Source organism: Ammoniphilus oxalaticus, assembly GCF_003609605.1.
GTDB lineage: Bacteria > Bacillota > Bacilli > Aneurinibacillales > RAOX-1 > Ammoniphilus > Ammoniphilus oxalaticus.
The window spans coordinates 57,672-115,342 of the sequence record NZ_MCHY01000002.1; the positions used below are offsets into that span (position 1 = coordinate 57,672).

Genomic DNA, 57,671 nt, shown 5'->3' on the forward strand with positions numbered 1-57,671 from the left:
TCGTCATCAGCTTATTTTCAGATAAGACGGCTTCGACCTTATATAGAAAAACCTCGTTGGTAACTTCTCCTCTCAAAACGCTACCCCCCTAGCTTCGCTCCCTCAATGATCTGATCTGCCTGGGCTTGGATGTGTTCGACCCCGACACGCTCAACATATTGCCAATAGGACTCACCCTCAATCCGCTCTTCCTTATAAGAACCAATTAACTGGGCTAAGAAAGGACCTAACCGATCCGCTTCAATCCGCGCTTTCAACCTTTGGTTAAACCGGGCTTGATCAAGCCCTAATGTTCCGCCAACATGCACATCGAAAGCGGAAATCATGCCTTCATCTGTTTTTAACAAGGCGCCTTGCAGGCCAATGTCCGCGATTTGGCGTTGTCCGCAAGAGTTAGGGCAACCGACCATATGGATTCGGACTGGCGTATCGAGTTCAACCGTATCATCTAAATATTCAGCTAGTGATCGCATCCGCTCTTTTGTTTCAACAATCGCCAAGTTGCAATATTCGTTCCCCGTACAGGAAACAGCATAGCCGACAAACGTATTCGGTTTCAGTTTAAAACGATTGACAATTAACGGCTCTTGTTTAAATTGTTCTACTTTTGAAGCGGGAATATTGCGTATCAATACGTTCTGTGAGTTACACGTGCCAATCGTGCCGTCCCCGTAGGTTTCCGCCAGTTGAGCTAATTGGATCAATTCATCGGCATTCATGCGACCGACAGGCACCGACAAGCCCGCATAATAAAGGCCCGCTTGTTTTTGTTCGTGGATTCCGTAGAAATAACCAGCATTCCACCCCTTATATAAGTCCTCTCCGGCGCTCTCTAAAGGACCTGTCACTTTGACCAACTCTTCTTTAAATTTATCTACGCCCCAATTAGCGACTAAATATTTTAAACGAGCGTAATGACGTTTTTCACGGTAACCAAAGTCGCGGAATACGGTTGTTACGCCCGCTGCGACTTTCACCACTTCATCCTGTGGACAGAAAACGTCTAATTTTTGAGCCATATACGGTCTCGCTGATAAACCGCCGCCAACCCATACGTGAAAGCCGATTACTTCCTGCCCATCAATCACCTTTTTGGCGGGGGTAAACGCTAAATCATTTATTTCCGCATGCCCCGTGTTGTACTGATTGGCAGAAATGGACATTTTATATTTGCGCGGTAAGTTGGAGAAATCGCGGTTCAACAAGAAAAATTGTTCCAATTCAGCGACGAGTTCCCGCGTGTCAAACGCTTCGTGCGGATCGATACCCGCCAACGGATTACCGACGATCGTGCGCGGACAATCTCCACATGCTTCGAACGAAGACAATCCGACCGCTGCCAAGCGCTCAAAAATATCAGGCAATGTCTCGACTGTTAACCAATGGAACTGAATCGCTTGACGCGTCGTCACATCTACTAAATCTCGTCCGTAATCTTTAGCAATCTCCGCTAAGGCGCGCCCCTGTTCACTCGTAATGATCCCGCCTGGGATTCGCACTCGCATCATAAAATGACCGTTATTTGGACGTTGCTGATAAACACCCGCCCATTTGAACCGATCCATATCAGTGGATTCAATCGAATCATAGCCTTCATTGGCATATTTGTTCACGATCGTATCGATAACGTCTAGTCCATCCTTTTCCAGTTTGGCAAGCTCCATTTTATGTAACTTTGGATCATTTGCCCATTTCCACTGCTTCACTGTCACTTCCCTCATCTCCCTATCCACTTATCTATTCAACCACAATGCCGAGTTAACAACTGGGCTTAATTGATTTTAAGTCTAGTCTATTCAAACAATTTAGTCAATCACAATTTATTAAATGCATATTAATCGTTTCTTCTAGCCAGTTCGTGATTAGCGGATCAGGCAGTAATGTTTTACCGTAATACACGCAATTGACATCAGCTAAAGCTTGCGGGATCTTGTGTTGCGTGAAGTAACCCGCGCTAACAAATAAAGGGAGAACGAGCAACCGCCCCAGGCCCTCAAGCTCTTTAGCTCGTCGCGTTAATTGTTGGCTGTTTAGGGTTACGGCTTCTACTCTTTTAAAACTAACCGCATTCCTTAGCCTCTGCCCAAGCTGTTGTAACAATTGATCCCACCGTTCTTTAAACCCTGGCCAATCACTGCCATGCCCAACGAGCAAAACAATCTCTGACATCGATTCTTTAGATAATTCTCTCGCGCGCGCTTCGATAATACGAGAAACAATCGGATGATCTTCTAGCGGCGACGCCCAAATGAGCTTAGCTTCCGTTTTAACGGGCTTCAGATCAGTCGGAATGGCCGCCTTGTCAATCAACCCAAGCATATATTGAATTTCATTCAAATGGGAGCTGCCCATCGTCATAAACAAGGGGACCACAATGATTCGAGCTACTCCTTTGCGCTCAAGTTCCTCGATGCCATCTTGAATACTGCGACCAGCAACCAATTCTAAATAACCAATCGTAACCGAACAGTCCGTGTTTGCCTTTTGTACTGTTTCGTCAATCGCCGCGATCCACTTTGGATCACGCGAACCGTGAGCGATGACTAACACCCCGCTCCTATTCATTCCACTTCCCTCGGTTGACTGCAATCCCAAACTTGTTCGAATTCAACGTAACTCATATCCAAAGCTAAACAGATCAACGGTAACACCAATCTATTTTTCCATTTTTTCCATTCTGACGTCATCCGCTCGCCCAAGTTTTCCAGCCCCTTCCCAATCCCGAGTTATTAGATAAGAGTAATATAAATTATAAACCCCAAGCTGTCAACACATTTTTGGAAATAAAAAAACAAACCCTATCAAATTAGTTGGGTTTGTTTTTAAGTATAGCGAGTTCCTCCAAGGCCGCCTGTTCTAACTCATCTAAAACACCCTCTTTTGCCGCTTCAACGTAACGTTCATCTAGGTACATACGCAAAAGCTTGGACGTTTCCGTTTTATTTAAACCGAGGGAAAGGATCTGTTGGCGCACTTCTTTTAGAAAAGTAAGATATGACCCATATTCCAAGCCATACTCACGCTCTAATTTTTTCCGCAAATGTTTAGCTAAACCCGGATAAGCCCCTGCTGTTGAGATCGATAGTTGTAAATCGCCTCGCGTCAAAACAGCAGGAAAAATAAAGGTACTCAAGTCCGGTCGATCAGCAATGTTAATCCACTGCTGCGGCTTAACTGTTTCATAGACAGCAATGTTCACCTCGGCCTGATCCGTAGCGGCAACAATTAGCGTCGCGCCGCGCGCGTCATCCGCTTGAAACGTACGCTTTACCCATTCTACTTGTTCTTGCTGCGCCCATCCGCGAATGGTCGGTGTTGCCTGCGGACTAACAACCCTTACTTTTGCCTTGGCCGCCAACAATTTTTTCAACTTCCTTTCAGCGACCGCCCCCGCGCCGACGACTAAACAATCTTTCCCTTGTATATTGAGCATTGCCGAGAAATAGGCCAATCTTCACGCACACCCTTTTTAAAAACAGTATACAACGCCAGCTCGTCCAGGTGAAGCAGAGAAAAACAAGCAGAAAAGTTCTTCTGCTTAATATTGGCTACACTTTCATTTTTGTTGCTGTCTGTCGATAGACCGAAACGTATTGTTCGAAATTCCAACGGATTAGAAAGTCGACCGCGGCATCCCTGCCGAGTTGAACAAGTTCTTCTTTTTCTGTGTTCGTCAGTCTGAAATCGGTAGCGGCATAAGGAATCCCCTTGACTGTAATGGTTCTGGCGGCGCTGTGGGCATCAATGAACACCTGTCCTTGCCCTTCAAGCATCGTCCGAATCAGGGCGACTCCAAGTCGAATGGGTCCCTTGATCTTCTGCGGTTGGGCTACCAATGGGGCGCCAGACAAGCGAAAACCAAAGGTCGGCCATTTTGGCCTTTCTTTCGAATCAAAGATCCAAACAGGGTAATTGCTTAACACACCGCCATCAACGATTAAACTATTCTCTAGAAAAGTCGGACGGAAGAAAAAAGGAACAGAACAGCTCATTCGCACTGCAGCGGCGAGGGGAAATGTGTTAGGATCAACTCCATAAGATGGAAGATCATCAGGGATAATCGACATTTTATTGCGAGTTACATCGGTTACAACGATCTTTAATTTTTGATCGGGTAAATCGCCAAACGCTATTTTTCCTGTTTGAATAAACTGTGTTTCTAACCATTGTTGCAACAAATCTAGTGAGTGAAGACCATTAAACATTCTTAGACAAAGATAAGGTCCCAAGTAAGGAATCCGATTCAAGCCTATTCCGACTTCTAATTTATGAAAGGGAAAGGACAAAAAGGCAGATACAATTTGTTTGCCGCTCATCCCCGTCGCCAACAGCGCGGCAATGATCGAGCCTGCTGACGTACCCGCCAATCGTTCCCACTGATAGCCGGCTTCTTCCATTACTTCTACCGCTCCAAGAAAAGCAAGCCCTTTGATCCCGCCCCCTTCAAAAACAGCGTCAGCCTTCATGTAAAAACCCCCTTACGTATCGCTTTACCATTGTATCGTAAGGGGGCATCCGTTATTCCAATGTAAGTTAATAGAATGGGAAAGAAGAACTTGGATAATCGTATGAATCATAATGACTATAGGAGGAATAAGGGGAGTCGTAGTTCCGCTGATTCATGTAGAACTCATATTTACTCAGATGATAGGCTCGCTTTTCCATGTAATATGCGTATTTACGCTTATGGTATCGATATTGCCGACATCTTTTCTCATAATGGCGTACTTTCTTCTTATGATAATGGACTTTTTCCATACAGATCGACATCGACATGTGTGACTGGTGCGGCTTCGGAACATGCGGTGATTTCGGCATTTTTGGCATCAAATGCTGCTGACTTGGACAATGCGAGGATTCTAGCGGAATATTCATTTCGTGCGCGGGCGCAAGCGGCATAACTGGCATTTGTGGCATTTTTGGCGGTTGCAGCGGCAGCGACGGTTGTGGCGGCATCTCCTGTTTTGGTTTTACAGGCGGTTGGTACGTCGATTCTGGTTTGATCGGGGGCATCGGCGGCATTTTCTTGTTGTTTTCCATATTATAAATCCCTCTCCTTTAGGTTTGTGTCTCTATACCACCATATGAAGGATTATAATTATGCGTAACGACACCCGCCTATCCCCCCCTTAAACCACCGCCTATTTTTCATTCATCGTAATCTGGCGTTTCCGTCTCCTCTTGTATCTTTGAAAAGATTTCCTCCATGATCAATGGGAATGGAAACGGAGAAATCCAAAACGGCGGCGTACCCGTTGGCTTGCGCGGAGTAGGTTGAAAATTCGTCCGCTGCGGCAGCGGAGTCAATTTGTATTCAGCTTGACGACGTTGTTGCTCATCATCCGTTTTTTGAACCTGTAACGAATCAAGCAGTTGGTCCCAATCCAATCCTCGAAATTGAAAAAAAAGCCTCGGATCTTGAACAAGCTGCTCCGCTACCTTCATCGCTACAGCTGCCAAATGTTTACAGGGCGGTTCGCCTTCTGCGCATGAGCAATTGTAATCAAACGATTTCGAGAGGAACAACGTTCGCAAGGGTTCGTTTAACAGCTGCTCATCAACTGTTTTGAGATAAGGCAGCATCACCAAACTTTGATTTGAGCGAAAGCTGTCGTATACCGCTTGCGCCTGATCGGGCGCAAGCGGGTGGCAGCTGATACGTTGGTCATAGATCATTTGCTGTTCATTGACCGTTGCCGTAATTTCTCCCGCATTTATAGTTAATTCGCTTACCCGTTGTTGGTCAAACAAGCTCTTCCCCCTTTGCCACCGTGAGACGATGGTCATTTGTTGTTGCCAAGCTGTTTTCCATTTTTGGGAAAGCCACGTTTCTGATTTTACCAATACACTCACCCGCTCACTTAGAAATCTTCAATCAATTGGTGATGCAACGTCAATAAATCACGCAATTCATCCGAGCCCAGTTCCGTAATCCAGTTTTCTCCCGAACCAATCACATCCTGTACTAGATCTTGTTTGCGTTCAATCATCCGATCAATTTTTTCTTCTATCGTGCCTAAACAAATTAATTTATGGACATGAACGGTTCGGGTTTGACCAATCCGAAACGCCCGATCAGTCGCCTGATTTTCCACGGCGGGATTCCACCAACGGTCAAAATGAATGACACGATTTGCTCGCGTTAAATTTAAGCCAACTCCGCCCGCTTTCAAGGACAAAATCAAGATCGGCGAACTCCCTTTCTCTTGAAATTGATCAATCAATCCCTCGCGTTGCTGGGCTGGTACCCCTCCGTGTAAAAAAGGGATCGTTAACTTGAATTCTTCTTGTAATTTTCGTTGTAATAAATGTCCCATTTTTGTAAACTGTGTAAATATCAAAATGTGATCCTGATCATCGAGCATTTCCGTAACCATCTCGATCAGTCGATTTAATTTACCCGAACGCGATCCGCTCGCTCCCTGGTCAAGTAAGGCGGGATGATTACAAATTTGCTTCAACCTTAAAATACTCGATAAAATCAAGCCTTTTCGAGCAAAACCTTGTATATTCTTTTCTTTATCAAGCAATTCATTCACCAGTCTTGCATAGAGAGCCGCTTGCTCCGTCGTTAAAGGACAATATTCCTTCGTTTCAATTTTTTCGGGAAGATCGCGAATGACACTTGGATCGCTTTTGGATCTGCGCAACAAAAACGGACGCACGAGCCTTTTTAAAGAAGTCATTCGCTCTTTATCACCTAGTTTTTCAATTGGTTGGGCAAACTGGCGGCGAAAATTTGTTTTTGAACCTAAAAAGCCAGGATTTAAAAATTCAAAAATGGACCACAATTCTTCTAATCGGTTTTCCATCGGGGTCCCGGTTAAGGTGATCCGATGCCGCGCATTGAAGCCGCGAATCGCTTTTGATTGCAAAGTAGACGAATTTTTGATGTGTTGCGCCTCATCTAATACGATTCCGTCCCACAGAAGCAGGGAGAAAGAAGCATGGTCGCGTTGAGCCAATGAATAGGTCGTTAAAACGATGTCCACCTTAGTTGCTTGTTCACGAAAAACATCACCAGCCGCGCGGGTCGGACCATGATGAACCATCACAGACAGGTCTGGAATAAAACGCTGGATCTCTTTTTGCCAGTTGCCAAGCACCGAAGTCGGACAAATCAGTAAAAAGGGGTGATCTAGCCAGCCTTGCTCTTTACAATAGGCTAAGTAGGACAAAAATTGAATCGTCTTTCCCAACCCCATATCGTCCGCTAGACATGCGCCCATGTTCCATTTTCTTAATTGTATTAACCAAGACATCCCCACTCGCTGATAAGGCCGAAGTTGGCCTTGGAACGACACGGGAATTGGATATTCCTCGACTTGCCCGCCTTGTTCTAACCATTGAAAACATTCATTGATCCAGCCTGTCGTATTCAGGTTTTGAATCGAGATGGGCAACAGATCCGAATCTCCATTCAACGCGTAAAGATGAAAGGCGTCGCGCAGCGATAAATGTCGTTTCTTCTTCACCTGATCTAACCATTCGAGTGAATTTTTTAATCCGCTCTGATCGAGCACGATCCATTCGCCGTTCATTTCCACCAATGGCAGCGACGCCTCCATCCATCGGGTCAATTCAGCCTCATCAACAACTTGGTCGCCTAACGAAAGACGAAAATCAAAGGCGACTAAACTTTCCAAACCAAGCTCCGTTTGTCCGCTTTGTTCATTCGCGTCAAGCGATACTTCAAGTCGATACGGTATGGACGGCGGGCGTTGCATCGATTGCGGAACAAACACAGCGTGCCCTTCACGACGTAAGACGGGGGCGGTTTCTCTAAAAAAGCGATACGCTTGCTCTGTATTCAGTTCACAATAAATAGGGAGCGTGGAAGCAGCTTGAAATAAGCGCGGAAAGCGCTCCATAACCTCCGCCAATGCATTCATATAAAGAGGGCGGTACCCGCTAAGTCGCGTCCATTCAAGTAAGTTGCCGCTTGGTTCCATCCAATAAAACCGCAGCTGCCAGCTGGTCGACGCAAGTGTCGGCTCCAAACGAAGACAAAAACGCCCGACCGATTCAAACTGCGGTTCGCTGTCTCCGCGCCAATCTTGGTAAGCTTCATACAACTCCTGCCATCGTTTTCCAACACCAGGTTCATCGTACTCCGCGCATAATCGTTGGATCCAGTCCTCATGTAGATAGAATGCTTTAAATTGTAGCAACTTTCCTAGCTGGCTACGTTTTAACGAGAACTTCGTATTAATAATGAAACGAACGTAGCTGTCAACGATGTCTTCCGTGAAAGACCGGACCAACTGACCATCTCCGACGAGCCGAATCCCTTCTTGAAACCACTCCTCCAGCTGCTCCATGACTGACACAGCGCTCCAATCGGTCACCCATTTGGAAAAGAATAGATCACCGCTTTTTACTAAGCCTGGTTGAAAACGACCTTCCGCTGCTAGCGATGTCGACCAATGAAACAAACGGCGCCAGAAATCAAGTTCAGACGATAATTCCGACTGCCAAGCGTTAATTTCTAAAAAAGCCTCAGCAAGCCGAGCGCGCTGAATCCAAATTTGTTGTTGATCAACCGTTCCAAAGTCTTCAAACCGTTCAATCAGCTGTGGCGGCAATGATGAGGGCGTCGCTGTTTGCTCATCTACCGACCACAGACAAAAAACAACATCTTCCTTTATTCGAGTTGTTGTGTACGTACCAAAAAGTTGCATATGTAGGTCCATCTCCGTCACAAAGTTATTCCATCATTATATCGAAAGGAAAGGCCGAAAAAAAATGCCCTAGTTAGGATCCTATCCTTCCTTGAGCATATTCTGATCACGATCGTATAAATAGATTTCCCCAATTTTCGTTGAATCTTTCCGTATAAATCCAAGGTCCGTTAAGTGAGTGACCATCGGTTTGTTCTGTAAATCTGTTTGACAACTAATATGAAGCGCATTGGGGAATGTATCAAACAATTGAGCAACCAGCATTTCGAGCGCTTCGCGAACGTATCCTCTGCCTCGAAATTCTTTGAAAATACAGATGGAGGTAATATCGATCGATAAGCCATAAAAGTCAAAAGGACGAGAAAAGGCTTCGACAAAACCGACGTGAACATTATCGACATAAATCATATAAAATAAAAAATCCGGCGGATTTTGCAATCGAGAGCTCACATCTGTCATCGGATCCTTAATATGAAATACAATATCTTCCAACCACTCGCAATGTTCCTCATGTTTCTGAAGAGCAGGTTCTTTCAACCAGTATTCAAGCATTTTTCGTACTTCATGAGCGTAGATGTTGAGTCGAAGTTCAAGATTCATGGAAATTCACCTTCCTGCTAACGAAAATCAGTGCTTTCATTATACATGAAAACGCCGCGGAAGCGGCGTGACAAAAGAACGTTTATCCAAGAATCTTCGATCAACGGTAAGCAATGTACCCCTCTAACTTTTTCTTTAGTTGTTCAATCGTAATATCGCTTTCTTCGAGAAGAGCAGGATCTTCTTTTTCCAATCGTTGAACTTCTTCTAAATATTCTGTATACCATACTGCTTTTCGATTCTCATCAACAAATTCTTCAAATGCTTTCACTTCTGAGCGTTTAGCCATCTCAGCCATGGGCGTTTCTTCCTCCTTGCGATATATCCATTGTCAGAAAATAATATCACAAATTGCTTAATAACGCCAATATTTAAGATAGTTGTAATGAGCTGTCGGAATTTCTTCGACGATTTGATTATTCTCGTCAACATACACTTCGAATTCGCGATACTTTTCTACATCCCACTCCTCTTCTTTATAGCGTTCCACCACTTTCCACTCTAAACGCATCGTCGGTTCACTCGGCGAGGCGGTAACAGGGGTCGCGTTTACCTGTTCATTAACCAATTCGGCAACGCGCGATAAGCTAAAATGTCCGCTTGGCGACTGAATAGCGACAAGCAAAAACACATTAATTGTTATTACCGCAATGAGCAAACCATGTAGCAGGTTTGAAGGCCGCTTTCCTTTCACTTTCGATCACCTCAACACATTGTATGTACAAGCTGGCCGTTTTAGGTCAGCATATCAATTCCGATTCATACAATTTTCCATTCTTTTTGTGATGCTCTATCAACTCTATTCATTTATGATAGAGATATACATAGAAAGGAGTGGAAAAACTAGAAATGAAATGGAAAAGATGGGCGCGCGCCTTGTTAGCGGTTGGACTCGTTGCCGCTTCGGGTTCAGGCAGTGTCTTTGCCACGAGCAACGACCCAGCGAACAATCATGGCAATATGATCTATTTATATGGCGGGAACTCGAACACTTACAAGCAACAGCTCACTAAGACACAAGGGCAAGTCGGAACGTTACTTCCAAACTACTTCGGACTCACAAAAGAAGGGCGCTTAACAGAAGCAGTCGATGCCGATTTTGTTAAATATGCGCATCAACATCATTATCGAATCACCCCGTTTATCAGTAACCATTGGGATCGGGCGCTTGGTGTAAAAGCGATGGAAAATGGGGATAAACTGGCGGATGATCTCGCTCAAGCCGTAATCAAACACAACTTGGATGGGGTCAATATCGATATCGAAAATCTCACCTTTGAACAACGAGATTTGCAAACGAAATTTTTAACGAGATTGACGAATCAGCTGCGTCCCCTAGGCAAAACAGTCAGTATTGCCGTTGCCCCCGCTCGAAGCGACACAACGGTCGGCTGGGCGGGCTCCTATGATTTTGAGGCAATTGGTAAAGTCGTCGATACCGTGTTTATCATGGCCTATGATCAAAGTTATCAACAGGGACCCGAAGGACCTGTAGCTGGACTTAACTGGGTGGAGCAATCCGTTAAATATTTAACGACCAAAATTCCGAAAGAAAAACTCGTATTGGGGGTTCCTTTCTACGGACGTTATTGGACGGGCGCGGAAAAAGGTACGGGGATCATTTACCCGCAAACAATGAAATGGATCGAACGAAATAACGCGAAAACCAATCTCGACCCTACTCACCAAACCCATGTATCCCGTTTTTATGATCAAGAGTCTGGGCAACAAGTGGAAATTTGGTTTGATTCAGCGAATACCTTGCTAAAAAAAGTGGAATTAGTTGAAAAATACGGGTTAAAAGGATGGGGCGGTTGGCGGTTGGGACAAGAGGATCCTGCTCTATGGTCCGCTCTTGCCGAAGTTGATCACTTGCTATTCAAAGATATTAACGATCATTGGGCCAAGCAAGAAATTCAACAGATGGTTGAACAAAAGTTTATAACAGGATATGCCGATGGCTCGTTCCGACCGCAACTTCCCATCAGTCGCGAGGAAACGGCCACATTGTTAACGACGATTTTGAAGTTAGATCAGACGAAACCGACAACATCATACAAAGACGTAGCAAAAGATCGCTGGTCTCACCCGTTTGTTAGCGCTGTATCGGAGAACGGAACAATGACAGGTTACCCAGATAAAACATTCCGCCCGACACAATCGATTACCCGAGCGGAATTCGCGAGCGCCCTGGCAAGAATCACGCCCGCGTCAAATGCATCATCAGCGATTAACGTTTCCTTTCCCGATGTGGATGGACACTGGGCCGCTAAGGCAATCCAACAGATGCAACAAGCAGGGATCATTGCCGGTTATGAAGATGGCAGCTTCCGACCCAATCAAACTGTAACGCGAGCGGAAGCCGCTGTTATGTTAAGCAAATTAAACTGATAATTTCATTTTATCCGATCGTGTAATCGTTCATACAGTAACTCATGCGATCATTTGGAATAATCTGCCTCTCATATCCGAACGAATTCGAGACATGATAGTAGTAGTGGCATTGAACCTCTCTCTTATGAAAACCCAAAAACCACAAGGAGGAAACACACATGCCCAACAGCAACAATTCTAATCAAACATTAGTTTCAGGTGCAGCTCAAGCTTTGGATCAAATGAAGTATGAGATCGCCCAAGAATTTGGAGTTCAATTAGGCGCGGACCAAACTTCTCGTGTAAACGGTTCGGTTGGAGGAGAAATCACGAAGCGTCTTGTTCAATTCGCTGAACAAGCTCTTGCTGGAAGAGTTCAATAAAAGCTGAATATAATGGATAAAAGGGGCCTTCTTTAAGGCCCCTTTTTACTTTGTTCAACAAAAGCCGCAAATAACCGCCGCGCATCCGCTTGCCCCGCAAACAAATCTTCTGGATGCCATTGTACCCCAACGACAAACGGGCGCTCCTCGCTTTCAAACGCTTCAATGATTCCATCCGCTGATACAGCTGACGAAATAAAGCCTGGCGCCAAACGATTGACCGCTTGATGGTGGAAACTATTCACTCGACTACGCGTATTCCCTGTAATTTCATGCAGCAACGTCCCGGGCTTCACTTCAATCGAGTGAGTGAGATGATCACGAGGCGCTTGTTGACTATGCTGTAATAGCTCACCTGGATGTTGCTCATAAATGTCTTGATACATTCCGCCACCAGCAACGACATTTAGAATTTGCGCACCGCGACAAATACCCAAGATTGGTTTTTTCGCCTTTAAAAAATGTTTAATGAGTATTGCCTCAAGCCAATCCCGCTCTGGCGTAATCGAGCCCAGTTGTTGGCGCGGTTCTTCTCCGAATAAAAAGGGATCGATATCCCCGCCGCCTGTCAAAAGCAAACCAGCTAAGTTTTCAGCTAAGGTCTCGACCGTTCTCGCATGCTCCATATAAGGAATGACAATTGGAACTCCACCTGATGCTTCGATCGCATGAATATTAGCGCGTTGCGCTTGAACCGCGGTTCCCTCTAATGAAGCGCTCACTCCAATTAACGGCATCATATCATTCCCTCCTCTGCTTTCTATTGTACGTTTCACTCGTTGATTATCTTCCATTTTTTTGAAAAACCTGTTCATAATTGAATCCATTCATGCTAAAATACAGCCTAAAGGGAAATACTGGGTAATTTAAGGAGGAACGTGAACATGAAAGCAATCACCGCGATTACCAACGCGGTTCTCTCAGTAGGGATCCTACTTGCAGCCTGTGGCGCGCTCCCTACCATAAAGAAAAATGATGAAACCGTCCGACTCAATTTACGAAACGAACCGCCGACGTTGCATCCGGGCCTTGCCATCGAGCACAGTTCGATGATCTTACTTAAAGCCCTCATGGAAGGTTTAACAAGAATTGGCCCAGATGGCAAGCCGCAGCCCGCTGCAGCGGAGCGAATCGATTTATCCGAAGATCGTTTAACATACACCTTTACCCTTCGTGATTTAACTTGGAGCAACGGAGAACCTGTCACTGCCGCCGATTATGAAACGGCTTGGAAATGGGCGCTCAATCCAACAATAGACGCCCCTTATGCTTACCAACTATATCCAATCGCAAATGCGAAAAAAGCCAAACAGGGCGAAGTGGAATTAACAGAGGTCGGTATCAAAGCTCTCGACACTCATCGACTGGAGGTAATGCTTGAAAACCCGACTCCTTATTTCCTTGAATTAACCGCGTCCCCTCCTTACTTCCCGATTCATCGCGAAGCTACGGAGAAAAATTCAGAATGGCATACAGCAGCATCATCGTATATAGGGAATGGACCTTTTCAACTTACCGAATGGGAACACGGCAATAAACTCGTCTTGGCAAAGAACCCAGATTACTGGGATGCCGACACGGTGCAGCTAGAGCAAATCGAGATGATGATGCTGAACGAAGATAACACCGAATTCGAACTGTTTCAAAAAGGGAGTTTAGATTGGATAGGCTCCCCATTTTCCGCGCTTTCAACAGACGCGTTGGCAGTATTTAAAGAGAATGAGCAATTGCTAACCGCTCCAGTTGCGGGCACATATGAGTATCGATTTAATACAGAACGACCGCCTTTTGACAATCCTAACATTCGAAAAGCATTGGCCTACGCGATTGACCGCGATCAGCTTGTCAGTCGAATCACACATGGTGAACAAGCGGCTGCGACGACTTATGCGCCGCCAGTGACCTTTGCTGACGACGAAGGGCATGAACTATTTTTGGACAATGATGTAGAACAAGCGCGGCAGCTATTGAAACAGGGGCTGCATGAAGCGGGGTTACAGGAATTGCCCTCAATTGAACTTGTTTATAATACAAGTGAAGCGCATGCTAAAATCGCCGAGGCGATGCAAAAGATGTGGCAACAAAATCTCGGCGTGACGACCACACTAAAGAGCCTTGAGTGGGAGACGCATGTTATGGAAATTGAAAATGGGAACTATCAACTAGCCCGCATGTCGTGGTTAGCGGACTTTAATGATCCAGTTAATTTTCTTGAAATTTACACGGATCCGCAAGGAAATAACAACACGAATTGGACAAGCGATGAGTACAATAAATGGATTACCGCCTCATACACCGAAATCGATCCGCGCCGACGCTACCAACACTTGCGCGAAGCGGAAAAAATCTTGATGGACGAGATGCCGACCATTCCGATTTACCATTATGCGTACAGCTACGCAAAATCAGAACGTCTGCAAAACATTTACATCGATGCCCTTGGTCATATTGATTTCAAATGGGCCTATCTTGCCCCATAAACCTAAAAACAAACAAGAAGCTGAACCAATTTGGTCAGCTTCTTGTTTGTTATAAAAGGGGAGACATCAAGCGGGCAATCGATTCCCTCGCCTTTTCCCCTATCGGACGATTCACTATCTGATCCAAATCCAATTGTTCGGAATAGGATAGGTCTTCGAAGAAATCCTGGCTCAGTCGGTCAGCGACTTTCGGATCATAAATGACCCCGCTCACTTCAAAGTTGTGGTGAAAACTACGAATATCAAAATTGGCTGTGCCAATCGTTACGACCTGCCCATCTACAATAATGATTTTGGCATGAATAAAACCTTTCAAATAGGAGTAAATTTTCACGCCAGCCTCGATTAGTTCCCGATAATACGATCTTGAAGCCCAATGCACGACAACATGATCTGGAATACCCGGAACAAGAATTCGAACATCGACCCCGCTTAACGCAGCCGTTTTCAATGCCATTGCGATGCTATCGTCTGGAATTAAATACGGCGTCGTAATGTAAACTGTTTTCTTGGCTTGCGTGATCAAAGAGAAGTATACTTTTAGGATGTATTCCCAATCGGAGTCGGGACCGCTGGCTGCTATTTGCACATGCAGCGGCTGCTTAATTTCATGCTTTGGGAAATAGCAAGGTTCTGGGCGCACAATCTGATCGGTTGAAAAACGCCAATCGTGGAGGAAGATCAACTGCAAAAAATAGACAGCATCTCCTTTCACCATCATATGCGTGTCCCGCCAAAATCCAAACTTTTCATTTAAACCCAAGTATTCGTCGCCTACATTCAATCCCCCTAAAAAACCGACCTCCCCATCAATAATCGTAATCTTACGGTGATTGCGGTAATTAATTTTTCTTAAATAAGGAAATAAAATAGGCGAGAAACTGACAAGTTCGACCCCTGCCTCTTTTAATTCTTGTTTATAGGAGCGCGACAACTGGCGACTGCCTAACCCGTCAATGATCATCCGTACTTTAATGCCTTGTTTCGCCTTTTCGATTAAAATTTTCTTTAACTCGTTTCCAACTTGGTCATTACGCAATATAAACGTTATGAAATGAATGTGGTGCTCTGCGCGACGGAGTTCTTCAAACATCTTCTCGAATGTCGCTTCCCCATTCGTCAAGATCTCAACCTGATTAAGCTGAGTCATTGGCAAACTTGCATTATGTAATAATAAATGAACGAGTCTTTCTTGTTTTGAAGAGATCGGTTGTAACGTTTGATAATCTGTAACATCATAAGGAATATTGAACAATTGGTGTAATTCATTCAGATTAATTGTTTTATCTTTGTACCTTCTACGTTTTCGAATGTTTCTTCCGACAAAAATATAAAACACAAAACCAATAATCGGAAAAATAGTTAAAATAACAAGCCAAGCTACGGTACGAGAAGGATTTCGATTTTCAAGCACAATGATCGAAGCAATAAAAATAACGGATAACGTAAACAAAATTGTAAATAAATGTGTAAGAATATAAGAGCTAACTTTCCAAAGCGGTGATGCCTCTTCACGAAACGTGATCGTTGTAAAAAGCGACCATTCTGAAAGTTCTTCTAGTAAAAAGTGGTAGTATATCCCTAAGATAAATCCCGCTAGAAGAATGAGGAAAAAAATCAACTTCGATTTCACGGACACACCCCCCTTCCTATTGATGTAGAGTTTGGCTTCCATTTTATCATCTTGAGCTCAGTTTATACAACAAATCCGTTTTCTATTTGTAATTATTACATATACATTATATACTTAGGGGAAACTAGCCAGGAAATGATCATGAATTTGATATTGTACGCAGTGGAGGTTAAATATATGAAGGAAACGTTAATCAAGCTCGTTATCGAAAAAATAAAGGAAAAAGGCGGCAGAGTGACGATCCAACGATTAGCGATCATAAATCTGCTGCTGCAACTTGATCATCCAACAGCGGAAGAAATATACCAATATATGAAGGAAGAATACCCTACACTCTCTTTTACAACCGTTTATAATACACTCGATTCTTTACGAGAAATGGGGATTTTACGCGAATATCGGTTTGGCGACGCATCTCGTTTCGAAATGGCGGAAGAAAATCACGATCACTTCCTCTGTCTAACGTGCGGAAGAATCGAAGATATTCCAGAAGTAGACATTACCGTCACTCCACATTCAATATCCGATCGTTATCAGATCCTTACGACCGAGGTGACGCTAAAGGGATTGTGCATAGCATGTCAGAAACAAAGTTAAATAACCTACCTTTATTATGGAATCATCTTAAAAAATTGCGTCAAAAAAGCCTAACAGGTCGCTTAGGCTTTTTACCTTTTCATATTCGTCGGACTATTTTACTACAATGACAGGGCAAGTTGCCTTTTGAACAACATGATGGCTCACACTGCCAAGGAATAGTTCCTTTAATCCGCTTAAGCCACGGCTTCCCATAATGATCAAATCCGCGTTACGCTCTTTGGCAAATTCGACAATCATCTGAGCCGGCTGCCCTTCTAACACAATCGCACTCTTCTTATGATTCGACAACAAACTAATCTTTTCTTCCACCTCTTGGCGCATCTCATTCGCCATATTATAATAAGCTTCTCGAACGACCTCATAGTACTCGACACGAGACGGGATAGATACAACAGTCAGTACGTTTAACACAATTCGCGCATCCTGCTCAGCAAGTCGAATTGCTTTATCTAGAGCTTTCTTACTTAATTCCGATCCGTCGTAAGGCGCTACAATGCGAGAACATACCGTAATCATACTCTCATCTCCTTTTAACGAATGTTTTCTTTCTTACCTTCATTATATCCGTATAGGAGAGTATCAACTGTGACCAATTAAGGAATATTTATAAAACGCAAAGCCATTTATCTAATAAAGAGCATTAAAGAGAAAAAGAGCCGACAGTTAAACGAAAGGTCTCCAAATCAGGAGCATCCTACCATTACTGCCCAGGCTCTTTTATTTATAACAACATCGGTATATGTACCTTATAAAAACAAATAAGTCCTCTTAAATTTTATTTCGTTATATAGACAGGACAAGCTGACTTTTGAACAACGTATTGACTCACACTGCCCAAAAACCACTCTTGCAGACCGCTTAAGCCACGACTCCCCATAATCACAAGGTCAACGCCGTTATCTTTTGAAAACTCAACGATTTTAGCGCCTGGATTCCCTTCTAACACAGTAATTTTCGTCTCATTATTAGGTAAAGTCTTTAAAGACTCTTCGATTTCTTGCTCCAATTCTTTCGCTGCTTTAAAATAAGACTCTCTTACTCCATCATTGTAGGCAAGCCGATCTGGAATCGACAACACCGTTACGGCGTTAATTTGAATCTTTTCATCCTGTTTGGCAAGTTGAATCGCTGTGTTTAACGCCTTCTTACTTAATTCTGAGCCATCATAAGGCACGACAATGCGTGAACATACTGATAACATACTTGTTCCCCCCATATAAGCATTAATTTGTCCTTCTATATTATACCTCTTAAGTCTAGAACGGGCTACAAAAATAATGAATATTTGAAACATTTTAAAAGTGGCAAGCAGTTAACTCTTTATTTGAAAGAAAATAAAAAAAGCCTAGCGTAAACACTAGACTTTTTCCATGATGGCTCATCTCTGTACAACAGCCCTTGGTATCGGTATGATGTTATTTAACAACAAATACGGGACAGGCAGATTTCTGAACGACATAATGACTGACACTACCGAGAAACAATTCCTGAAGTCCGCTTAAACCACGACTTCCCATAATGACCAAATCCGTGCCATTTTCCTTGGTAAATTCAACGATCATATAAGCTGGGTTACCTTCTAACGTAATCGTTCTTGTTTTATTCGGTAAATCACTAAGTTTTTCAGAAATCTCCTCTAACATCTCTTGAGCTGTATTATAATGAGCCTCTCTTACACGGGCGTCATTATATACACCATGGTAGGTGATCCTCGTTGGTATCGAAACAACGGTAAGGATGTCCAACTCAATCCGCTGATCCTGCTTAGCGATTTTAATCGCCTTGTCAAGGGCTTTTTTACTTAATTCGGAGTTATCGTAAGGCACCGCAATACGCGAACATACAGATAACATCTTTTTCAACCCCCTTAAGGTTAACATACACATTCATTATACATGTTTATACACGGCTCGTCTGTGAATAAATAAAGACTCTTGAAAGGTGACGGCGTTATGAAGAAATTTCATCGGCTTTATATTGAATTTCTATATTACTTTAATATTGAACGGGATTACTATGAATGCCACGAAGTAATGGAAGAGTATTGGATGAACCAAGGCAATAATGGATGGCTGCAATCCCTGTTACAAGTCGCTGTCGGGTTGCATCATTTTCGCAATCAGAACATAAACGGCGCAATCAAGTTGTTTGAACAGGCTTTGCGTAAAAAGGAAATACATTGGGACGGAACGCTCGGAATTGATGACCTTCAGCTCTTTCAACAAGTGGAGGACTATGTAAATAAACTATATCGCTATGAACAAGAACCTTTTTCATTTTATGATTTGACAATCAAGATTACAGATCCCTCTTTACGTCAACTTGTTGAACAATGTGTGCCAGAAGGCGTGGATGAAGATGATAAATTTTAATATTTTCCCGTATAAAACAAAATTTTAATGGGAAGATAGTCAAAGGTAGGCTATACTGTTCATAAACTAACTCAACGAGGTAAACGTTGGAAAGGGGATTAAACATGGACAATCAGATCGAATTAGGTGAAATTTTCACGCTGGTCGATGAAAATGACGAAGAACAAGAAGTAGAAGTACTTGGTAAGCTTGAAATTGATGAGGATACGTATATTGCCGTCAGTTTTGTTCAAGAAATTGAAGAGAATGAGGATGAAGAAATAGATGTTTTCTTCTTGCGGGTTGATCCGAATGGTGAACTAGACGCGATTGAATCCGATGAGGAGTTCGAAAAAGTAGCGAACGCGTTTGAAGAAGCAATGCATGATGAACATGGGTGCGATGACCCGACTCATAATCACGGTTAAACCACAAATCCCCTTCCTGACGAGGGGATTTTTTTATTGTCCATCCGCTATGAATTGGCGGATTTGTTCAATTTCTATTTGGTGTGTATAATCGGCTGACTGCGGTGTTTCTAAAATAAGCGGCAAGGCTTGCGCGACTTTAGAACGAGTTAGCTCGCGAAAGGCTTCTATTCCGATATAACCTTGACCAATGTTAGCGTGACGATCACGATGCGAACGAAAAGGATAAACCGAATCGTTTAGATGAATCGCTTTTAAATGGGTAAAATAATCCGAGCCTGTTCGCGTTAATGAATCCCAATTTACGCCGTTCCATAATCCGCTGGCAAATGCGTGACACGTATCGAGACAAAATCCAATTTTTTCGCTATGTTCAACTAGGTTCCGTACTTGAATTAATTCTTCAAAGGTCGCCCCCATATGTCCCGCGTTATTTTCAATGAGAAGCAACGCCTCCCCTGTCCAGTCCGCTAACACTTGATTGAGCAGCTCAATCATCAGTTTGTATCCTTCTAATAAATCCGAGCCTTTGTATTTACCAAAGTGGACAACGAGACCGATCGACCCACACGTTTCGGTAATTTCGAGATCATTGAGCAGTGATGCCCGCATCGTTTCCCTCAGATGTGGATCATGCTCTGATAAATTAATGAGATAAGGCGCGTGAGCAATCGAGACGAGTCCCTCAGCTAAACAAAATCGAGCGCAAGCCGCGGCATCTTTCGTATCGAATGACTTTACTTTCAGACTACGCGGATTCTTCGGGAAATATTGAAAAGATGTAGCCCCGATTTTCTTCGCGTATTGCGCAGCCCCTGCGTAACCTTTGCGAATACTCACATGACAGCCGATTTTCACACCGATCTACCTCCATTAGGTTGGTCTATTCCCGCAAAAATTGGAGCGACTGGGCTACCTCTTGCAACATCCTTTGACGAGACAGCGGATCATTAAATGAATGAGGAGCGTCGGGGATCGCCCGCAACATCTTCCGTTCCGCGCTAATCTCGCTAAATAACCGTTCTGAATCGACTGGCGGCACAAGTGGGTCTGTCAAAGAGTAAATTATTGCGGTTGGTACTTTAATCGAACGATAGCGGCTTGGATCCTGACTGTCCAAATCACGGTAAAAATCGTAAGACAACGTATAATAAGCTTGCGTCTTTTCTTTAAAAAAGCGGTAGCCGCCATCCCGTTCCCACTTTTGGATTGCCGCTTTAGCATCCCCATCATTATTGTCCGCAATAATATAAATGATATCTTTCATTGAGTAAGGCGGCGCAATGAGAAGCAATCCATCAACGGCTTGTTTTAAACAAAATTGCAAAGCCACGGTACAGCCCATGCTATGTCCAATTAAATATACTTTTTTGAATCGGCTAGCAACGGTCTCATAAATCACCGCTAGATCTTCCACTTCAGCAGTCAGTGTATGCTGACTAAAATCGCCTTCCGCTTGATTAATATTGTTTGTAAAATCGATGGAAATAGAGGATATTTCTCTCTCTCTTAAATACGCCCGCGTTTCAGAGATGACGTAAGATTGAATACTACCCGTAAATCCATGGCAAAGTAAAAAGACCTCGTCATCACCAAACAAATGCTCTTTAACGTACATGTTGAGTCCTTTTCTATTTTTTATGTAGCGGCCCATTTCTATCTCCTCGCTTTTGCTGTATTCATTATCTAGTTTCTCTAAAAAAACGAAAAAAGGCAACTCAAACTAATAAAATTACATAGCTGGTCTACATAGTATGTTCTGTTAACTTCTTCCTATGCCATCCTAAATATTGGATCAAAAAACAAGCGAGAAAAACAGGTGCGTTTCTCTCGCTTGTCGTAACTTCATTATTATTTATTAATTTGATGAATCGCCAGGCCTAAAGCGCCTTCAGCGGCTTCCATAGTAATCTCACCTAACGTCGGATGAGCATGAATTGTTAAGGCAATGTCTTCTAACGTCGCCCCCATTTCAAGCGCTAAACCGACTTCAGCGATTAGATTGGATGCTTCTGGACCAACGATTTGTCCCCCTAATAAAAGTCCGGTCTCTTCATCTCCGATCAATTTAACGAAACCTTCTGCAGCATCCATCGTTAACGCTCGTCCGTTAGCCGCATAAGGGAAACGCCCGATCGAAATGCTATAACCTTGTTCTTTCGCTTCCGCTTCACTTAAGCCAACGCTTGCAAGTTCAGGATCAGAGAAAACAACGGCCGGCATTGCTTTGTAATCAACCGCGCTCGCTTGCCCAGCAATTGCTTCCGCAGCTACTTTTCCTTCATAAGATGCTTTATGAGCAAGCGCAGCCCCCGCAACAATATCACCAATCGCATAAATATTATCTACGTTTGTTTTCCCTTGGTGATCTACTTTAATTAAGCCGCGTTCATCGAGCTCCATGTTGATCGCCTCTAAGCCCAGTTCGTCCGTGTTTGGTCGACGACCGACCGTAACCAACACATAATCGGCTGTTACCGATTTTTCCTCGCCGTCAACCGCATACGTGACAGTCACATCGTTGTCTGTTTGCTCCGCCTTTTGAGCCATTGCCCCTGTCACAACATCAACAGAAGCCTTTCGCAAGTTGCGCGAAACCCAACGGGACATTTCATTTTCAAAACCAGGTAAAATCGTGTCCGTTCCCTCAAGCACAGTCACTTTCGAACCGAATTTTGCAAACGTTTGTCCCAATTCAATCCCGATATAGCCACCGCCAATGACGACGAGACTTTTTGGAATTTCTGTTAAGTTTAACGCCTCGGTTGAGGATAAAATGCGATCGCCGAATGGAAACGGCTTTAACTCGATTGGGCGTGACCCCGTCGCAATAATACAATGGTTAAAACGATAACGATCCACGTCATATCCGTTGATCACGCGCGCTTCACGCTCATTGACAAACAACGCTTCCCCTTTTACGTGTTCCACATTGTTTCCCTTTAGAAGCGAGCCAACCCCGCCAGTCAATCGATTCGTAATCCCATTCTTCCATTCTTGCACTTTCTCAAAGTCAACTTTAACGCCTTCAACGCTGATCCCCATTTCTGAAGAAGACCCGGCGGATTCATATTGAGCCGCCGCCGTAATCAACGCTTTCGACGGAATACATCCGCAGTTTAGACAAACTCCCCCTAAATCTGCTTTATCAACAATGACGACGCTTTTCCCAAGCTGCGCGGCGCGAATGGCGGCAACATAGCCGCCCGGTCCCGCTCCGATCACGAGCACATCAACTTCTGTCGTAAACTCTCCAACTACCATCGATCTACACCTCCATGACGAGCAACTGAGGGTCTGCTAACAATTGCTTGATATAGTTTAAGAACTTTTGAGCCGTTACACCGTCTACAATTCGATGGTCAAAACTAAACACAATCGACATCATTGTCGCAATCGTGATTTCTCCGTCGCGGACTACGGGCTTTTCTTCCATGCGACCAATACCAAGGATCGCAACCTCAGGGTGATTAATCACAGGATTAAAGAAGTAACTGCCTACCCCGCCAAGGTTCGTAATTGTAATCGTGCCATCTCTCATTTCATCTGGAGACAGTTCGCCATCTCGTCCACGAAGAGCAAGCTCTCTGATTTCCGAAGCGAGCGACCAAATATTTTTACGATCCGCATTACGCACTACGGGCACGATCAAGCCGGCTTCCGTATCCGTTGCAATTCCAACGTTATAGTATTTTTTATAAATAATTTCTTCATTTTCATCGTCAATTGAAGCGTTCATGACTGGGAATTCACGACATGCCGCCACTAATGCCTTAACAATAAACGGTAAATAAGTCACATTTACCCCTTTTTGTTCGCCTAAAGCTCTTGCTTTTTTGCGTAGCTCGATCAGCGCCCCAACGTCTACCTCATCCATATACGTTACGTGCGGAGCCGTATACATGGATCGAACCATGTTCCTTGCAATCGCCCGACGAATACCTTTTAACGGTACGCGTTCTTCGAGTTGAGTGTCATCTGCCACCATCGTAGACACAGACGGTCTCGCCGCTGGCGTAGCAGAAGCCGCCGCCGACGCTGCTTCTTGAGCTACCGACTCACTGGACGCTGCTGGAGCGCCGCCACCCGCCGCAAACGTTTCAACATCCTCGCGCGTAATTCGACCGTTTTTGCCTGTTCCAGTCACTTCCGCAAGGTGAACTCCTTTTTCACGAGCAAACTTACGCACACTTGGCGTTGCTAAAACGTTTCGATTTCCTTCATTCGATCCATTCGTCGCGGCCATTGGTGTATTAATCTTCGCGTTATTAACTTGCTCTGCGACACCGCCGCCGACAGCGCAAACGTTATCGTCGTTGCTCGTCGTTGCCGCCGCTGGAGCGCCCTCCCCGCCTTCAACTTCAAATACGATTAGGACTTGTCCAACCGTGACAACCGCGCCTTCGTCAACTTTAATTTCGGCTACTTTACCGGTCACAGGAGAAGTAACTTCTACGACAGACTTATCGTTTTGGACATCAATAATCACTTGGTCTTCTTTTACACTATCTCCCGCTTGGATATGCCACTTGACAATTTCTCCCTCATGGATTCCTTCGCCAAGTTCCGGGAATTTAAATTCAAACACTGCCACCCTATAAAACCTCCCTTACCTTTTCTATATCTTCACCCCATTAGCATTGGGGATTGCTTGTCTTAAAATTCTAAAACTTCTTGAATCGCCGCTTTAACGCGTTTTGGATCTGGCAACCAATCATCTTCGACTAAGGCGAACGGATAAACCGTATCTGGCGCTGTCACCCGAAGAACCGGGGCCTCCAAATGTAAAATCGCTTTCTCATTGATTTGGGCAACAACCTCAGCAGCAATCCCCGCTGATTTTTGAGCTTCTTGCACAACGATCGCGCGATTCGTTTTTTCTACCGACGCTAAAATTGTCTCAATATCAATCGGGCTAATTGTGCGTAGATCAATAACCTCTACTTTTACGCCCTGTTCTTTTTCTATTTCCTCCGCCGCCGTTAGCGAAGTGTGGACCATTGCCCCGTACGTGATGATCGTTACATCAGTCCCTTCGCGAACAACATTCGCTTTTCCAAGAGGAATCGTATATTCGCCTTCAGGCACTTCACCGCGGAAAGAGCGATACAGTTTCATATGCTCAAGGAAAACAACCGGGTCATTATCGCGAATCGCCGAGATTAAAAGTCCCTTCGCATCGTAAGGATTAGACGGGATGACAACTTTTAGACCCGGTGTTTGGGCCACAAGTCCTTCTAAACTATCCGCATGAAGCTCAGGTCCCTTAATTCCACCGCCAAACGGAGCGCGAAATGTAATGGGGCTATTGTATCTTCCGCCTGAACGATACCGCATCCGAGCAGCCTGAGCAGCGACGGAGTCAAACATCTCAAAAACAAACCCAAAGAATTGAATTTCCGCGACGGAGCGATATCCTTGTAAACCAAGTCCGATCGCTAAACCGCCAATTCCAGATTCAGCTAAAGGAGTGTCGAACACGCGTTCCTCACCGAATTGTTGTTGCAACCCTTCTGTCGCTCGGAATACTCCTCCATTTTTCCCTACGTCTTCTCCAAACACAAGCACATTTGGATCTCGCTCTAATTCCAAACGCATCGCATCCGTAATCGCTTGGATCATCGTCATTTGAGCCATAACTTATTCGCCCTCCTTCGCCAGATATGCTTTCTTTTGCTCCTCCAAATGCGGAGGCGCTATTTCAAACATCGTATCGATCAAACCTGGCACCGTCATTTTTTCCACCGCATCGGCTTGTTTGATCGCTTCGCTAACCGCTTCTTTCGCTTCTTCCACTACGCGGTCTTCATCTTCCGCTGTCCAGATTCCTTTATTTTCAAGGAATTTTCTGAAGCGAATCAAAGGATCTTTTGTTTCCCATTTGCTTTCTTCTTCGTTTGTTCGATAACGAGTTGGATCATCTCCAGACATCGTATGCGGACCAAATCGATACGTAAGAGCCTCGATCAACGTCGGTCCTCCACCGCTACGTCCACGCTCTGCCGCATCTGCGACTGCCTTATATACGGCTAAGACATCCATTCCATCCACTTGAATTCCAGGGATTCCAGCAGCAACCGCTTTTTGAGCTAGTGTTTCCGCCGCCGTTTGCTTTTCAATTGGAACCGAAATCGCGTAACGGTTATTTTGAATCACAAAGATAGCTGGCGAGTTAAATGCCCCGGCGTAGTTAATCCCTTCATAGAAATCCCCTTGCGAGGTTCCCCCGTCTCCGATATATGTAATCGCCACGTTATTTTTGTTTCGTAGCTTAAAGCCCATCGCGACGCCCGCTGTTTGAATAATTTGCGCCCCGATAATAATTTGCGGCATTAAGACATTCACATCTTCAGGGATGATTCCGCCTTGTTGATGACCGCGAGAATATAAGAAGGCTTGATAGAGGGGGAGTCCATGCCAAACGATTTGCGGGATATCCCGATAACTTGGTAGTATGAAGTCTTCTTTGTCTAGCGCAAACTGACTACCGATCATACTTGCTTCTTGTCCGGCAACAGGGGCATAGAATCCAAGACGTCCTTGTCGACTTAAACTAATCGCTCGTTGATCCCATACTCTCGTAAAGACCATTCGGCTCATCAACTCTCGCAACTGTTCATCCGTTAGTTTTGGCATGGCCGCTTCGTTAACGACCGTACCGTCCGCGGCAAGAATTGACAGCGTCGAGACTTGTTCCGCTTGAATTTCGCTCACATAATTGCTCATCTTGAAATCACCTCATTTTTATTTTCTGTTATACAATAAAGGGACGACTGTGTCCCATTGTATTCACACAGTGAAGATCTTACAAATGCATCAAGTAAAACTCATTATATAGTACATATTAAAACAAATCTACCCTGAATTTCCTTGATATCGTACATAATGCGCGACTTTTGCAATTCGTTCGCAAAGTTCGTATTCGGGTAAACCTAGGCGTAGCGGCTCTTTTTCAATTCATTGATACACCGTTCAAAATGCATTGTAACAGTTTAATCTAATCGGTTATCGTCTCGCTTCATAACGCATCTTCAATTCGTCGCTTTGCGCCTTGATTTCCTGCTGGTAGCGGGCGATGGTATCCGAGCCCATCACTCGTCCTCCACACCCTTCTAAAAAAGTAAGCAATCCTTCCCGAAATCGCTCGACGGTCCCTATTCCTGTTAATTCAGCTAAACTTGCCATCGCTTCCAAGCGCACATCGAGCGCGCCTTTTGTATCCTCGGTCGGCGCTGCAATTTCATAAAAACGTTGCGCTTGCTCAGCTCTTGCTTGTCCCGAACCCGTAATGACAATGAAAGCTTGAACGATGGATGCCTTGATTTGTCTACGCTGAGCAATCCCGCAAAACTTCCGACCAGAAATACTTAAATCGTAGTCGCCTGGACAATAGGAACCAACGATTTCCCCTTTTTGAACACGTCCCCCGATCGCTTGTAAAGCGGCCTGAATGACCTGATACATCAACTCAAAGTCTTGGGAAATCGACATGTTGCGGTTCAAATTTGGACAAATAATCGATATGTTTAAGACGCCAGGATCAAGTGGCACGGCAGCCCCGCCAGAATTGCGAACCGTAACAGCATACCCTTCCGCTTCAAATGTACGCATCGCCTTTTCCGCTTGGGGCAAGCGACGATCCCGTAACCCTAACACAAATGCGCGCTGATGTCGCCATAGATGAATCATCGGCGGCAACAAGCCCTCTCCTACTTTTCTAGCAATGACTTCATCCCAAGCAAAAGGATAAACGATGTCCCCTTCAAAGCAGCGAGAGCTTGAATCAATGATCTGGAAATGAGGCGGTAAGAGCATCGAAGACATACAAAAAATCCTCTCTTCCATTGATGAACTTTGGACCATTATACACTATTGTCACTTGAGAAAGAATGTTTATAAATTAAAATGTATAAAAAAATACGAATAATCCTACTCTCTGTTTGGGCCATTACTAAGCCCCTCATACTCCTTAAAAAAAACTTTTTTATCAACTTGGATAAATCCCGCGCAAAAGTAAACAATATTGCCGAACGATACGCCATAACGAAAAGGGAGTGTAACGAAGTTGTCGCGCCTAAAAAAACGATTTCCGCAAGGCTTCATCCTGCTCTTTATCGCATGTTTTTCAATTTTAACGGCTTGTCAATCATCCACGATCCAAGAAACAACGCCAGCGCAAACAGATTATAGCCATTCTATTCAAAAAATAAAATTTAAACTATCCGACACGAGCCAAGCGCAAAAGATATCTCGCCAAATTAAAGGCGTTGATCGAGCAGTCGCTGTCGTCATCGACCAAGATGTATCGGTTGCGTTAGAAGTAAGCGGTTTTGATCGCTTGCGTTTACAGACGATTCGAAAAGAAACACACCAACAACTGAGTCGCAAAATGAAAGGTCCTTATACGTTCCATATCACAACAGATAAAAAACTGTATCAAAGTTTGAAGACGTTACAGTCTGAGCTAATCAACGCCACGAAATCAGGGACTGAACTAGAAAATAGATTTAATAAGATAAAAGAAGACATGCATGGCTAACGCGGAACAAACAAGCCTCTCGTATTTCATGGTATGATGGATATATAAGGAGGGGCGCAACATGGCTAAGAAAAGAAAAACATATTATCTAGAAGAAAAAACGATATTAAAAGTAAAAGATTTCGCCCGCAAAAAGGAAATGAGTGAAAATGAAGCGTTTGAATCTGCAATTCATGTCTATGAAAAATTTCATGAGGAAGCAGATCGCTTTATCGCGGTACCCAAAGAGCATCGAACCGTTCTGACCGAAGCGCTCGATCATATGATCTACCAAAGCAAGCAGCTTTTTGAAACATCGTGGTTACCACAGGAAGAAAAGCAAATCCTCGAACCCGTTTTATCGAATCGAATTGAACTATTAAATGAAATCAAAAAACTTTTTGACGATTAACAGGCTCTCTCTAAACGGAGGGTCTTTTCCTTTTTTACGCAATCGTTGTTTATACGATATAATAGAAGGTGTTTAAATTTAGGAATTGCTAGGGGTGTCATTATAAAAGGAGGTCATTTCGGTGCCTACGCAGGAATCACGCTTTATTGTCCGTGATCCATTTCAACAATTAAATAAACCTGTTCGTTTAATTATTCAAAACCTGCCAGATGAGGCCAAGCAATACTTGGCTGATCTGATCGCTGAAGAATTATCGCTGCTCACCGTCACAAATTACGCATATGATTTAAACTTGCTGTGGGACTTTTGCCAACAAGAACAAATCCAGGACATTCAGGAAATCGATCATACCTTGCTTAAATCATTTTTCCAATATATCGCCAATGGATACGAGCGAATTGTTGCGACGAAAGTGAATAAGACCGATCAAGAAACAGGCGAAGCCACGCAACAATGGGTTGAAAAACGTTATTTTCGAACGAATTCGCTCGCTGGCGGTCAGGCCCGTAAATCGTCCACTTACAATTCCTTTTTCGATTATTTGTTACGCAATCATTTCATAGAAAGCAATCCGATGAAAGAGTTGGAAAAGAAGCGAGCGAGTAAAAAAGGGGGCGCAAAGCGTCAACCAGAACCGATCTTTCTTACCCATCAGGAATGTATTGACTACCTACTGGCCATCGATAAATATTATGAGGATAAGCTTGATGATAAACGTTATAAGCCTGAGCTTGTGATTCGCGATCGAGCGATCATCTTACTTCTGATGAACACGGGATTGCGCGTTTCGGAACTGTGTCAGTTAAACGTCGAGAGTATTCGGCTGCATCGCGATAGCACAACACTATCTATTTTAGGAAAAGGCAAGAAAAATCGAACGTTGCACCTCAATGACCAAACATTCGAAGCGATTAGCGCCTATTTAGACGCGCGACCGAAAGATGTCCCAAAAGAACATCAAGATGCGCTGTTTTTAAACCGTGATTTGAGACGGATTAGCCGTAAAGCAGTTTACGAGGTTGTCAAAAAGTATGCAAGAATTGCCAACATCGACGAATCAACCGTGCGAAAACTGTCTCCGCACAAATTGCGTCATACGTTTGCCACACTCGTCTTGCAAAACGGCGCCAATATTAAAGTTGTTCAAGAACTGCTTGGGCACGAAAACATTGCTACGACGAACATTTACGTTCATGCTGTTGATCGTGAGAAAGAGGCGGCAATTCAATCTTTAAACGGATTATTCAACTCATCATAAAAAAAGAGCGCGGATTCATTCCCTGCGCTCTTTGTTTTATTTGAGTGTTATAGTTTTACGACATTGGCCGCTTGTGGTCCGCGGCTACCTTCTACGATATCAAAACTAACCATTTGTCCTTCTTCTAACGTTTTAAATCCCGTACCTTCAATTGCCGTAAAGTGAACAAACACGTCCGCGCCGTTTTGGCGTTCAATAAATCCATATCCCTTTTCCGCGTTGAACCATTTTACTTTGCCTTGCATAACAAATAAAACCTCCCTGGCCTGTCTGTGATCCGTGTTAAAAGCGGAAAAACGATCTTTTTCAGCCCATATGGACCGATGTTAAGATTAGACGTTCTAGCCGACTTTCACACTCGCCTTAATCTAAAACCTAACCGTTTTTCGCATAGTTTGCTGGTTAGATTTTCTACTTCAGACTATGCAACTCGGGCGTAATGGGTGCGCGGGTCTTGCTTTATTGTAGATTCATTGAATCGCCAGAAATGCGGACCTTGCTATGCTTTAAAATACTCCCCTCATATTTAAACGACCCGGCCCATGTTTCTTCCCGCTCAATCTCTGAGTGGCAACATGGACTGCGATACCGCGCTGGATTAAAACGCTGCATATATCCAAGTTCAGCCCGACAAACCCGACATTTTAATCGATACACTTTTGTCGGTAACTGGACCGTATTCGTGGAGATTCCCCCGACGCGCTTTAACTCTTGTTCAAATACGGGATGATGATCATCAAACGGTTGGCCTTGTCGAAACAAGTGATAATGACAAAGCTCATGTAACAGCACAGCTATAAAGATTTCTCGGTCGATAAAACGCGCGGCATATTTACTCATTTCGATCCGCAACGACTCCCGCTTACCGCCGCGGATTCCGTAAATGAATCTTCCCATTGAACGAGTTAACCTTCCGTTCCAGCGAACCGGAATCGCCAACGGCTGCTCCCAAAAGTGAGCGGACAATTTTTCGGCTAGCGCCTGCAATTTTTCTGGGCTAAAGTCGATCTCTTCCCGAATGTTCACCCTCATCCCCTCCCCTTTTGTCCGCTACTACTCTTCTTCAGCAAATACAGAGACAATTTCGCGTGTAAGCAATGCTTGATCTCCCTCATTATATTGCTTAATGATCTGATCTAAATATGCCTCAAACATTCGATTTAGAAACGGCAACTCAAATCGTTCTTGCTCTTTATCCCCATAGACGAAACAAATATGATCTGGTTGTTCATCAAGTAACGTCCAATCTTTTTTTTGTAAAGCGAGATAGAATTCCCCATTTGCATTTTTTAATTGAAACCCAATCACAGCTTGTCCTTCCCATTCCCCACCCGTAAAATCTAACGCTGCTTGCGTCGCCCCATCCAATAATCTCTTAAAATAATCAGCGGCAGTCGGCGTCTGACAAATCAACCGCCATTGGTCTTTCTCTTCTTCTTGCTCCAGCTTCGCTTGCTCAATCCAATGACTAATTTCTACATCCATTCGTCTTGCTCCTAACCTTTTGATTTGATTACTTCCATCCTAAGCCTCCTTTTATCGAATTGCAAATCGACAGGTAAGCTTGTTTTATCTAGCTAAATCGGATCGATTCGTCTACAATAAATAGGACAAGCGCTCAGTTCTAAAAATAAAAGTAGGTATCGAACATATGCCAAGAACGTTATTTGAAATCTTTCGGAAAAAAGGACTATTAGCCGCAAAGTTACCCGCATACCAGCCGCGAAAAGCCCAGTATTTCATGGCCAAAACGGTGTTAAATTGTTTAACAGAGCAAACACATGGCTTAATTGAGGCGGGCACCGGCACGGGGAAATCATTCGGGTATGCATTGCCAGCCGCATACTGGGCGATGAAAGAAGAGAAGCGAGTAATTATCTCTACGAATACAATCCCTTTGCAAAATCAGCTGTTACGTAATGAGTTACCGCTCGTCAAACAAATCCTAGCCGAACTCGACGATGAGTGGGGGGCTGAATTCCGCTTTGAATTAGCCAAAGGTCGCGGCAACTATATATGCAAACGGAAACTGGATCAGTACACAACACAATCGCTGCTCGAAGAAACCCCATATAGCTCACTCGCTACCCGTGTGAAAAGCCAGTTAAGATCAATGAATGTCGGGGATCGCGATGAGCTGCCATTTCCAGTTCCCTCCGCTTTATTCAATGAGATTAAAGGGGATGCGGAAGATTGCATGGGCAAGGAAAGTCCGTTTCACGAGCAGTGCTTCATTCAACAATCCCGTCGCAAACTACAAAAAGCGCAAATTATCGTTGTCAATCATGCTTTGTTTTTTACCGATCTTGTGTTACGAACACAAGGCGCTAATTTGTTGCCTGATTACGATTGCGTTATTCTCGATGAGGCTCATCGCGTTGAAGAACAAGTCACGAGGCAATTCCAATATACAGTTAATTTAGATTTAATCTACAATTTGTTTACGCGCTTTACGCGAGGGCGAACGCACTGGGCCCGATCTATTGATGACGCTTCACTAAAGGCGAACATGGAAGCGCTGTATACGCGCTTGCACGGACGATGGGTCGAACTGATTGCCCCGCTCGGCCAAAATTTAGCGGCCCGCGATTATCATCAATACCCGCTACAGCGAGCAATCGTTGACCACTATCCTTTCGAGGACATCTTTAAAGAAGCGGTACAGCGCATTCAAGAAAAGAAAACGGAACTGGAATTTGACCAAGGTGAAAATGAAACAACAGTCGCCTTGGGTCGATATATCGGACATTTGCAAGGAATGGATGAAATGCTTCGACATGTCCTGTTGCGATTGCATCCAAACGATTGGGCCACATGGGTTGAGTTCACCCCACCCAAGAAAGATTCGGCGCTGAAAGAAGATGTTTACTGGGCTCAGTGCCTAACGTTACATTCTGCGCCGATCGAAGTGGCCGAACTGCTGCGAGCGGAATTGTTCAGTAAAAAGACCGTGATATTAACTTCCGCCACTTTAACAGCGCAAGGCGATTTTTCGTTTGTGGGACAACGATTGGGAATCGATCACTATGAAACTTATGAAGCGCAGAGCCCTTTTGATTATACAGAACAGTCAATGTTGATTGTGCCTGAGCAGGCTCCCGCGCCGACAGCCCGAAATTTTGACGCTTATTTGATCGATGCGATGAAAGAAGTGTTGCGTCATACGCGCGGAAGAACATTTCTCCTGTTTACCGCCTACACTCAGATGAACAAAGTATACAGCGAACTGACGGCTTGGTTAGAGCAACATGAAATGAAGGGACTACTGCATGAAACGGGGGTTTCCAGAGAACAATTGTTGCGTGATTTTCGCTCCGCGGACAACACCGTGTTGTTTGGTTGTGAAACCTTTTGGGAAGGGGTAGATATCCCCGGATCCGATCTCATCTGTGTCGTCATTTCTAAGCTGCCCTTTCCCGTACCGACTGACCCGATTACGAAGGCGCGAACAGACCGACTTGAATCGCTCGGAAAAAATGCGTTTGAAGAATATGCGTTACCCTTTTCAATCCTTCGCCTAAAACAAGGCTTTGGACGTTTGATCCGCACCAAACAAGATCGCGGCATTGTCGTTATTCTTGATTCACGCCTTCATCTGCGACGGTACGGGAAGCAAATTTTGGACAGTTTACCTGACAGCCCATTGGCTCAGCAAACGACAGACATCCCCGTCGCCTTACGAAAACTTGGCCTACTCTAAATCGTTAAAAACATAAATAGGATGCCCCTGTTGATACGGGCATCCTATTTTTATCTTAAGAGATCTTGCTTTACTTTCCTTTCCAACTCATACGGCGTTTCTTGGTAGACATAGTAGTTCAACCAATTGCCAAATAATAAGTTCGCGTGTGAACGCCATGTTTGAGGCGGTTGTTTCGTAGGATCGTCATTAGGAAAATAATTATACGGCACTTGAATGTCTAAGCCGAGATTTACGTCACGATCATACTCTTCTTTCAAAGTAAGCGGATCGTATTCGGAATGACCTGACACAAAAATTTGTCGGCCATCTTTGGAAGCTACGAGGTAAACACCCGACTGTTCTGACTCCGATAATATTTCTAAATCTGACACCTTTTCAATATCTTCTCTCCGAACTTCCGTATGGCGTGATTGCGGCACGTAGAATAGATCATCGAACCCTCGCAATAGTTTCACATTCTGCTTTTCGATTGTATGTGGGAAAACGCCGAACATCTTCTGATCTAATTCATATTTCGGCACACCATAATGATAATATAACCCCGCTTGGGCAGCCCAACAAATATGCAGTGTTGAGGTCACGTTCTCCATTTTCCAATCCATAATTTGTTTTAACTCATCCCAATAATTAACGTCCTCGAAATTTAACAGTTCGATCGGGGCCCCTGTAATAATCATTCCATCGTACGCCTGGTCTTTTATATCATCAAAGGTTTTGTAAAAAGCTTTGAGATGAGCATGCGACGTATTTTTAGACACATGTGTTTTCGGATGAATGAAATCGATCTCTACTTGTAAAGGGGTGTTGCCCAATAAACGTAGAAGTTGAGTTTCCGTAGTTTCCTTCAAAGGCATCAAATTCAAGATAACAATTTTAAGCGGACGGATATCTTGATGATACGCTCTGCTCTCCGACATGACGAAAATATTCTCTTTATTCAAAATTTCCATCGCTGGAAGATGATCTGGAATTTTAATAGGCATTCTGGGCTCACTCCTTTTCTTTCAATGATCATTTTACCTTATTATACAGTAAATTCAATTTTAACTAAAATCAAAAAGATTGTTCGTTCAATGAGTCGATGGATCATTGACAATTTCGTCCTATTTACGCGAGGGTAAATTTACAAGTCCAGCTTAGTGTATAACAAAAAGGGGTGTTATTCAACACCCCTTTTGGTTAGGAAAGCATTCCCCGCGTCGTTTCGATCAAAAATTCGGCTAGCGTCGGGTGGACAGGAATGATTTCTTCAAAATCCTGTACCGTCAATTTTGCTTTAATTGCGATGGTCATCATATGAATTAATTCATCCGCGTCCGCACCGACAAAGTGAGCGCCAAGCAGCGCGCCGGTCTGCTTATCCGCAATGATTTTTATATGTCCTTCTGTTTCTCCAAGCAAGATCGCTGTCCCCGATTGATTGTATGAAGCTTTGGCGACGACAATATCCAACTCTTTTTCCCGCGCCTCTTGCTCTGTCATTCCAACGCCGCTAATCGGCGGTTGGGTAAAGATCGCATTTGTCATATGTTCATAGTTCGGTTTCAATTCATTGCCGCGTAACGCATTCCGTACTGCAACTTTCGCCTGATGGGCAGCAATCGGCGTAAACATGTACCCCCCAATTGCGTCTCCAGCGGCATAAATTTTCTCTGCTGTCGTTTGTAAGTATTCATTCACTTTGATCCCACGGTTCGTATATTCGACCCCAGCCGCGTCCAATTGTAGTCCGACAATGTTGGGTCGGCGCCCTGTCGCTACTAATACCACTTCGGCTTCGATCTGTAGCGAACGATCACCAACTTGGGCGTGGACAACCAATTGATTGTCATCGATCTGTTCAATCTTTTCGATATCGGCGCGCAGTTGGAGGTCAATTCCCATTTTTTTAGAAATCTCTTGAATCGCCTCAGCGCTATCCCGATCAACCATCGGCAGCACGCGTTCACTGCGGTGCAGCAACGTCACTTTCGTTCCTGCGCTCGCCATAATATGAGCGAATTCCATTCCAATAATCCCTCCGCCAATCACGACCATGCTCTTCGGCAATCTCTCTGTAAATAAAATTTCTTTGCTCGTAATCGCATGCTCAATCCCTGGAATCGGCGGTCTTGCTGAGTCAGACCCAACGCCAATTAAAAAACGATTTGCCGTATACGTGGTATCGCCAACCTGGATCGCTTCAGGAGAAATAAATTGCGCCTCCCCCATGACGAGGTCAACACCCATTTTCTCCAAGTAGGGACCTTTGCCGCCAACGAAAGAGCCGATTAAGCGATTCTTTCGTTCCATTACCCGCTGCCAATTGAGTTGCAAACCTTCTGAAACAATCCCAAATTCCGCCGCATCTTGCATTGTATTCCATACATCCGCAGACCTTACCAAGGCCTTTTTCGGCATTCAACCCCAGTTCAGACAGGTTCCTCCGACCTTTTCTTTCTCCACCAAAAGTGTTTTCGCCCCTAAAGCCCGCGCTTCGCGCAGTCCATCAAAGCCAACGGTCCCAGCCCCAATAATAATCATATCGTAGTGTTTACTCATCTTGAATCCCTCCGATTGTTATGAATAATAATAACGATAGCTTTTACCACTTTTGTTGTTTCTAAATTTGTCTCGGTCGCTTTCTTGTGATTAAATTCTCCTCTGTCGTTAAATACGTATCAAAAGATGGACTTTCTTTTAAGTAAGGCCTTAATTTATAATAGCAAATTTTCAAATTCGCATTGCCTTCTTCAATCGGAAATTTCTCCTCAATATCAATGTAGCGATCGACCGCCTTTTGAATCTGGTCGATCATATGCGGCGTGGTTGCTTCATCAAATATCTCATAAGTCTCGCGCGACATGTAATATGGATCTTTTGGAATCGCTTTCAAATAAGGAGCCAGCAAATCATAGTCTAGCGCGAGGTTTTCCTTGATCAAAACGCTAAGATAAATACCATCCGCTTTTTCTTTTGCGAAACGGGCAACCGCCCCTTTTACTTCTTCAATTGAGATCTCTTTTAAGGGCCATTTTTGATGCGGTTGTTCAATTTCCGCTTGCTTGCTTGAAGGAGCAAGCCAACGTTTAAACCGTTTTAGCATGGAACCACCTCACTTTTTATCCATTCGTGATTCTTGTATGTATTCTACAAACTATCAGTAAATCCTTCTTTCTGCTAGATGTCGCTTGGTTAATCCCACTTAAATTGGGCAAATATAGAAATTGAACCACTTAGCAGACAACAGGAAGGAGATTAACAGCAATGAACCAGGATTTACACGTGATCTTCACAGTGGAGAACTCAGTCGGTTGGATAACGCTAAACCGTCCAAAAGCGCTAAATGCGCTTTCATATGAAATGGTGTTGGAAATTCGCGAACAATTACGTATTTGGAAAGACAACCCAGCGGTGGCGCTTGTTTGTATTGTTGGCGCAGGGGATAGGGCTTTATGCGCTGGAGCAGATATTCGCGCCCTTTATCAGGAGAAACATACGAGTGGAGACGCGCGGGCTTTAGCTAGAGCCTATTTTTCCGCGCAATATGAGATGGATCACATCATCCACACCTACCCTAAACCATGCCTTGTAATCATGGATGGGATCGTGATGGGCGGCGGTGTTGGACTGTCGATCGGATGCAGTCATCGTCTTGTTACCGAAAACACCAAATGGGCCATGCCGGAGATGAACATTGGTTTTTTTCCCGATGTTGGAGCCAGTTATTTTCTCAATCAAATGCCTGGACATGTGGGTCGTTACCTCGCCTTAACTTCGGAAACGATCACCGCAGCCGACACACTTTACATCGGCGCAGCAGATCTGTATTTAGCTGCTGAGTCGGTCAAGCCCTGTCTGGAAGCGCTACGGGCTCATCCATGGCAACAGGATGGTGTCCAAGAGGATCTTGCCACTTTACTTCATTCTTTATCTAGTCCAAGTCCTGAGCCTTCGTTGCTTGAAGAACATCAAGACAAAATCAATGAACATTTTAGGCACAATTGCGTCGAAGAAATTGTGTCTTCTTTAAAAGAAGCTTCGCTCGTTGGTTGTGATTGGTCCGCGCAAAAAATAGGAGCCATCCAGCAAAAGTCGCCGACTTCTTTAAAAGTAACGTTGGAGCAAATGATGCGGGGCAAAACTTTACCGTTAGACGCGTGTTTCAATATGGAAGTCGAACTGGGTGTTGAATTTATGGGACGGGATGATTTCTTTGAAGGGGTGCGGGCGACGTTAATCGATAAAGATAAAGCGCCGCAATGGTCACCGCAACATTTAAAAGACGTCACCTCAGAAATGGTTGCCGCTTACTTTCAGGAAATGGGCCACACCTCGTCTTCATCCAGCATTTCCTAGGTCAGTTCACGATAGAAGGGTACTCGCCTTCCCCTTAACGGCAAACAGTACCCTTCTTCATTTCCATTTAAAATTGCCATAATCAATCACAACGATTCTCCCTTTTCTCAAACGAATGTTTGGCCAGCGGATTCTTCGCTTTGGGGAAATCAAATCACCTGGGATTATCCCGCTCCGTTCAAATTGTTTGATTATCTTTTTTATTTCAGCCTTGATTCCTTTCTTCTTTGGAACGGGCTTGGTAATACGTTGCATAACGAGCCAACCATGACCAAATTCTTTAATTTTAGCTAACCTTTTTTGAAGACGCGGCGGCGCCGACTGATACATCTCGACCTCACGCTGATTGTTGTTTATTCCGTTAAATGCGATCGCTATCTTTAGTACCCAACCATTGTCAAGATCAAAAACAATTCTTTTTTTACCGCAGCCGAGCTCTTTAAGTTTAATATCATTGAATCTCTCTCTCGCCTTTTCCTTCAAAGATTTACGCAGTGGATATTTTTCGGTCTCTACCTCCTGGATCCATGCCTCAACGAGCAACGCATCCTCCACATCCAAATAATCAAAGAGACTCACCTTATCCTTCACCTCCCACCGATCATGAGCTAAGAAAAGATGATCTCTTTGTATTGTATTCATTTGGATTGAAGTGGTCTAAACGGTTACCTATCAACACAAAAAAACTTTTTAGAAAGCATATATTAAACTTGCTTTAGGTCGTCAAATAACCATTGCAGGTAGTCCTGTTCATTCTCCGCTGTAATCTCATGACGAGCGAAAAAGGAAGAAAATCGAACGTTCCTAGCGCGGTGGTTCTGGAAGAATTGTGCGTTTTGCTTTGCTTGACTCATCGTAAACAACGGATCATAGGAACCGTGCGAAATGTAGACTGAAACTTGATCAATCGACTCATGCTGATCATCTTCTTTAACAAATGGGGGCAAATATCCACTTAAAGCGATAATCCCTTTAATCCGATTCCCTTCACGCAAAGCCAATGTCATCGCGAGCGCCGCTCCTTGACTAAATCCTAAAATATATTGAAACTTTGGATCAATGGCATATCTTTTTCTGCAGTACGCTAGCGTTTTTTGTAATCGATCGACACTTTCATCAAATGATTCCCGATTCGGATTTCCAAAGCCTTGAATTTCATAATGGGAATACCCATCCTCTCGATCATGGAAACCACGGATACTAATTAAGATAAACTCATCTTTTAATTGCTCAACAAGAGCAAGCGCATTCTCTTCATTGCTCCCAATCCCATGAAGAACAAACAACGTAGGATAGCTTTTCTTCTCGGCGCTGTCAGCAGTGGGAACTGAAATCTTGTATGTCAGCGGGCTTTTCATCATTTTTCCTCCGTAAAATAGATTAGTAGAATTAATTATAACAAACACGAGCCAAACTACAAACAGACGATCGTAGAGTAGCTAGCCTTAAACATAAAAAAATCCGACCTACAAGATCAGTAGGTCGGGTTTTTTTGCCTCTATTATTCGATTAGCCCAGCTTCCGTTAAGAAGCGCTTAGCTACAGCGTCAACTCGTTCACCATCGTTATCTACTTGTCCATTCATTTTCTGCATCGTCTCTTCATTAATTTTTCCAGCTAATTGAAGAAGAACTTCTTCCAACTCAGGATGGGCTTCTAACGTATCTTGTCGAACAAGCGGTAGCGCGTGATAAGGCGGGAAGAACGATTTATCATCTTCCAGCACTCTTAAATCATATTCGGTTAATTGACCGTCTGTCGTGTAAGAGTTAATCACGTCAACCTCTCCAGAATCGATCGCGCGGTACATCATCCCGTGATCCATTCCTTTAACTTCTTTAAATTCGATGCCATATTCCTTGCTAAACCCTGGTAATCCATCAGGTCGATCAATAAACTCGAATACAGCTCCAAACGTGAAATCTTTGGCATGTTCAGCGAAGTCACTAAACGTCACGACGCCAAGTTCCTCTGCCTTATCTTCATATAGAGCCAAAGTATAAGTGTTATTAAACCCAAACGGTTCTAATGCTGTGAGTCCGTCTTCAGCTACAAACTCTTTTACCATCGCTAATGTTTCATCCGCATTTCCTGGCTCTGCTTGATAATAGTTAGCCACAATCGTGCCCGTGTAATCAGGGATCACTTGAATGTTATCACTTGTGATCGCATTCCAGACTACGTTGGAGCCACCCATATTCTCTCTATAAACAACGTTTAAATCTGTTTTTGCATCGATCATCTGTCCAATAATGTGTGAAAGAATAATACTTTCTGTATTGTTTCGCGAACCTACAGCAATTGTATCTCCATCTTTGGCTCCTTGGCCGCCACCTCCGCAAGCAGTAAGCAGCATAACAGAAGCAAGTAACGCAGTAATAAGTTTATAACTTTTCTTTATCATAATATCCCCCTATTTTCTTAACCCTTTTGGAGTCGTCCAGTACTCAAGGCGGTTAAATATACCTTCGACTAATAAAGCTAATAGTGTTGCAGGAATAGCTCCTAAAAAGATTAAGCCATCAATCCCACGTGTAATTCCTAAAAATATAAAATCACCTAAACCTCCAGCGCCGATAAAAGCAGCTAGTGTCGCGTTTCCAATGTTGATAACAGCCGATGTGCGTATACCAGCCATAATAATCGGCAGCGCCAATGGTAGCTCTACTTTAAAAAGGATTTGCATGCTGGTCATACCCATCCCTTTGGCCGCTTCCCTTGTCGAAGTATCCACATCATTTATACCCGCATACGTATTACGCACGATCGGTAATAAGGAATATAAAAACAATGCGGCGATTCCCGTTTGAACGCCGATTCCAAAAATCGGAATCATAAATCCGAGTACGGCTAAACTAGGTATTGTTTGTAAAATACCGGTTCCGCCCAAAACAATCGGAACGAGCCATTTCACACGGGTAATGATCACCCCTAGTAAAACACCTAATACGACAGCCATCACCATTGAGAAAAAAACAAGTTGTATATGGATGAATGTCGCATCCAAAACTTCAGGCCAACGCATTTGCCATTGCTGAACAATTTGATCCCACAAACTTAAGTTCTTCATTCTTCCTCCTCCATTTCAGTCCATTGACTCGACAGAGCAGAAAGTAATGTACCTCGCGTGACTAGACCAATAACTTGTTTGTGGTCATTCAAAACAGGAATGATGCCTGTCGAAGAACGCGCCATTTTTACAATTGCATGTTTAGCGCTGTCATTATGGGAAAGAGTTAATTCAGAGGTATCTACGATTTCTTCAAGCGTTCTAATACTGTCCATCGTCCTTATTAAATCGGATGCAGATACAATACCTTTGAAAGTCCGATCTTCATTAATAATAATCAAATGCGTTATTTTACGTTGCCGCATGGTCGATAAAGCTTTTTCAGGTGACCGATGCGCATAAGATGAAACAACCTGCTCTCTCATTACTTCGGTCACGGGCATCAATTCTGGATTTTGAATAATTTGATGTTTTCCGATGAATTCTTCTACGAACCCATCCGCAGGATCATGCAATAAGACCTCTGGAGTATCAAGTTGCAATAACTTCCCATCTTTCATAATCGCAATTCGATCGCCCATTCTAAGCGCCTCATCCATATCATGGGTAACAAACACGATCGTCTTCCTTAGCTTTTGTTGCAAAGAAAGTAACTCTTCTTGCAGTTGCTCGCGTGTAATCGGATCTAAAGCCCCAAATGGCTCATCCATTAAAATAATGTCCGGGTCGGATGCTAATGCCCTTGCAACCCCTACGCGTTGTTGCTGACCCCCTGACAACTCTTTTGGATACCGATCACGGAATGTGTCTGGATCAAGACCGACGAGCTGCAATAATTCAGTTACCCGTTCCTTAATCTTCTGCTTATCCCATCCCTTTAATTGGGGAACGATCGCAATGTTTTTTTCAATCGTATAATGTGGAAACAAGCCGATCTGTTGAATAACATAACCAATATTGCGCCGCAGTTGGGCTGCATTTAAATCTTTAATGTCTTTACCGTCCACGGTAATGGTTCCGTGTGTCGCTGGGATCATCTGATTAATCATTTTCATTGTTGTAGATTTTCCAGAACCACTCGGTCCGATTAAAACGAGAAATTCCCCAGCAGGAATTTCAAAACTGACTGAATCCACTCCTTTCGTTCCATCCCCAAAAATTTTACTTACATTGTCAAATTTAATCATAGTGCCTCCTCACCAATTACGGAACGACTGATGTTCTCTTGCTAGCAGCTCCATCTACTAGTATACAGCTCATTCTTATTTGTGACGAGTTGCACAATCTACTATATAAGAACGCGTTGCCATGTTTGTATACAATATCACGGTGATAACGTCGTTTGAGTGATTGTTAGTCCTTTCTTCTCCATTTTACTCGCGTTAACTACAATTTTTATCTTTTGAATGGTAATATTTGTAATACTGAGCATCCTTAACCAAAACGGAAGAGCGGATGTGACATAAAAGACTTTTTAACGCGGATAAAAAACAAAAATGAAGGAAAGAAGGTCCTTAAGTACATATTTTTAAATATGGCATAAAAATTTAAAGATCCATCTTTCCTATTTTTAATAATAAATATGGTTTTAGCGTAAATGTAATAAAAGAATTAACAAATAAAGGGGGAGTGTAGACGGTGAGATGAAATGTGTAAGTATCAAATAGGCTACTACAGAAAAATGAATAGGAATGTACCAATCTAGTTGCAGCAGCCATGATCATACCTCATCTGATTATATGGTTTAAGAAGAAGAATTAAATAAATTCGTTTACTCACTGTAGCCTAATCTTTTTGAGATTTGCTTACCAATACTCATGACTTTGTTTTCCAGCTTGCTTAATCTTTCTTCTGTCATTCTCATTTTAGGCCCAGAAATACTAAATGCGGCAATCACATTACTTGTGTGGTCAAAAATAGGCACAGCAATACAGTTAATGCCAAGTTCGTTTTCTTCCAAGTCTAAAGCATACCCTTTTTCTTTTATCTTATCCAGTTGTTGATACAACGATTCTTTATCTGTAATCGTAAAGGGCGTGTGGGGTTCAAACGGATACTCGTCAAACGCTTTCTCCACCTCTTTACGGGGTAAATAAGCCAGAATTGCTTTTCCTACTGATGTACAATGCATCGGCGCCCTTGTACCAACTTTAGAATGCATACGAAGTGTCTCATTGCCTTCTAACTTTTCAATATAAACAACTTCACCACGGTCATAAACAACCAGATGAATGACTTCATTGGTCAACTGTTCTAATTCTTTTAAGAAAGGCTTTGCTTCCGCGCGCAGATCAATCGAATCGAGCAGGGATGAACTTAATTCTAAAACTTTATAACCTAATTTATAACGATCTGTCTCTGTCTCTTGTTCAACATAGCCGTATTGCACAAAAGTGGATAACATCCTGTAAACAGACGTTTTGTTAAATCCTAACTCTTTAGAAATTTCCGTAACCCCGCAACCCACTTTTCGCTTTCTTAAAAAATCGAGTATTTGTAGGGCGCGACCAAGTGACTTCACCATGCTCTCATTAGACATACGATACACCTCCTATTTTTAATTTGCTCGTAACAAAAACAACATGTAAAAAGGACAGGGCCAAAACCCTGTCCTTACAAGTCAAGAGACTGACTTAGCTCTATTTGTCATAAAGCTTGTACAATGCTTGTGTACCAAGATCTTCATGACCCATTTCAGCCAGCTTATCGTTGTTAGCTTTCATTAATTCAAGTCCAGGTAATTCTGCGCCCATTTCTTTAGCCGCTTCCAATCCGATTACCATATCTTTAATAAAGTGCTTGATATAGAATCCTGGATCAAAGTCGCCAGATGTCATTTTAGGAGCAAGATTGCTTAGCTGCCAGCTTCCCGCAGCGCCTGTTTCGATGCTTTCAAGCACACGAATCGGGTCTAATCCAGCTTTTTTAGCGTAGATCATTGATTCTACAGCTCCCATTAAAGTTGAAGCAAGCGCAATTTGGTTACACTGCTTTGTATGCTGTCCTGCTCCCGCAGCGCCTTGTAACACAATATTTTGACCCATTAATTCAAAGATTGGCTTTACAGCGTCAAATGCTGCTTGGTCGCCGCCAACCATAATCGATAAACGAGCTTCTCTCGCTCCGATGTCGCCACCAGAAACAGGAGCGTCTAACGAATGCATCCCACGGCTTTTCGCTTCGTCATAAATACGAGCGGCAAGCGAAGGGCTGGAAGTAGTCATATCAATAAAGTATGTGCCTTCTTTAGCATTCGGAATTAAACCTTCCGCGCCAAGGTATACTTCTTCAACGTCTTTTGGATAACCAACAATCGTAATAATTACATTTGCTTGTTTAGCAACATCAGCAACTGTGTCAGCCCACTTTGCGCCTTTTTCAAGCAGCGCATTTGCTTTTTCTTTGGTGCGGTTGTAAACAACTAAGGAGTAGCCGCCATCAATCAGATGACCCGCCATGCTTTGTCCCATAACGCCAAGTCCAATAAAACCAATTGTAGTTGTGCTTTTGTCCATTTTCGTCTCCCTTTCTTATCTCAATATATGTAATCCTCCTCCCCCTCTTTACAGAGAGGAGAGGAGGATATAAATAACGATCTATTATAGACTGTCAGAGTAGTTGAAGCCTTTAAGCGTACCGTTGTTTGAGAATTGGCAAACTGTATCGCTCGCTACGATCACTTCAATTACGTAAGGCTTGTTAAGGTCTTTCGCGCGTTGTAATGCAGGCTTAATATCTTCCCATTTCGTTACACGCTCACCACGAACACCCATACCTGCCGCAGTCTTTACGAAGTCAATACCAAGGTTTCCGTTATCAGAAAGCTCGTTTTCGTACTCTAAACCAGTATCGATTCTGCGTTCGCCGTAGAACCAGTTTTGTTGTTGACGAATCAATCCAAGCAATCCGTTATGCATAACGAATACAACAACTGGAATGTCGTATTTAGCAGCTGTAGCTAAGTCTTGTAATGACATACCTAAGCTACCGTCACCAAGAATATTAACAGCTTGACGCTCAGGGAACGCAAGTTTAGCAGCCATTGCAGCTCCTAGACCCCATCCCATTGTACCGCCTCCACCAGTTAATAGGTATGTGCGCGGCACATATGTTTCGAATAATTGACATGACCAGATTTGGCTGATTCCGCAGTCATGTGAAACGAAAGCGTCGCGATCTAAGAATTCTCTTAGTTCTCTTAATGCGCGTTCTTGTCTGATCGGGTTATCATCGTAGTCAGTCTTACGAGCATATTTTGCTCTTTCTTCCGTTAAGTCAAGCTTCGCTGGAGCCTCAGCTGTAGCAGCCACATCAGCAGTAAGCTTTTTGTATGTTTCAGCTAACTTACTCATGAATGTTTTAACGTCGGATACAACGCCTAGCTCCGTTTCAACTGTCTTACCGATATCTTTTTCATCGATATTAACCATGATAATTTTTGCGTCACGTTTGAAAATCTCAACGTTTCCTGTGCTACGGTCAGCAAAACGTCCACCAAGGTTAATGATCAAGTCAGATTCTAAAATTGTTTTGTTACCGAATGGAGTATCTAACATCGTACCCATACGACCAGCAAATAGCGGGTGATCGTTAGGGAATGTATCCATACCCATACCTGTTGTAACCACAGGAATTTGCAACGCTTCAGCTAGTTCTTTTAATTCAGCTGTAGAGTTAGAAAGGTTGATACCGCCACCCGCAACAAGAACAGGCTTTTTAGCTTCTTTCAAGAACTCAAGAACTTTCTCGATATCTTCATCTGAAGCTTGCGGCAATACATCTGGTTCGCTAGAAGCGATTAATGCGTCAAGATCCACTTCAACCTCAACTTTTTGCGCGTCTACTGGAAGGTCAAGCAACACAGGACCTTTGCGTCCTTTTGTAGCTGTTTCCCATGCTTCATGGATCATTTCAACTGCTTTAGATCCATCTGTTAATTGATACACAGCCTTACAAACAGGCTTAGCCATTTCAGTGATTGGCGCTTCTTGGAACTGCATTGTTCCTAAAAGAGTTGCTTTTTGTTGTCCAACGATCGCGATCAATGGGATAGAATCCATGAAAGCTCCGTATAACCCTGTTAGGAAGTTCGTTCCGCCAGGACCTGATGTCGCTGAACAAACACCAACTTTTCCAGTGGCGCGGGAATATCCGTCAGCCATGAACACAGCTGTTTGCTCGTGGCGAACCACATAAGAATCGATTTTAGTATCTTCTAGAATTGAATCGTAGAATGGTAGAATAGCTGCTCCAGGCACACCATAAAGTTGTGTTACTCCGCGCTTTTCAAGATAAAGCGCAATTGCTTGAGCTGCTGTCATTTTAACTTTAGCCATTAATTATTCCTCCTCATAACCCTAAAAATTTCTTTAGTATGGATAGTGACTAGCTATATACTAATTTACCACATATCCGAACAAATTGTTCTATGAAAATCGAGGGAATCTGCCTAACAAGCAAATCACCTTCACTATTAAACACCAAACAGAGAAGCATTCGGCATTAAATTGTGAACAATCTCTTTTTTCACTGTTGAATACGCCTGTGTTTCTCATTGAGAAACAGCGTTTCTCCAAACAAGCAAAAAAATTGACAAACTTGCTCGATTCATAAACGAATAATTCGTTAGAGTGGCTTCTGTCTGTCTGTTACACAATAAGAACACAATTTCTTATTTGTAACTTTATACTAACAGTCAACCACAAAAAAATCAAGACCTATTTTTAGCAAAAAACCAAATGGATCTTTCTTCAATTATAGAAAGATTCCTTTTTGACTATGATTCATCATCTCATAGGTACTGATCGCTCTCTCAGTAATTGGTGTTTGACCGAGAGAGCCAATCAGTTGAGTGATTTGGATCGTGAAAATGAGGCAATATCCAAATCACTGGTAGATTCCTACTCCTAAACTAGCAGAATTGTCTTGTAAGTTAATCTAGTAGTCTATATCTAGCTTACGCCTTGGCAGCGCTAATCAAGTCAACAACTTGACCAACCGTCTCAAGACCAGCAGCATCCGAATCAGAAATTTTCAAATCAAAAGCATTTTCAATTTCTGTCACAATGCTGACGATATCAACGGAATCGACCCCAAGATCGTCACTGATTGTAGATTCAACTTTGATGCTGTCTCCCTCAATAGCTAAGAAATCAGCAAACAACTCTCTCACTTGGTTAAAGATGCTATCAGACATGTCACTTCCTCCACTCATTCTTAAAGTTTTGTAATTCATTCATTTCATTAATATACATAAAACATAATGGGTTGGAAACCATTATATGTCTTACATTTTAAAAATAGAACTATCTTACATGAATTAAATCTTTGTCAATCGTTAGTAATTTAACACATGCATAGATCGCGTCTAGGTTTGGAGTTGGGGTATCCGTAATTTTCCCTAGTTCGCAAACAGCTCCAACAAGAGCATCAATCTCTAACGTGCGTCCAGCTTCCAAGTCTTGCAACATAGAAGTTCTGTGCGCTCCAACCGCTTCTGCGCCTTGAATTCTCTGATCAACAGATACTCCGAAACGGATACCTAGTTTTTCAGCGATCGTTTGAGCCTCAACCATCATGTTTCGAGCCAATTCTCTAGTAGGAGCATACTGACAAATCTCCTCCAAAGTACCATGTGTTAATGCGCTAATCGGGTTGAATGCGCAGTTGCCCCATAACTTAACCCAAATTTCATCGCGGATCGTCGTGCGCACAGGCGCTCTCAAACCAGCAGCATTAATTCTTCTTGAAATTTCACGAACACGTTCGCTCCTCGAACCATCTAATTCCCCTAGGGAGAAACGGTCGCCATCAATGTGTTGAACAATTCCAGGACCAGCTAATTCTGTCGCTGGGTAAACAACGCAGCCGATCACACGATCTGTTTCTAGATTAGCTTCAATAATACCGCCTGGATCAACAGACTCAATACGACTTCCTTCGTATGGTCCGCCATGTTTGTGGAAATACCACCAAGGCACTCCATTTTGCGCAGTAATTACGACCGTATCCGGGCCATAAAGTGGACGCATGTTTGGAGCTAGTCCAGGTAAACTGTGAGCCTTTAACGCTACGATAACAACGTCCTGCTCTCCAGCTTCTTCCATTCTGCTCGTCGCTAATTTAGGATGAGCTACTTGTTCTGTTCCATCTGACATACGCAAAGTTAAACCGTTTTGTTGAATGGCTTCTAAGTGAGCGCCACGAGCAATTAATGTTACCTCTTCACCAGCTAATGCAAGCTTAGCGCCAAGATAGCCACCAATAGCTCCTGCTCCTACGATACAAAAACGCAATGATCTCTTCCTCCCTTATGAAATTCCTAGCAGTTCTGCCAAGTTAACTCTCTGTATTTTACTTGTTGCCCCACGCGGGATTTCGTCCACGATATGGAATCTTCTAGGCACTTTAAAGTCAGCCAATTGCGCTGAACAGTGCGCCCGCAATTCTTTCTCGTCCGCATCTCCTTTTAAGACAACTGCCGCATGAATATCTTCCCCGTAAACTTTACTAGGAACAGCAAACGCAATCGCTTCCGAAACTGCGGGATGACGTAAAAGAACATCGTCAACTTCAATCGGTGATATTTTTTCACCGCCACGGTTGATAATTTCTTTGAATCGTCCTGTTAGAGATAAATATCCGTCTTCATCTTTGAAACCTTGGTCCCCTGTGCGGAACCATCCATTTGCAAACGCCTCTGCGTTTGCTTCCGGATTCTCTTCGTATCCTGAGAAAATATTTGGTCCTTTTACAACAACTTCACCCAATTCCCCGTTTTCCAACAGGTTTCCTTCTTCGTCCATAATGCCAACTTCTACACCAAACCCGATCCCAACACTGCCTGGCTTTCGTTGCGCCGGAGGTAATGGGTTGGAAGCCATTTGGTGACAAGCTTCTGACATTCCGTAAGCCTCTAGAACCGGAGCCTTAAACACTTCTTCCATGCGCTCTAGTATAACAGGCGGTAACGGTGAACTACTGGAACGAATAAAACGGAACGGGTTTGCTTCGATAATGTCCTTGTTGCTTTCAGCTCTAGCAAGTAACGTCTGATGCATTGTTGGAACAGCTGAGTACCACGTCGGCTTATAAGTATCGACCCAACTCCAAAATTCAAGGGCGCTAAACCCTGGTGGGCAAACCAATTTACCCCCCGCCGCTAAAGTGGATAGCGTTGAGGCAATAATGCCATGAATATGGAATAAAGGCATGACACATAACCCTGTGTCATCTTTTGTTAAATTATATGTTGATTTAATATTGTTTGCCGACGCCACAATGTTTGAATGACGAAGTGGCACTCGCTTTGGCGCGCCGGTTGTCCCGCTCGTGTGCAAAATCATTGCCACATCTTCAGGCGCTGCCAATTCCGTAGGACGAGGTTCGCGTTGCCCTTTAATTAATTCAAAAGATAGAGTCCCATCTTCCTGTGGTGTTGCTTCAATGAGAGCCATATCTTCCGTCATGGCTTCGCGCGCTAATTCCGCGGAACCCGGAAGCGTGATAAGCGCTCGCGCTTTTGTATCCTCATAATAGTACGCAAACTCTTCTTTTTTATAATTTGGATTTAGCGGAGCTGCTGTAGCGGAAATGGCAACCGCCAAAAAAGTAACTACAGTTTCTGGGCCATTCCCCATTACCATCGCTACACGATCTCCGCGACCAATTCCGAAGCTATTTAATGCTGCCGATAACTGAATGACATTATCATATAATTGTTTATAAGATAATGTCGGTTTACCCGGAGCGAAAAGAGCCTCGTCATGATCGCTTCCTGTTGGACTAAGAAGATCATGTATTGTCATGTTTAAGGGAGTCTTTATCATAAGTATACCTTCTCTCTTCGCTGATTTACATGTTTTTTTATGGAACACCATGTTTTTGTCCTGTTTAAACCCTACCACACTTACTCATTATCACAAATCACTGACAACGATCTAACTAAAATATGAAATATCTTCCCCCTTGTTTCTCATTGCGAAACGCTATTTCGTATTTGTAAGTTAATACTACCAGCCCAGTTTTAAAAAATCAAGAACATTTTTTAAATTAAAATTCGATTATGTATTTTTATTTTATTCCGAAAACAATTAAAAACACAAGCTTTTTCATCCGCTTTTTCCGCGTAATTCCTATGTTCCGCGGATGTAAACCCTTTCACAAAATAAACATAGACCTCTCTATATTCAAGAAAGGTCTATGTCAGCAAACAAACTATAATTGTTATTTTATTTTTATTTAAAACCGCGATGAACGTAAAGCCTCTATTCTAGACCAAGTAACTTAGCCATATTAATTCTTTGAATCTTACCCGTCGCTCCGCGAGGGATCTCGTCCAAGAAAAGAATTTTTCTCGGCACTTTAAAGTCGGCCAATTGTTTAGCGCAGTGCGCCCGCAATTCTTTTTCTGTCGTTTCTACTTTCAATACAACAGCGGCTTGAATATCCTCTCCATACACTTTGCTCGGTACAGCAAATGTGATTGCCGCTGATACCGCTGGATGACGCAATAGGATATCGTCCACTTCCGCAGGAGAAATTTTCTCTCCGCCACGGTTGATAATTTCTTTAAATCGTCCAGTTAACGTTAAGTACCCATCTTCGTCTTTAAACCCTTGATCTCCCGTGCGGAACCAACCATTTGTGAAAGCTTCAGCATTTGCCTCAGGATTAGATTCGTAGCCTTTAAATACGTTCGGCCCCTTAATAACAACCTCTCCTAGCTCCCCTTGCGGCAACAAGTTTCCTTCCTCGTCCATAATTCCAATCTCAACGCCAACTCCAATTCCTACGCTACCCGCTTTTCGTTTTGCTGGTGGAATTGGATTAGAAGCCATTTGGTGGGCCGCCTCTGACATCCCGTAAGCTTCAAGCACAGGCGCTTTAAATGTTTCCTCCATCCGCTCTAGAATAACTGGCGGTAACGGAGAACTACTGGAGCGAATAAAACGGAATGGATTTGCTTCGATAATTTCCTTATTGCTTTCCGCTCTAGCAAGTAATGTTTGATGCATCGTTGGAACGGCGGAGTACCAAGTCGGTTTAAATGTATCGACCCAGCCCCAAAATTCAAGCGCGCTAAATCCTGGCGGGCAGACCAACTGACCTCCTGAACCAAGCGTGGACAAAACGGATGCGACAATCCCGTGAATATGAAACAACGGCATGATACATAACGCCGTATCGTCTTTTGATAGATTGTAAGTTGATTTAATATTCATTGCGGTTGCGACTAAATTTGAATGCAAAATTGGCACGCGTTTTGGCGCCCCTGTCGTTCCGCTTGTATGCAAGATCATCGCCACATCTTCTGGAGAAGCAAGTTCTGTTTCCTTTGGTTCAAAAGAAGCGCCCTTGACTTGTTCAAATGCGAGCGTTCCATCTTCTTGCGGTCTTGCTTCTATAATAGCCATATCTTCCGTAGCCGCTTCAAGCGCGAGCGCCGCGGAATCAGGCAGCGTGATCAAAGCTTTAGCTTTTGTATCTCCATAGTAGAATGCGAATTCATCTTTTGTGTAGTTAGGATTAAGCGGGGCCGCCGTCGAACAAAAAGCAACAGCTAAGAAGGTAATTACAGTTTCGGGCCCATTCCCCATTACAATCGCTACGCGATCTCCCCGACCAATACCGAATCGATTTAAGGTGGACGCTAATGATATAACATTGTCATACAGTTGTTTATAAGTAAGTGATTGTTAACCAGGAGCTAAAATAGCGTTACCTTGCTCATTTCCTTTGATCAGATCTTCCAGAGTCATTTCTGTTGGACTCTTAATCATTTTCAACCTTCTCCTTCCGCCTTTCGGCCTTTTATTTATGAACGTACTTTTTATGATATGTAACAGGTTGTCGGTAATACAAAAGCGCTTACATTTGTTGTTGCGATTAAAAACTGATCCTTTTAAATTTATGGACCTTTTCGCGCTAACTCTCCTTTCTAGTCCTAATTTCAGTGTAATATAATAGTGAAAATTAACGAAATTCCATTTCGGCTGAATTTTCAGGCAAAACCTTATTCTTTAAGCGTTTTACTTCTTTTTACGCTACCTCAGAGCACATTTTATTTTTTTATGTTGTTCTTCACAATGAAATGAAAAAAAGAGAGAAATTTGTAACATTTTAGACCCAACACGCGCATTTTCACTATTATATCTTTTTTACGTGCCGCAATAGGTTCGATACGGTCGCGTGGATGCCGGCGGCAATGTTGTGTATTCCTCCTGCTCGGTTGTATGTTCATAAGGGTTGGATAAAATCGCAAGGAATTTCGTCAAAGGAGTGAAATCATCGCGTTCAACCGCCGCAGTTAAAACTTCTTCAACACGATGGTTGCGAGGAATGACCGCTGGATTATTATGTTTCATCATTTGTAGCGACGCTTGCCTCGTTTCCGATTGTCGCTCCCGTCGCGCCTCCCACTTTTCCATCCATCTTAAAAAGGCTGGAGCCCCAAACAACGTAGTTGCTCCCGATTTGTCGAAAGTTAACGAGCGAAATGTATTCGTATAGTCAGCTTTATTATTCAGCATGAGGTCAAGCAATTCGGCGATCAGCTTTTCGTCATCTACTTCTTCATTAAATAACCCTAACTTCGCCCTCATCCCTGTCAACCACTGATCATGGAATCGATCCGCAAAACGGGATATCGCATCCTGTGCCATCTCAACTGCTTTGCTTTGATCACTGTGCAACAACGGCAAGATGGTTTCCGCAAATCGGGCCAAATTCCATTCCCCAATTAACGGTTGGTTTCCATATGCATATCGGCCCTGCGCATCAATTGAACTAAAGACTGTTGCTGGATCGTACACATCCATGAATGCGCAGGGACCATAATCAATCGTCTCCCCGTTTAGCGCCATATTATCTGTGTTCATCACGCCATGAATGAAGCCGACCAACTGCCAATTGGCAATCAGCGTCGCTTGACGGTCAATCACTTCGTTTAATAACGAAAGGTAGCGGTTATCCGCTTGAAGCGCTTCTGTGAAATGACGATTCAACGTATAGTCGGCGAGAACTTGTAGATCTTCTTGTTTCCCCCAGTGGGATACATATTGAAATGTTCCGACCCGAATATGACTCGTTGCCACACGAGTTAAAATGGCCAGAGGTAATCGCTCCTCCCGAATGACTGCATTATTTGTTTTCACGACGGCCAAACTGCGTGTTGTCGAAATACCTAAAGCATTCATCGCTTCGCTCATAATATATTCGCGTAACATGGGTCCCAGGGCAGCCCTGCCATCACCTGACCGAGAATACGGAGTGCGCCCTGGGCCTTTCAATTGAATATCGACTCTCTCTCCCGAAGGAGTGATTTGTTCACCGAGTAGAATCGCCCTGCCATCACCTAGCATCGTGAAATGTCCAAACTGATGACCAGCGTACGCTTGCGCTAGTGGGGATGCCCCTGTTGGAACTTCATTTCCAGCTAAGGCCGCCAAACCTCCATTTTTCTTTAAAGATTCACTGTCTAGACCAAGCGACTCCGCCAGTGACTCATTTAATATAATGATGCGCGGCGAATCCACAGGCGTTGGATCCACCTTCGAATAGAACATGTCGGGCAGACGGGCGTAACTATTGTCAAAATTCCATCCAACAGCGGATTCAGCATTTTCTTTTGTCATTGCAACGTATCATCTCCTTTTTAAACCAGTCGTTTATATAATCGTATCAAATTTTCGTTTTTTATACCAATAAAAGGGACGACATTATTGTTCTCCTTTTCCCTCGTATTATTCAAACAAAACTACTTTTCCAGGCCCTTACAAGCTTTTACAAGCGTTTTTCAATTAGCAACGTAAACAAGAAAGCCCTTTTAACCGAAAACCCGAGATGTCTAAACACAGCGAGTGCATATTGATTATTTTTCTCCACCAACCCTTGGATCACTTCAACTCCTTTTCTTTTGGCTTGTTCAAAAAAAGCGTTCGAAAACCCGCTGACGATTCCCTTTCCTTTATAAGTAGTATCCAAGACGACTAAATCGACAAACAATGCCTTATCACGAATTCGATAACAAATATAGCCAACGACAACGCCGCCATCCTCCAAAACCGTGACTCCCGTAGCTTTGGCAAGTCTTTTTTCAATGACGGAAGGATGTACTTTAAATTGGGAAGCCGCTAGATCTATCAATCGCCGATCATCTCGCAAAGGAATCCGATCCCTCAAATACACTGCCCTCCCCCCCCCTCTATTAGATATCCTCATAGTATGTGATCTTCATTCTGACTGACCTGTACAATCGCATATTTAAATAAATAGAATCATTCGCCGTGACCATATTACGCGCTGTTCATAATTTGTAGTAGACGGATATGAAGGGAGGGGCCTAAATGGGTAAAAAAATAAAAAACACATTAGAGGGAAGCGGCAACTCAAAGGTTCGGGTTGGAAATGAGGCTGAATCAGCTTCAACATCACTTGCTGCTGTTTTAGCAAAGGCGTTGGAAGCTCAAATACAAAGCAAGTTCTAACATAAAACATCTGTGGAAGGGGAATAAAAATGAGCAGAAAAATGGAGAACAAACTTAAAAACAGTGGAAATTCCGAGGTTTGTGTGGAAAACTCAGCTGAATCTACCGCCTTAGCCGCCGCGATTGCCCTTGCCCTAGCCGCGCAGTTCCAACAACAAAAGAAGTTTGAACCTTAAAAACAAGCTCCACACACTGTGGGGCTTTTTAAAATAAAAGTTATCGGGAGGGTAAAGCGTTGTCAAACGGAAAAATTGATATTGACAACATGATTAATCATAGCGGAAACGCAAACGTCTTTGTTTATGTAGATACAACCTCCATCGCTTTTGCGATGCTCTGTTGCTTTGGTTCATTTGCCGCAACAAACGCTTCCTTAACAGGCCAGAACGAAACATATGAAACGATGATGAAGGGGATTTTGAAAACGTTTGATGATTTTTTGGAAAAAGATAAAATTCGCCGAGAAGAGTTTATTAACGAAGTAAAAGAAGCGATGCAGCCTAATAATGAAGAAAAGTAGTTGTCGTCTGATGCGGGGTGATCAAGGCAGATTAAGAAAAAGGAGATATCTTTCTTAATCTGCTTCGTTTTGGACTCGTTGACCCACATAAAGCAAAAATAACCGCCCAAACGGACGGTTATTCAATCGCTTGCGCTGCGGGTAAACCCCGTTTAATTGTTAGAAGCTGTGATCGATCGAGTTAAGTACGTCGTCCGCTGTCATCCCGTCGGCGTTAATTACACCAGCCATATTCGCTCGTTGAGAAACTTCGAACAAATGTTTGTTTTGCCCGGAAACGACACAATAATCACAATCAGCCGCATTGTTTTCATCTAAGTTAACGACGTCATGACCTTGATTCTTCAAAGTCTGCGCAATATCGCTCAATGTGTTTTCAACACCAATTCTTTTCTTAGCCATGATTATTCACCTCCTCGTCCCCATCTACTATTTCCTTATTTTGCAAGATTAATACTTCATACAATGACAACGCAAGGTCAACCCTTTCTTTTGCGATTTTTGCCGCTAACCACTATAGTGGGAATTATCGGTTGTACATAACGAAACTAAAAGGAGAGATAAAGTTGGAATGGACGAAAACATCGGAGCTTGTCGCCGTGATTCGCGATCAGTTTATACATCAACCGCTTGAGATGACCTATACAGAGTGGGAAGATGATGATCTCGATACTGATGAAACGATCACCGTGTTGCATGGTTCCCTAACGGAAATAGAAATGATTGAGAATCGTTGGAAAGGGTATGATTTGCGCTTGGGCTTTAAGACAGACGGACAACCACTAGGCGCTGAAATCTGGATGGACTTCCCGCCAGACGACGAGGACACAATTGCTCAAATGAATGAACCGAATAAGCTGCTGTTGTTAGCCAATGAAGCGACACTAACCTTAAAAAAGGAACTTTAAAACCCTTTTAACTTTTCAAGCTACTTCTTTGCTTTTGTTCAGGCGCATATAGATAGGGAAGGAGGTGGCAGCATGATTAAACTTCCTTTCCGTTATGCCCTCTCGTCACTGTACGCCAAACTAATTATCGACGATGTTTTTCTCGCTTTACAAACCGCGGCTGCGTTCAACTGGCAACAATACCTCATTTTTTTAGATCCAGCTATGCAATATACGTATCAACAACGCACCCGAGAGTTAACGATGATGACGCCATTGTCGAATGAATCAGAAACAGTGGAGGAAAAATTAGGGTTAGACGAGGAAACAGTAAGGCTGGTTAAAGAGGTTTGCATTGATTTAAAAGCGGGTGAAGTAACTGTCATCTTATGGAACAAAATGAATGCGGGCTATGTGTTTCGCCGTATTTTACTTCCCGCAAATTGGAAGGAATTACTGACAGAACAAGAGTTAAAAGCGGTCGTCGGACATGAATTAGGCCATCTTAAAATGGGGGCGGACGCGATGGTTCCCATGCGCATCGTTAATCGAATCGGCGATGAACTCCTCTATACATTGCTCCCGATCCAAGCGACAGGCTATTTCTTGCTATTAATGTCCTTAATCTCGCAAAACCCCGCGTACTTAAAAGCTCTATCCCTCACCTTCTTGTTTCGTCTAGGTTATCTGTTGATTGAAAATCTATTTTCTAGGAAAGATGAATACAAAGCCGATCGTTATGGTAAAAAAGTTAGTTCAGCTGAGGCGATGATCACCGCGTTAAAAAAATTAGAACGGGGAGCGAAAACGGAAGCGTTTGAAAATTTAGGGAAACTTCCAAACAGTAAACAGTGGTATTATCATTGGCTGTTAAAAAAAGACACTGGTCGTTTCCGCGAATCGATGCTCGATCACCCATTCCTTCATAAACGAATCAAAGCTTTACGCGCATGAATCACAGGGACGCGAATCAATCACTTCATCTTATATGTACAGACTGACAACAAAAAGACGGGTTGGGAAGAGCCGCCCGTCTACTGCGCATCTAACATCGATTCCTTCTTTGCGCGCAATTCCCGTAACCAATTCCAGTCTCGTCTGTCAAGAGCAAGATCAATAATGCAGTTAATGTCATCTAATTTTAAATGAGGGTCCTCTTTGACAGTTATGGATTTGATCGGGACATTAAACGTTCTACGAAGCGTTGGATCATAAACTTTCACGTAAGAGCCTGATTGCGAGAAGATGGTCACATAACCAACGCCAATCCACTCTTGTCCAAGATAGTCTTTATACTTGAATTCGATCCACTGACCGATTAGTTTTTCTTCTAACTTCATATCATGTCCCCCTCCTTTCAATTCCTTCGCGCGCTTAATGTCGAAATTTATCGCGAAAAAACGATTTCGTTCGGTGAACGACGGGGCGACGCTTGTTCAACGTCAAGTGAGCCAACACTAGCGCGCTTGTTGCAATTAGATTTCTTTGGAGTTCCCGCCAACAACCGTTGACTCCGTAGAGTCAAACGCTTATTACCGCTATGTTTCCGCTATCCCTTATTTAACAGATGAGAAGCAGTCCGTCTCTCCCTGATAGTATTACCACTAAATGGATGTATAAACATCAATGCAAGTGATGCGCTCTGATAACGCTGATCTACAGGTTACTCGATCCCTTACACACCGCTTCACAACATCGGATTGCGTTCATTGCAACGAACTCTATAACACATCATATTCAAAAAGTCAATAGCTTGTGTATAAAAAACAAAAAAACCGCCAATTGGCGGCTGAACGATCCGAGTTATCCATTTTTATTATAGATAAGAAAATTTCCATTTCACTTCATCAAGCATCTTCAATTTAATGAAGTGAAAGGACACGATCCACGCGAGGCAGATTTTGAATAGAGGTAATGACATCGGTAGGGATCGGTTCATCTGTTAGTGAAACCAACAATGCGTCTCTCCCTTTTTGCTCCCGTGAAAGGTTCATACTTGAAATGTTGAT

At 43.4% G+C, this 57,671-nt stretch carries 64 protein-coding genes and 1 pseudogene (2 of these 65 cut by a window edge); 16 read left to right on the forward strand and 49 right to left on the reverse strand.

Annotated elements, in window-relative coordinates; all coding sequences use genetic code 11:
- The 12 genes from BEP19_RS01060 to BEP19_RS01110 all read right to left on the reverse strand — a co-directional run.
- A protein-coding gene (locus BEP19_RS01060) for a DUF3906 family protein (RefSeq protein WP_245983214.1) crosses the window boundary here: on the reverse strand, positions 1–76 show its beginning. Its footprint begins 167 nt before the window's first position; 76 of the gene's 243 nt are visible here — the first part of the coding sequence; it begins with the start codon at positions 74–76; its stop codon lies off the left edge, out of view.
- Positions 77–80: 4 nt separating this feature from the next.
- Positions 81–1,721: a nitrite/sulfite reductase gene (locus BEP19_RS01065; protein WP_120188013.1), complete on the reverse strand. Its 1,641-nt coding sequence runs from the start codon at positions 1,719–1,721 to the stop codon at positions 81–83.
- A gap of 88 nt (positions 1,722–1,809) precedes the next feature.
- Entirely contained in the window at positions 1,810–2,565 is a 756-nt protein-coding gene (locus BEP19_RS01070; RefSeq protein ID WP_120188014.1) for a sirohydrochlorin chelatase, read from the reverse strand.
- Positions 2,562–2,699: a hypothetical protein gene (locus BEP19_RS17470; RefSeq protein ID WP_170145207.1), complete on the reverse strand. Its 138-nt coding sequence runs from the start codon at positions 2,697–2,699 to the stop codon at positions 2,562–2,564. The genes BEP19_RS01070 and BEP19_RS17470 overlap by 4 nt, the downstream gene beginning before the upstream one ends.
- A gap of 107 nt (positions 2,700–2,806) precedes the next feature.
- A complete protein-coding gene (locus BEP19_RS01075; protein WP_120188015.1) occupies positions 2,807–3,451 on the reverse strand; it encodes a precorrin-2 dehydrogenase/sirohydrochlorin ferrochelatase family protein in 645 nt (214 codons plus the stop codon).
- 97 nt (positions 3,452–3,548) lie between these two features.
- On the reverse strand, positions 3,549–4,466 hold the full coding sequence (locus BEP19_RS01080; RefSeq protein WP_120188016.1) for a patatin-like phospholipase family protein: 918 nt from the start codon (positions 4,464–4,466) through the stop codon (positions 3,549–3,551).
- A gap of 67 nt (positions 4,467–4,533) precedes the next feature.
- Positions 4,534–5,040: a hypothetical protein gene (locus tag BEP19_RS01085; RefSeq protein WP_120188017.1), complete on the reverse strand. Its 507-nt coding sequence runs from the start codon at positions 5,038–5,040 to the stop codon at positions 4,534–4,536.
- A 108-nt stretch (positions 5,041–5,148) separates the two neighbouring features.
- Positions 5,149–5,844 (reverse strand): SWIM zinc finger family protein, encoded by a 696-nt coding sequence (locus BEP19_RS01090; protein ID WP_120188018.1) that lies wholly within the window; start codon positions 5,842–5,844, stop codon positions 5,149–5,151.
- Between the two features lie 17 nt (positions 5,845–5,861).
- On the reverse strand, positions 5,862–8,681 hold the full coding sequence (locus BEP19_RS01095; RefSeq protein ID WP_170145208.1) for a DEAD/DEAH box helicase: 2,820 nt from the start codon (positions 8,679–8,681) through the stop codon (positions 5,862–5,864).
- A gap of 81 nt (positions 8,682–8,762) precedes the next feature.
- Complete coding sequence (locus BEP19_RS01100) at positions 8,763–9,281, reverse strand: GNAT family N-acetyltransferase (protein ID WP_120188020.1); 519 nt, start codon at positions 9,279–9,281, stop codon at positions 8,763–8,765.
- Between the two features lie 100 nt (positions 9,282–9,381).
- A complete protein-coding gene (locus BEP19_RS01105; RefSeq protein ID WP_120188021.1) occupies positions 9,382–9,579 on the reverse strand; it encodes a hypothetical protein in 198 nt (65 codons plus the stop codon).
- Positions 9,580–9,636: 57 nt separating this feature from the next.
- On the reverse strand, positions 9,637–9,975 hold the full coding sequence (locus BEP19_RS01110; protein WP_120188022.1) for a hypothetical protein: 339 nt from the start codon (positions 9,973–9,975) through the stop codon (positions 9,637–9,639).
- 155 nt (positions 9,976–10,130) lie between these two features.
- Here BEP19_RS01110 and BEP19_RS01115 point away from each other — a divergent pair, with 155 nt between their 5' ends.
- A complete protein-coding gene (locus BEP19_RS01115; RefSeq protein ID WP_120188023.1) occupies positions 10,131–11,672 on the forward strand; it encodes an S-layer homology domain-containing protein in 1,542 nt (513 codons plus the stop codon).
- A 161-nt stretch (positions 11,673–11,833) separates the two neighbouring features.
- Positions 11,834–12,037, forward strand: a complete 204-nt coding sequence (locus BEP19_RS01120; protein WP_120188024.1) for an alpha/beta-type small acid-soluble spore protein — start codon at positions 11,834–11,836, stop codon at positions 12,035–12,037.
- Positions 12,038–12,069: 32 nt separating this feature from the next.
- Here BEP19_RS01120 and BEP19_RS01125 read toward each other — a convergent pair whose 3' ends face one another.
- Complete coding sequence (locus BEP19_RS01125) at positions 12,070–12,777, reverse strand: gamma-glutamyl-gamma-aminobutyrate hydrolase family protein (protein ID WP_120188025.1); 708 nt, start codon at positions 12,775–12,777, stop codon at positions 12,070–12,072.
- A gap of 144 nt (positions 12,778–12,921) precedes the next feature.
- Here BEP19_RS01125 and BEP19_RS01130 point away from each other — a divergent pair, with 144 nt between their 5' ends.
- Entirely contained in the window at positions 12,922–14,517 is a 1,596-nt protein-coding gene (locus BEP19_RS01130; protein WP_120188026.1) for a peptide ABC transporter substrate-binding protein, read from the forward strand.
- A gap of 49 nt (positions 14,518–14,566) precedes the next feature.
- Here BEP19_RS01130 and cls read toward each other — a convergent pair whose 3' ends face one another.
- Positions 14,567–16,150: a cardiolipin synthase gene (gene cls / locus BEP19_RS01135; protein ID WP_170145209.1), complete on the reverse strand. Its 1,584-nt coding sequence runs from the start codon at positions 16,148–16,150 to the stop codon at positions 14,567–14,569.
- Positions 16,151–16,327: 177 nt separating this feature from the next.
- Between cls and BEP19_RS01140 the strand changes: the two genes are divergently transcribed.
- The gene (locus BEP19_RS01140; protein ID WP_170145210.1) at positions 16,328–16,747 is read left to right on the forward strand and encodes a Fur family transcriptional regulator; all 420 of its coding nucleotides are present in this window, start codon (positions 16,328–16,330) and stop codon (positions 16,745–16,747) included.
- 93 nt (positions 16,748–16,840) lie between these two features.
- On the opposite strand, the gene BEP19_RS01145 is transcribed toward BEP19_RS01140, so the two are convergent.
- From BEP19_RS01145 to BEP19_RS01155, 3 genes are all read right to left on the reverse strand, one after another.
- The gene (locus BEP19_RS01145; RefSeq protein ID WP_120188029.1) at positions 16,841–17,266 is read right to left on the reverse strand and encodes a universal stress protein; all 426 of its coding nucleotides are present in this window, start codon (positions 17,264–17,266) and stop codon (positions 16,841–16,843) included.
- A gap of 259 nt (positions 17,267–17,525) precedes the next feature.
- The gene (locus BEP19_RS01150) at positions 17,526–17,951 is read right to left on the reverse strand and encodes a universal stress protein (protein ID WP_120188030.1); all 426 of its coding nucleotides are present in this window, start codon (positions 17,949–17,951) and stop codon (positions 17,526–17,528) included.
- A 214-nt stretch (positions 17,952–18,165) separates the two neighbouring features.
- Positions 18,166–18,603 (reverse strand): universal stress protein, encoded by a 438-nt coding sequence (locus tag BEP19_RS01155; protein ID WP_120188031.1) that lies wholly within the window; start codon positions 18,601–18,603, stop codon positions 18,166–18,168.
- 99 nt (positions 18,604–18,702) lie between these two features.
- Here BEP19_RS01155 and BEP19_RS01160 point away from each other — a divergent pair, with 99 nt between their 5' ends.
- Positions 18,703–19,122, forward strand: coding sequence for a DUF309 domain-containing protein (locus tag BEP19_RS01160; RefSeq protein WP_120188032.1), 420 nt, complete (start codon positions 18,703–18,705; stop codon positions 19,120–19,122).
- Positions 19,123–19,226: 104 nt separating this feature from the next.
- Entirely contained in the window at positions 19,227–19,529 is a 303-nt protein-coding gene (locus tag BEP19_RS01165; protein ID WP_120188033.1) for a DUF1292 domain-containing protein, read from the forward strand.
- Between the two features lie 33 nt (positions 19,530–19,562).
- On the opposite strand, the gene BEP19_RS01170 is transcribed toward BEP19_RS01165, so the two are convergent.
- From BEP19_RS01170 to BEP19_RS01200, 7 genes are all read right to left on the reverse strand, one after another.
- Positions 19,563–20,387 (reverse strand): deoxyribonuclease IV, encoded by an 825-nt coding sequence (locus tag BEP19_RS01170; RefSeq protein ID WP_120188034.1) that lies wholly within the window; start codon positions 20,385–20,387, stop codon positions 19,563–19,565.
- Positions 20,388–20,412: 25 nt separating this feature from the next.
- A complete protein-coding gene (locus BEP19_RS01175) occupies positions 20,413–21,183 on the reverse strand; it encodes an alpha/beta hydrolase (RefSeq protein ID WP_120188035.1) in 771 nt (256 codons plus the stop codon).
- A gap of 197 nt (positions 21,184–21,380) precedes the next feature.
- Positions 21,381–22,793 carry a dihydrolipoyl dehydrogenase gene (gene lpdA / locus BEP19_RS01180; protein WP_120188036.1) on the reverse strand — a complete coding sequence of 471 codons (1,413 nt, stop codon included), beginning with the start codon at positions 22,791–22,793 and terminating at the stop codon, positions 21,381–21,383.
- 4 nt (positions 22,794–22,797) lie between these two features.
- On the reverse strand, positions 22,798–24,123 hold the full coding sequence (locus BEP19_RS01185; RefSeq protein WP_120188037.1) for a dihydrolipoamide acetyltransferase family protein: 1,326 nt from the start codon (positions 24,121–24,123) through the stop codon (positions 22,798–22,800).
- A gap of 62 nt (positions 24,124–24,185) precedes the next feature.
- Positions 24,186–25,166, reverse strand: coding sequence for an alpha-ketoacid dehydrogenase subunit beta (locus tag BEP19_RS01190; RefSeq protein WP_120188038.1), 981 nt, complete (start codon positions 25,164–25,166; stop codon positions 24,186–24,188).
- 3 nt (positions 25,167–25,169) lie between these two features.
- A complete protein-coding gene (gene pdhA / locus BEP19_RS01195; RefSeq protein ID WP_120188039.1) occupies positions 25,170–26,255 on the reverse strand; it encodes a pyruvate dehydrogenase (acetyl-transferring) E1 component subunit alpha in 1,086 nt (361 codons plus the stop codon).
- 279 nt (positions 26,256–26,534) lie between these two features.
- Positions 26,535–27,353: a lipoate--protein ligase family protein gene (locus BEP19_RS01200; protein ID WP_170145211.1), complete on the reverse strand. Its 819-nt coding sequence runs from the start codon at positions 27,351–27,353 to the stop codon at positions 26,535–26,537.
- 241 nt (positions 27,354–27,594) lie between these two features.
- Here BEP19_RS01200 and BEP19_RS01205 point away from each other — a divergent pair, with 241 nt between their 5' ends.
- The 3 genes from BEP19_RS01205 (at position 27,595) to BEP19_RS01215 (ending at position 29,717) form a co-directional block, all read left to right on the forward strand.
- The gene (locus BEP19_RS01205; RefSeq protein WP_120188041.1) at positions 27,595–28,068 is read left to right on the forward strand and encodes a YhcN/YlaJ family sporulation lipoprotein; all 474 of its coding nucleotides are present in this window, start codon (positions 27,595–27,597) and stop codon (positions 28,066–28,068) included.
- 61 nt (positions 28,069–28,129) lie between these two features.
- Positions 28,130–28,459: a hypothetical protein gene (locus BEP19_RS01210; protein ID WP_120188042.1), complete on the forward strand. Its 330-nt coding sequence runs from the start codon at positions 28,130–28,132 to the stop codon at positions 28,457–28,459.
- 121 nt (positions 28,460–28,580) lie between these two features.
- Entirely contained in the window at positions 28,581–29,717 is a 1,137-nt protein-coding gene (locus BEP19_RS01215; protein ID WP_120188043.1) for a tyrosine-type recombinase/integrase, read from the forward strand.
- A 47-nt stretch (positions 29,718–29,764) separates the two neighbouring features.
- Here the strand turns inward: BEP19_RS01215 and BEP19_RS01220 are convergent, their stop codons facing one another.
- The 3 genes from BEP19_RS01220 to BEP19_RS01230 all read right to left on the reverse strand — a co-directional run bounded on the left by BEP19_RS01220 (position 29,765) and on the right by BEP19_RS01230 (position 31,202).
- Complete coding sequence (locus tag BEP19_RS01220) at positions 29,765–29,962, reverse strand: cold shock domain-containing protein (protein WP_120188044.1); 198 nt, start codon at positions 29,960–29,962, stop codon at positions 29,765–29,767.
- 214 nt (positions 29,963–30,176) lie between these two features.
- Complete coding sequence (locus BEP19_RS01225) at positions 30,177–30,743, reverse strand: SprT-like domain-containing protein (RefSeq protein WP_170145212.1); 567 nt, start codon at positions 30,741–30,743, stop codon at positions 30,177–30,179.
- Positions 30,744–30,770: 27 nt separating this feature from the next.
- Positions 30,771–31,202 carry a hypothetical protein gene (locus BEP19_RS01230; protein WP_120188046.1) on the reverse strand — a complete coding sequence of 144 codons (432 nt, stop codon included), beginning with the start codon at positions 31,200–31,202 and terminating at the stop codon, positions 30,771–30,773.
- Between the two features lie 166 nt (positions 31,203–31,368).
- Here BEP19_RS01230 and BEP19_RS01235 point away from each other — a divergent pair, with 166 nt between their 5' ends.
- The gene (locus BEP19_RS01235) at positions 31,369–33,417 is read left to right on the forward strand and encodes an ATP-dependent DNA helicase (protein WP_120188047.1); all 2,049 of its coding nucleotides are present in this window, start codon (positions 31,369–31,371) and stop codon (positions 33,415–33,417) included.
- Between the two features lie 50 nt (positions 33,418–33,467).
- Here the strand turns inward: BEP19_RS01235 and metA are convergent, their stop codons facing one another.
- The 4 genes from metA to BEP19_RS01250 form a co-directional block, all read right to left on the reverse strand.
- Positions 33,468–34,403, reverse strand: a complete 936-nt coding sequence (gene metA, locus BEP19_RS01240) for a homoserine O-acetyltransferase MetA (protein WP_120188048.1) — start codon at positions 34,401–34,403, stop codon at positions 33,468–33,470.
- Positions 34,404–34,599: 196 nt separating this feature from the next.
- Positions 34,600–35,820: a dihydrolipoyl dehydrogenase family protein gene (locus tag BEP19_RS01245; protein WP_120188049.1), complete on the reverse strand. Its 1,221-nt coding sequence runs from the start codon at positions 35,818–35,820 to the stop codon at positions 34,600–34,602.
- Positions 35,821–35,961, reverse strand: a complete 141-nt coding sequence (locus BEP19_RS17475; protein WP_170145213.1) for a hypothetical protein — start codon at positions 35,959–35,961, stop codon at positions 35,821–35,823.
- A 61-nt stretch (positions 35,962–36,022) separates the two neighbouring features.
- Entirely contained in the window at positions 36,023–36,505 is a 483-nt protein-coding gene (locus tag BEP19_RS01250; protein ID WP_120188050.1) for a DUF3939 domain-containing protein, read from the reverse strand.
- Between the two features lie 161 nt (positions 36,506–36,666).
- Between BEP19_RS01250 and BEP19_RS01255 the strand changes: the two genes are divergently transcribed.
- Positions 36,667–37,758 (forward strand): enoyl-CoA hydratase/isomerase family protein, encoded by a 1,092-nt coding sequence (locus BEP19_RS01255; protein ID WP_120188051.1) that lies wholly within the window; start codon positions 36,667–36,669, stop codon positions 37,756–37,758.
- A gap of 57 nt (positions 37,759–37,815) precedes the next feature.
- On the opposite strand, the gene BEP19_RS01260 is transcribed toward BEP19_RS01255, so the two are convergent.
- The 15 genes and pseudogenes from BEP19_RS01260 to BEP19_RS01325 all read right to left on the reverse strand — a co-directional run bounded on the left by BEP19_RS01260 (position 37,816) and on the right by BEP19_RS01325 (position 53,950).
- Positions 37,816–38,337, reverse strand: a complete 522-nt coding sequence (locus BEP19_RS01260; protein ID WP_120188052.1) for a hypothetical protein — start codon at positions 38,335–38,337, stop codon at positions 37,816–37,818.
- Between the two features lie 125 nt (positions 38,338–38,462).
- Complete coding sequence (locus tag BEP19_RS01265) at positions 38,463–39,116, reverse strand: alpha/beta hydrolase (RefSeq protein WP_170145214.1); 654 nt, start codon at positions 39,114–39,116, stop codon at positions 38,463–38,465.
- 143 nt (positions 39,117–39,259) lie between these two features.
- Positions 39,260–40,162, reverse strand: a complete 903-nt coding sequence (locus tag BEP19_RS01270; protein ID WP_211329290.1) for a glycine betaine ABC transporter substrate-binding protein — start codon at positions 40,160–40,162, stop codon at positions 39,260–39,262.
- Between the two features lie 9 nt (positions 40,163–40,171).
- Complete coding sequence (locus BEP19_RS01275) at positions 40,172–40,828, reverse strand: ABC transporter permease (protein ID WP_120188055.1); 657 nt, start codon at positions 40,826–40,828, stop codon at positions 40,172–40,174.
- Positions 40,825–41,955 (reverse strand): betaine/proline/choline family ABC transporter ATP-binding protein, encoded by a 1,131-nt coding sequence (locus tag BEP19_RS01280; protein WP_120188056.1) that lies wholly within the window; start codon positions 41,953–41,955, stop codon positions 40,825–40,827. Before BEP19_RS01280 ends, BEP19_RS01275 begins: the two co-directional genes overlap by 4 nt.
- Before the next feature lie 584 nt (positions 41,956–42,539).
- The gene (locus BEP19_RS01285) at positions 42,540–43,307 is read right to left on the reverse strand and encodes an IclR family transcriptional regulator (RefSeq protein ID WP_120188057.1); all 768 of its coding nucleotides are present in this window, start codon (positions 43,305–43,307) and stop codon (positions 42,540–42,542) included.
- A 100-nt stretch (positions 43,308–43,407) separates the two neighbouring features.
- On the reverse strand, positions 43,408–44,283 hold the full coding sequence (locus tag BEP19_RS01290) for an NAD(P)-dependent oxidoreductase (RefSeq protein ID WP_120188058.1): 876 nt from the start codon (positions 44,281–44,283) through the stop codon (positions 43,408–43,410).
- A gap of 84 nt (positions 44,284–44,367) precedes the next feature.
- A complete protein-coding gene (locus BEP19_RS01295; RefSeq protein WP_120188059.1) occupies positions 44,368–46,104 on the reverse strand; it encodes a thiamine pyrophosphate-binding protein in 1,737 nt (578 codons plus the stop codon).
- A gap of 620 nt (positions 46,105–46,724) precedes the next feature.
- Entirely contained in the window at positions 46,725–46,964 is a 240-nt protein-coding gene (locus BEP19_RS01300; protein WP_170145215.1) for an acyl carrier protein, read from the reverse strand.
- A gap of 109 nt (positions 46,965–47,073) precedes the next feature.
- Complete coding sequence (locus BEP19_RS01305) at positions 47,074–48,063, reverse strand: 2-dehydropantoate 2-reductase (protein ID WP_120188061.1); 990 nt, start codon at positions 48,061–48,063, stop codon at positions 47,074–47,076.
- Positions 48,064–48,078: 15 nt separating this feature from the next.
- A complete protein-coding gene (locus BEP19_RS01310; protein ID WP_211329291.1) occupies positions 48,079–49,596 on the reverse strand; it encodes an acyl--CoA ligase in 1,518 nt (505 codons plus the stop codon).
- Positions 49,597–50,034: 438 nt separating this feature from the next.
- Positions 50,035–50,295 (reverse strand): AMP-binding enzyme, encoded by a 261-nt coding sequence (locus BEP19_RS18080; RefSeq protein ID WP_281269257.1) that lies wholly within the window; start codon positions 50,293–50,295, stop codon positions 50,035–50,037.
- Between the two features lie 165 nt (positions 50,296–50,460).
- Positions 50,461–51,453 (reverse strand): annotated as a pseudogene (locus BEP19_RS01315) (AMP-binding protein); the annotation flags it as partial.
- Between the two features lie 474 nt (positions 51,454–51,927).
- Positions 51,928–53,403 (reverse strand): protein adenylyltransferase SelO, encoded by a 1,476-nt coding sequence (locus BEP19_RS01320; protein ID WP_120188062.1) that lies wholly within the window; start codon positions 53,401–53,403, stop codon positions 51,928–51,930.
- Positions 53,404–53,551: 148 nt separating this feature from the next.
- Complete coding sequence (locus BEP19_RS01325; RefSeq protein WP_170145216.1) at positions 53,552–53,950, reverse strand: GNAT family N-acetyltransferase; 399 nt, start codon at positions 53,948–53,950, stop codon at positions 53,552–53,554.
- Between the two features lie 164 nt (positions 53,951–54,114).
- On the opposite strand from BEP19_RS01325, the gene BEP19_RS17480 reads away from it, so the two are divergent.
- The 3 genes from BEP19_RS17480 to BEP19_RS01330 are packed head-to-tail and all read left to right on the forward strand — an operon-like array spanning position 54,115 to position 54,775.
- The gene (locus BEP19_RS17480) at positions 54,115–54,255 is read left to right on the forward strand and encodes a hypothetical protein (protein ID WP_170145217.1); all 141 of its coding nucleotides are present in this window, start codon (positions 54,115–54,117) and stop codon (positions 54,253–54,255) included.
- Between the two features lie 29 nt (positions 54,256–54,284).
- Positions 54,285–54,431 (forward strand): hypothetical protein, encoded by a 147-nt coding sequence (locus tag BEP19_RS17485; RefSeq protein ID WP_170145218.1) that lies wholly within the window; start codon positions 54,285–54,287, stop codon positions 54,429–54,431.
- Between the two features lie 59 nt (positions 54,432–54,490).
- Positions 54,491–54,775 (forward strand): hypothetical protein, encoded by a 285-nt coding sequence (locus tag BEP19_RS01330; protein ID WP_120188064.1) that lies wholly within the window; start codon positions 54,491–54,493, stop codon positions 54,773–54,775.
- Between the two features lie 159 nt (positions 54,776–54,934).
- On the opposite strand, the gene BEP19_RS01335 is transcribed toward BEP19_RS01330, so the two are convergent.
- Positions 54,935–55,177, reverse strand: a complete 243-nt coding sequence (locus BEP19_RS01335; protein ID WP_120188065.1) for a YkuS family protein — start codon at positions 55,175–55,177, stop codon at positions 54,935–54,937.
- A gap of 164 nt (positions 55,178–55,341) precedes the next feature.
- Here BEP19_RS01335 and BEP19_RS01340 point away from each other — a divergent pair, with 164 nt between their 5' ends.
- Together BEP19_RS01340 and BEP19_RS01345 are read left to right on the forward strand one after the other, a co-directional pair.
- The gene (locus tag BEP19_RS01340) at positions 55,342–55,683 is read left to right on the forward strand and encodes a hypothetical protein (protein ID WP_120188066.1); all 342 of its coding nucleotides are present in this window, start codon (positions 55,342–55,344) and stop codon (positions 55,681–55,683) included.
- 72 nt (positions 55,684–55,755) lie between these two features.
- Positions 55,756–56,616 carry a M48 family metallopeptidase gene (locus tag BEP19_RS01345; RefSeq protein WP_120188067.1) on the forward strand — a complete coding sequence of 287 codons (861 nt, stop codon included), beginning with the start codon at positions 55,756–55,758 and terminating at the stop codon, positions 56,614–56,616.
- 80 nt (positions 56,617–56,696) lie between these two features.
- Here BEP19_RS01345 and BEP19_RS01350 read toward each other — a convergent pair whose 3' ends face one another.
- Positions 56,697–57,002, reverse strand: a complete 306-nt coding sequence (locus tag BEP19_RS01350; protein WP_120188068.1) for a hypothetical protein — start codon at positions 57,000–57,002, stop codon at positions 56,697–56,699.
- A 522-nt stretch (positions 57,003–57,524) separates the two neighbouring features.
- Positions 57,525–57,671, reverse strand: the end of a protein-coding gene (locus tag BEP19_RS01355) for an ACT domain-containing protein (protein ID WP_120188069.1). The gene runs 381 nt beyond the window's last position; 147 of the gene's 528 nt are visible here — the last part of the coding sequence; its start codon lies off the right edge, out of view; it ends in the stop codon at positions 57,525–57,527.

Coding starts and splice junctions, on each gene's coding strand:
- BEP19_RS01280 (WP_120188056.1), bottom strand. CDS start 41,955: ATGATTAAATTTGACAATGTAAGTAAAATTTTTGGGGATGGAACGAAA.
- BEP19_RS01235 (WP_120188047.1), top strand. CDS start 31,369: ATGCCAAGAACGTTATTTGAAATCTTTCGGAAAAAAGGACTATTAGCC.
- lpdA (WP_120188036.1), bottom strand. CDS start 22,793: ATGGTAGTTGGAGAGTTTACGACAGAAGTTGATGTGCTCGTGATCGGA.
- BEP19_RS01150 (WP_120188030.1), bottom strand. CDS start 17,951: ATGTTATCAGTATGTTCACGCATTGTCGTGCCTTATGATGGCTCAGAA.
- BEP19_RS01320 (WP_120188062.1), bottom strand. CDS start 53,403: ATGACAAAAGAAAATGCTGAATCCGCTGTTGGATGGAATTTTGACAAT.
- BEP19_RS01080 (WP_120188016.1), bottom strand. CDS start 4,466: ATGAAGGCTGACGCTGTTTTTGAAGGGGGCGGGATCAAAGGGCTTGCT.
- BEP19_RS01165 (WP_120188033.1), top strand. CDS start 19,227: ATGGACAATCAGATCGAATTAGGTGAAATTTTCACGCTGGTCGATGAA.
- BEP19_RS01230 (WP_120188046.1), bottom strand. CDS start 31,202: ATGGATGTAGAAATTAGTCATTGGATTGAGCAAGCGAAGCTGGAGCAA.
- BEP19_RS01070 (WP_120188014.1), bottom strand. CDS start 2,565: ATGAATAGGAGCGGGGTGTTAGTCATCGCTCACGGTTCGCGTGATCCA.
- metA (WP_120188048.1), bottom strand. CDS start 34,403: ATGCCTATTAAAATTCCAGATCATCTTCCAGCGATGGAAATTTTGAAT.
- BEP19_RS01085 (WP_120188017.1), bottom strand. CDS start 5,040: ATGGAAAACAACAAGAAAATGCCGCCGATGCCCCCGATCAAACCAGAA.
- BEP19_RS01210 (WP_120188042.1), top strand. CDS start 28,130: ATGGCTAAGAAAAGAAAAACATATTATCTAGAAGAAAAAACGATATTA.
- BEP19_RS01200 (WP_170145211.1), bottom strand. CDS start 27,353: ATGTCTTCGATGCTCTTACCGCCTCATTTCCAGATCATTGATTCAAGC.
- BEP19_RS01065 (WP_120188013.1), bottom strand. CDS start 1,721: ATGAGGGAAGTGACAGTGAAGCAGTGGAAATGGGCAAATGATCCAAAG.
- BEP19_RS01140 (WP_170145210.1), top strand. CDS start 16,328: ATGAAGGAAACGTTAATCAAGCTCGTTATCGAAAAAATAAAGGAAAAA.
- BEP19_RS01105 (WP_120188021.1), bottom strand. CDS start 9,579: ATGGCTGAGATGGCTAAACGCTCAGAAGTGAAAGCATTTGAAGAATTT.
- BEP19_RS01300 (WP_170145215.1), bottom strand. CDS start 46,964: ATGTCTGATAGCATCTTTAACCAAGTGAGAGAGTTGTTTGCTGATTTC.
- BEP19_RS01245 (WP_120188049.1), bottom strand. CDS start 35,820: ATGCCGAAAAAGGCCTTGGTAAGGTCTGCGGATGTATGGAATACAATG.
- BEP19_RS17480 (WP_170145217.1), top strand. CDS start 54,115: ATGGGTAAAAAAATAAAAAACACATTAGAGGGAAGCGGCAACTCAAAG.
- BEP19_RS01175 (WP_120188035.1), bottom strand. CDS start 21,183: ATGGGCCGCTACATAAAAAATAGAAAAGGACTCAACATGTACGTTAAA.
- BEP19_RS01160 (WP_120188032.1), top strand. CDS start 18,703: ATGAAGAAATTTCATCGGCTTTATATTGAATTTCTATATTACTTTAAT.
- BEP19_RS17475 (WP_170145213.1), bottom strand. CDS start 35,961: ATGAGTAAACACTACGATATGATTATTATTGGGGCTGGGACCGTTGGC.
- BEP19_RS01220 (WP_120188044.1), bottom strand. CDS start 29,962: ATGCAAGGCAAAGTAAAATGGTTCAACGCGGAAAAGGGATATGGATTT.
- BEP19_RS01275 (WP_120188055.1), bottom strand. CDS start 40,828: ATGAAGAACTTAAGTTTGTGGGATCAAATTGTTCAGCAATGGCAAATG.
- BEP19_RS01125 (WP_120188025.1), bottom strand. CDS start 12,777: ATGATGCCGTTAATTGGAGTGAGCGCTTCATTAGAGGGAACCGCGGTT.
- BEP19_RS01285 (WP_120188057.1), bottom strand. CDS start 43,307: ATGTCTAATGAGAGCATGGTGAAGTCACTTGGTCGCGCCCTACAAATA.
- BEP19_RS01115 (WP_120188023.1), top strand. CDS start 10,131: ATGAAATGGAAAAGATGGGCGCGCGCCTTGTTAGCGGTTGGACTCGTT.
- BEP19_RS01190 (WP_120188038.1), bottom strand. CDS start 25,166: ATGGCTCAAATGACGATGATCCAAGCGATTACGGATGCGATGCGTTTG.
- BEP19_RS01255 (WP_120188051.1), top strand. CDS start 36,667: ATGAACCAGGATTTACACGTGATCTTCACAGTGGAGAACTCAGTCGGT.
- BEP19_RS01295 (WP_120188059.1), bottom strand. CDS start 46,104: ATGGCTAAAGTTAAAATGACAGCAGCTCAAGCAATTGCGCTTTATCTT.
- BEP19_RS01265 (WP_170145214.1), bottom strand. CDS start 39,116: ATGAAAAGCCCGCTGACATACAAGATTTCAGTTCCCACTGCTGACAGC.
- BEP19_RS01250 (WP_120188050.1), bottom strand. CDS start 36,505: ATGCTAAAACGGTTTAAACGTTGGCTTGCTCCTTCAAGCAAGCAAGCG.
- BEP19_RS01270 (WP_211329290.1), bottom strand. CDS start 40,162: ATGATAAAGAAAAGTTATAAACTTATTACTGCGTTACTTGCTTCTGTT.
- BEP19_RS01335 (WP_120188065.1), bottom strand. CDS start 55,177: ATGGCTAAGAAAAGAATTGGTGTTGAAAACACATTGAGCGATATTGCG.
- BEP19_RS01130 (WP_120188026.1), top strand. CDS start 12,922: ATGAAAGCAATCACCGCGATTACCAACGCGGTTCTCTCAGTAGGGATC.
- BEP19_RS01120 (WP_120188024.1), top strand. CDS start 11,834: ATGCCCAACAGCAACAATTCTAATCAAACATTAGTTTCAGGTGCAGCT.
- BEP19_RS01095 (WP_170145208.1), bottom strand. CDS start 8,681: ATGCAACTTTTTGGTACGTACACAACAACTCGAATAAAGGAAGATGTT.
- BEP19_RS01350 (WP_120188068.1), bottom strand. CDS start 57,002: ATGAAGTTAGAAGAAAAACTAATCGGTCAGTGGATCGAATTCAAGTAT.
- pdhA (WP_120188039.1), bottom strand. CDS start 26,255: ATGAGCAATTATGTGAGCGAAATTCAAGCGGAACAAGTCTCGACGCTG.
- BEP19_RS01100 (WP_120188020.1), bottom strand. CDS start 9,281: ATGAATCTTGAACTTCGACTCAACATCTACGCTCATGAAGTACGAAAA.
- BEP19_RS01345 (WP_120188067.1), top strand. CDS start 55,756: ATGATTAAACTTCCTTTCCGTTATGCCCTCTCGTCACTGTACGCCAAA.
- BEP19_RS17485 (WP_170145218.1), top strand. CDS start 54,285: ATGAGCAGAAAAATGGAGAACAAACTTAAAAACAGTGGAAATTCCGAG.
- BEP19_RS01290 (WP_120188058.1), bottom strand. CDS start 44,283: ATGGACAAAAGCACAACTACAATTGGTTTTATTGGACTTGGCGTTATG.
- BEP19_RS01155 (WP_120188031.1), bottom strand. CDS start 18,603: ATGTTATCTGTATGTTCGCGTATTGCGGTGCCTTACGATAACTCCGAA.
- BEP19_RS01145 (WP_120188029.1), bottom strand. CDS start 17,266: ATGATTACGGTATGTTCTCGCATTGTAGCGCCTTACGACGGATCGGAA.
- BEP19_RS01310 (WP_211329291.1), bottom strand. CDS start 49,596: ATGATAAAGACTCCCTTAAACATGACAATACATGATCTTCTTAGTCCA.